The sequence below is a fragment of the Niveispirillum sp. SYP-B3756 genome (assembly GCF_009495745.1).
Classification (GTDB): domain Bacteria; phylum Pseudomonadota; class Alphaproteobacteria; order Azospirillales; family Azospirillaceae; genus Niveispirillum.
In genome coordinates this window covers 1-57,671 of sequence record NZ_WIDQ01000001.1, presented here as the reverse complement: position 1 = coordinate 57,671, position 57,671 = coordinate 1, and the positions used below count along the sequence as shown (strand labels likewise).

The 57,671-nt window shown below is 62.5% G+C and carries 42 protein-coding genes and 1 pseudogene (1 of these 43 running past the window's edge); 28 read left to right on the top strand and 15 right to left on the bottom strand.

What is annotated here, in order from left to right:
• Together trpE and GE253_RS00210 are read right to left on the bottom strand one after the other, a co-directional pair.
• Positions 1-172, bottom strand: partial view of an anthranilate synthase component I gene (gene trpE, locus GE253_RS00215; RefSeq protein ID WP_348770748.1) — the 5' end (the start) only. It extends 1,343 nt beyond the left edge of the window; 172 of the gene's 1,515 nt are visible here — the first part of the coding sequence; it begins with the start codon at positions 170-172; its stop codon lies off the left edge, out of view.
• A 6-nt stretch (positions 173-178) separates the two neighbouring features.
• Entirely contained in the window at positions 179-2,068 is a 1,890-nt protein-coding gene (locus tag GE253_RS00210; RefSeq protein ID WP_153202144.1) for a peptidylprolyl isomerase, read from the bottom strand.
• A gap of 253 nt (positions 2,069-2,321) precedes the next feature.
• Here GE253_RS00210 and tpiA point away from each other — a divergent pair, with 253 nt between their 5' ends.
• From tpiA to lpdA, 13 genes are all read left to right on the top strand, one after another.
• On the top strand, positions 2,322-3,074 hold the full coding sequence (tpiA, locus tag GE253_RS00205; protein ID WP_153202143.1) for a triose-phosphate isomerase: 753 nt from the start codon (positions 2,322-2,324) through the stop codon (positions 3,072-3,074).
• Positions 3,075-3,229: 155 nt separating this feature from the next.
• The gene (gene secG, locus GE253_RS00200; protein ID WP_153202142.1) at positions 3,230-3,562 is read left to right on the top strand and encodes a preprotein translocase subunit SecG; all 333 of its coding nucleotides are present in this window, start codon (positions 3,230-3,232) and stop codon (positions 3,560-3,562) included.
• 207 nt (positions 3,563-3,769) lie between these two features.
• Positions 3,770-5,398: a CTP synthase gene (locus GE253_RS00195; protein WP_153202141.1), complete on the top strand. Its 1,629-nt coding sequence runs from the start codon at positions 3,770-3,772 to the stop codon at positions 5,396-5,398.
• A 108-nt stretch (positions 5,399-5,506) separates the two neighbouring features.
• On the top strand, positions 5,507-6,343 hold the full coding sequence (kdsA, locus tag GE253_RS00190) for a 3-deoxy-8-phosphooctulonate synthase (protein WP_153202140.1): 837 nt from the start codon (positions 5,507-5,509) through the stop codon (positions 6,341-6,343).
• Between the two features lie 129 nt (positions 6,344-6,472).
• The gene (locus GE253_RS00185) at positions 6,473-7,111 is read left to right on the top strand and encodes a lysophospholipid acyltransferase family protein (RefSeq protein ID WP_153202139.1); all 639 of its coding nucleotides are present in this window, start codon (positions 6,473-6,475) and stop codon (positions 7,109-7,111) included.
• A 102-nt stretch (positions 7,112-7,213) separates the two neighbouring features.
• Positions 7,214-8,494, top strand: coding sequence for a phosphopyruvate hydratase (gene eno / locus GE253_RS00180; RefSeq protein ID WP_153202138.1), 1,281 nt, complete (start codon positions 7,214-7,216; stop codon positions 8,492-8,494).
• Positions 8,495-9,011: 517 nt separating this feature from the next.
• Positions 9,012-10,148, top strand: a complete 1,137-nt coding sequence (locus tag GE253_RS00175) for a glycosyltransferase family 4 protein (RefSeq protein WP_173012417.1) — start codon at positions 9,012-9,014, stop codon at positions 10,146-10,148.
• Between the two features lie 82 nt (positions 10,149-10,230).
• Positions 10,231-10,623, top strand: a complete 393-nt coding sequence (locus tag GE253_RS00170) for a septum formation initiator family protein (RefSeq protein WP_173012416.1) — start codon at positions 10,231-10,233, stop codon at positions 10,621-10,623.
• A gap of 173 nt (positions 10,624-10,796) precedes the next feature.
• Positions 10,797-11,813: a pyruvate dehydrogenase (acetyl-transferring) E1 component subunit alpha gene (pdhA, locus tag GE253_RS00165; protein ID WP_348770747.1), complete on the top strand. Its 1,017-nt coding sequence runs from the start codon at positions 10,797-10,799 to the stop codon at positions 11,811-11,813.
• A gap of 26 nt (positions 11,814-11,839) precedes the next feature.
• Entirely contained in the window at positions 11,840-13,210 is a 1,371-nt protein-coding gene (locus tag GE253_RS00160) for a pyruvate dehydrogenase complex E1 component subunit beta (protein WP_153202135.1), read from the top strand.
• Positions 13,211-13,229: 19 nt separating this feature from the next.
• Positions 13,230-14,540, top strand: coding sequence for a pyruvate dehydrogenase complex dihydrolipoamide acetyltransferase (locus tag GE253_RS00155; protein ID WP_153202134.1), 1,311 nt, complete (start codon positions 13,230-13,232; stop codon positions 14,538-14,540).
• A 105-nt stretch (positions 14,541-14,645) separates the two neighbouring features.
• A complete protein-coding gene (locus GE253_RS00150; RefSeq protein ID WP_173012415.1) occupies positions 14,646-15,488 on the top strand; it encodes an FkbM family methyltransferase in 843 nt (280 codons plus the stop codon).
• Between the two features lie 80 nt (positions 15,489-15,568).
• Positions 15,569-16,972 (top strand): dihydrolipoyl dehydrogenase, encoded by a 1,404-nt coding sequence (lpdA, locus tag GE253_RS00145; protein WP_153202132.1) that lies wholly within the window; start codon positions 15,569-15,571, stop codon positions 16,970-16,972.
• A gap of 65 nt (positions 16,973-17,037) precedes the next feature.
• Here lpdA and GE253_RS00140 read toward each other — a convergent pair whose 3' ends face one another.
• Positions 17,038-17,184 (bottom strand): hypothetical protein, encoded by a 147-nt coding sequence (locus GE253_RS00140; protein WP_153202131.1) that lies wholly within the window; start codon positions 17,182-17,184, stop codon positions 17,038-17,040.
• Positions 17,185-17,376: 192 nt separating this feature from the next.
• Between GE253_RS00140 and GE253_RS00135 the strand changes: the two genes are divergently transcribed.
• The 4 genes from GE253_RS00135 to bluB are packed head-to-tail and all read left to right on the top strand — an operon-like array spanning position 17,377 to position 20,571.
• Positions 17,377-18,426: an endonuclease/exonuclease/phosphatase family protein gene (locus tag GE253_RS00135; RefSeq protein WP_153202130.1), complete on the top strand. Its 1,050-nt coding sequence runs from the start codon at positions 17,377-17,379 to the stop codon at positions 18,424-18,426.
• Between the two features lie 42 nt (positions 18,427-18,468).
• Positions 18,469-19,461 carry a lipoyl synthase gene (lipA, locus tag GE253_RS00130; RefSeq protein ID WP_153202129.1) on the top strand — a complete coding sequence of 331 codons (993 nt, stop codon included), beginning with the start codon at positions 18,469-18,471 and terminating at the stop codon, positions 19,459-19,461.
• A gap of 27 nt (positions 19,462-19,488) precedes the next feature.
• On the top strand, positions 19,489-19,920 hold the full coding sequence (locus tag GE253_RS00125) for a type II toxin-antitoxin system RatA family toxin (RefSeq protein WP_153202128.1): 432 nt from the start codon (positions 19,489-19,491) through the stop codon (positions 19,918-19,920).
• Between the two features lie 15 nt (positions 19,921-19,935).
• The gene (gene bluB, locus GE253_RS00120) at positions 19,936-20,571 is read left to right on the top strand and encodes a 5,6-dimethylbenzimidazole synthase (RefSeq protein WP_153202127.1); all 636 of its coding nucleotides are present in this window, start codon (positions 19,936-19,938) and stop codon (positions 20,569-20,571) included.
• Between the two features lie 7 nt (positions 20,572-20,578).
• Here the strand turns inward: bluB and GE253_RS00115 are convergent, their stop codons facing one another.
• A complete protein-coding gene (locus GE253_RS00115) occupies positions 20,579-23,044 on the bottom strand; it encodes a GGDEF domain-containing phosphodiesterase (RefSeq protein ID WP_153202126.1) in 2,466 nt (821 codons plus the stop codon).
• A 129-nt stretch (positions 23,045-23,173) separates the two neighbouring features.
• On the opposite strand from GE253_RS00115, the gene recO reads away from it, so the two are divergent.
• The 3 genes from recO to GE253_RS00100 all read left to right on the top strand — a co-directional run bounded on the left by recO (position 23,174) and on the right by GE253_RS00100 (position 27,567).
• On the top strand, positions 23,174-23,935 hold the full coding sequence (recO, locus tag GE253_RS00110) for a DNA repair protein RecO (protein WP_153202125.1): 762 nt from the start codon (positions 23,174-23,176) through the stop codon (positions 23,933-23,935).
• Positions 23,932-26,196 (top strand): DNA topoisomerase IV subunit A, encoded by a 2,265-nt coding sequence (parC, locus tag GE253_RS00105; protein ID WP_153202124.1) that lies wholly within the window; start codon positions 23,932-23,934, stop codon positions 26,194-26,196. The genes recO and parC overlap by 4 nt, the downstream gene beginning before the upstream one ends.
• Before the next feature lie 120 nt (positions 26,197-26,316).
• Positions 26,317-27,567: a hypothetical protein gene (locus tag GE253_RS00100; RefSeq protein WP_153202123.1), complete on the top strand. Its 1,251-nt coding sequence runs from the start codon at positions 26,317-26,319 to the stop codon at positions 27,565-27,567.
• 205 nt (positions 27,568-27,772) lie between these two features.
• Here GE253_RS00100 and GE253_RS00095 read toward each other — a convergent pair whose 3' ends face one another.
• The 3 genes from GE253_RS00095 to GE253_RS00085 all read right to left on the bottom strand — a co-directional run bounded on the left by GE253_RS00095 (position 27,773) and on the right by GE253_RS00085 (position 34,470).
• Positions 27,773-29,848: a HAMP domain-containing methyl-accepting chemotaxis protein gene (locus GE253_RS00095; RefSeq protein WP_153202122.1), complete on the bottom strand. Its 2,076-nt coding sequence runs from the start codon at positions 29,846-29,848 to the stop codon at positions 27,773-27,775.
• Positions 29,849-30,140: 292 nt separating this feature from the next.
• Positions 30,141-32,972, bottom strand: a complete 2,832-nt coding sequence (locus GE253_RS00090) for a TonB-dependent receptor (protein WP_211101309.1) — start codon at positions 32,970-32,972, stop codon at positions 30,141-30,143.
• A gap of 136 nt (positions 32,973-33,108) precedes the next feature.
• Entirely contained in the window at positions 33,109-34,470 is a 1,362-nt protein-coding gene (locus GE253_RS00085) for a M48 family metalloprotease (protein ID WP_153202121.1), read from the bottom strand.
• A 133-nt stretch (positions 34,471-34,603) separates the two neighbouring features.
• Between GE253_RS00085 and GE253_RS00080 the strand changes: the two genes are divergently transcribed.
• On the top strand, positions 34,604-35,707 hold the full coding sequence (locus tag GE253_RS00080) for a pyridoxal phosphate-dependent aminotransferase (protein WP_247878452.1): 1,104 nt from the start codon (positions 34,604-34,606) through the stop codon (positions 35,705-35,707).
• A 163-nt stretch (positions 35,708-35,870) separates the two neighbouring features.
• Here the strand turns inward: GE253_RS00080 and GE253_RS00075 are convergent, their stop codons facing one another.
• From GE253_RS00075 to GE253_RS25735, 3 genes are all read right to left on the bottom strand, one after another.
• Positions 35,871-38,150: a TonB-dependent receptor gene (locus GE253_RS00075; protein ID WP_173012413.1), complete on the bottom strand. Its 2,280-nt coding sequence runs from the start codon at positions 38,148-38,150 to the stop codon at positions 35,871-35,873.
• A gap of 124 nt (positions 38,151-38,274) precedes the next feature.
• On the bottom strand, positions 38,275-39,774 hold the full coding sequence (locus GE253_RS00070) for a PepSY-associated TM helix domain-containing protein (RefSeq protein ID WP_173012412.1): 1,500 nt from the start codon (positions 39,772-39,774) through the stop codon (positions 38,275-38,277).
• Positions 39,774-40,337, bottom strand: a complete 564-nt coding sequence (locus GE253_RS25735; RefSeq protein ID WP_173012411.1) for a hypothetical protein — start codon at positions 40,335-40,337, stop codon at positions 39,774-39,776. The genes GE253_RS00070 and GE253_RS25735 overlap by 1 nt, the downstream gene beginning before the upstream one ends.
• Before the next feature lie 481 nt (positions 40,338-40,818).
• Between GE253_RS25735 and GE253_RS00065 the strand changes: the two genes are divergently transcribed.
• A complete protein-coding gene (locus GE253_RS00065; RefSeq protein WP_153202117.1) occupies positions 40,819-41,679 on the top strand; it encodes a tetratricopeptide repeat protein in 861 nt (286 codons plus the stop codon).
• A 40-nt stretch (positions 41,680-41,719) separates the two neighbouring features.
• Here GE253_RS00065 and GE253_RS00060 read toward each other — a convergent pair whose 3' ends face one another.
• From GE253_RS00060 to GE253_RS00050, 3 genes are all read right to left on the bottom strand, one after another.
• Positions 41,720-42,433, bottom strand: a complete 714-nt coding sequence (locus tag GE253_RS00060) for an EAL domain-containing protein (protein WP_247878413.1) — start codon at positions 42,431-42,433, stop codon at positions 41,720-41,722.
• 185 nt (positions 42,434-42,618) lie between these two features.
• Complete coding sequence (locus GE253_RS00055) at positions 42,619-44,796, bottom strand: TonB-dependent receptor (protein ID WP_247878412.1); 2,178 nt, start codon at positions 44,794-44,796, stop codon at positions 42,619-42,621.
• Between the two features lie 353 nt (positions 44,797-45,149).
• On the bottom strand, positions 45,150-46,007 hold the full coding sequence (locus tag GE253_RS00050) for an MBL fold metallo-hydrolase (RefSeq protein WP_153202115.1): 858 nt from the start codon (positions 46,005-46,007) through the stop codon (positions 45,150-45,152).
• A gap of 343 nt (positions 46,008-46,350) precedes the next feature.
• On the opposite strand from GE253_RS00050, the gene GE253_RS00045 reads away from it, so the two are divergent.
• The gene (locus GE253_RS00045; RefSeq protein WP_153202114.1) at positions 46,351-48,228 is read left to right on the top strand and encodes an ABC transporter ATP-binding protein; all 1,878 of its coding nucleotides are present in this window, start codon (positions 46,351-46,353) and stop codon (positions 48,226-48,228) included.
• Positions 48,229-48,347: 119 nt separating this feature from the next.
• Here the strand turns inward: GE253_RS00045 and glgB are convergent, their stop codons facing one another.
• Both glgB and hexR read right to left on the bottom strand, forming a co-directional pair.
• Positions 48,348-50,564: a 1,4-alpha-glucan branching protein GlgB gene (glgB, locus tag GE253_RS00040; protein WP_153202113.1), complete on the bottom strand. Its 2,217-nt coding sequence runs from the start codon at positions 50,562-50,564 to the stop codon at positions 48,348-48,350.
• A gap of 74 nt (positions 50,565-50,638) precedes the next feature.
• A complete protein-coding gene (gene hexR, locus GE253_RS00035) occupies positions 50,639-51,481 on the bottom strand; it encodes a transcriptional regulator HexR (RefSeq protein WP_348770746.1) in 843 nt (280 codons plus the stop codon).
• Between the two features lie 429 nt (positions 51,482-51,910).
• Here hexR and zwf point away from each other — a divergent pair, with 429 nt between their 5' ends.
• The 5 genes and pseudogenes from zwf to GE253_RS00010 form a co-directional block, all read left to right on the top strand.
• Positions 51,911-53,389, top strand: coding sequence for a glucose-6-phosphate dehydrogenase (gene zwf, locus GE253_RS00030; RefSeq protein WP_211101331.1), 1,479 nt, complete (start codon positions 51,911-51,913; stop codon positions 53,387-53,389).
• Entirely contained in the window at positions 53,376-54,080 is a 705-nt protein-coding gene (gene pgl / locus GE253_RS00025) for a 6-phosphogluconolactonase (protein ID WP_153202110.1), read from the top strand. Before zwf ends, pgl begins: the two co-directional genes overlap by 14 nt.
• Before the next feature lie 55 nt (positions 54,081-54,135).
• Positions 54,136-55,965, top strand: coding sequence for a phosphogluconate dehydratase (gene edd, locus GE253_RS00020; protein WP_153202109.1), 1,830 nt, complete (start codon positions 54,136-54,138; stop codon positions 55,963-55,965).
• 26 nt (positions 55,966-55,991) lie between these two features.
• Entirely contained in the window at positions 55,992-56,624 is a 633-nt protein-coding gene (locus GE253_RS00015; protein ID WP_153202108.1) for a bifunctional 4-hydroxy-2-oxoglutarate aldolase/2-dehydro-3-deoxy-phosphogluconate aldolase, read from the top strand.
• Positions 56,625-56,810: 186 nt separating this feature from the next.
• Positions 56,811-57,671: pseudogene (locus tag GE253_RS00010) on the top strand (transposase); the annotation flags it as partial.

Sequence of the window (57,671 nt, the reverse complement as noted above, 5' to 3'; positions counted from 1 at the left end):
CCGACCCGCCCGTCACCGATTCCAGCAGGAAGCTGTTGGCGCGACCGCGCCCCAGCTTCAGCATGGCGGAGACAGGCGTGTCCAGGTCGCTGACCAGTCGCGTCCACAGAACCTGGGCCTGGCCGGATTCGTAGGTACGGATAAAGGCGCTTTCGTCGGGGAAGGTGCGCACGGCCGCTTACTCCTGCGGGCGATACATGGTGTCGATGACCGACCGGTTGATGGTGACGCCGTAGCGTGCACGCAGACCAGCCAGATATTGCAGCATCAGGTCCGAGGCCATGGCTTCCGCCATATTGCTGCTCAGCATATTGATGGCTGTGGCAGCCTGCACCAGGGACGGATCGGCGGGGATGATTTCCACCAGCTTGGCCACCACCTGGCCGCTGCTGCTGGCCCCCACCGCAACCGTGTCAGGCTTGGCGGCGAACATGGGTTCAAACAGGCTGGCCGGCAGGGAGAGGTTGGGGCCACCGGCGCGGCGCATCGGCTCACTGCGCTGGACCAGGGCACCGGTGATGCCGGCGGCGGCATCCTTGGGTGTGGCACCGGCGCGCAGCTTCTCCGCCACTTCCTCGGCCTTCTTCTTGGCGGTGGCGGCCTTCTGCTCGGCCTGCCAATCGGCCAGAACCTGGCCCTTGACCTCTGCCAGCGGCTTCAGGGCCGAGGGGGTGACGGCATCGACATGCACGACATAGAAGGCATCATTGCCAGCCTCCGCCACGCTGCCATTCTGGCCTTCGGGCAGGGAGAAGGCGTTGGTCAGAATGGCTTCCGCCGTCGGCAGACCATCGGTCTTCACCACGCCCATCTTGTCCTTGCCCTGGTTATCCACGCCCTCCAGCTTGATGGTGCGGCCACCAAATTCCTTCACGGCGTCGGCCACCGGGGTGCCGTTGGCCAGCGCGTCTTCCAGCTTGGTGGAGGCTTCATAGAGCTTGTCGATGGATTTTTCCTGGCGGACCTTGGTGGTCACCTCATCCTTCACCTCTGCCAGGGTGCGGGTACCGCCGGCCTTGATGGTGCTGACCAGGGCGACGTGGAAACCATAAGGGCTTTCCACCGGACCGGTCACCTTGCCCTGTTCGGCGGTGAAGACCGGCTCGGCCAGTTCCGCCGGCAGGTCGGCCTTCAGCACATCCTCCAGCTTCACGGCTTCCTGTTTGGCGTCCTTGGCCACCTGTTCCAGCGTCTTGCCGCCCTGGATGGCAGCCAGCGCCTTGTCGGCGGCGGCTTTGTCCGGGAAGACGATCTGGGTCAGGCTGCGGCGTTCGGCCGTCACATAATCGGCCTGATGGGCGTCGTAATATTCCTGGCGCTGCTCGTCGCTGACCTGAATTTCCTTGGCCAAGGCCGCCGCTTCGATCAGGCCGACAGTCAGATCACGGTATTCCGGCGCGGTATAACGCACGGCCTTGTCCTGGTGGAACTGGGCCAGCACCGCCTCTTCCGGGGCGGGCGCGTCCGGCATGGCGGTGTTGGGGATGGTCACCAGATCAAAACGCCGCGCCTCTTCCCGATAGCGGAACAGCTGTTCGGCCAGGGTGCGCGGCACATTGGTGCCGGCGGTGATCGCGCCGGCAATATCGCCCTGCGCCAGATCGGCCCGCACCTGCTCGGCAAAACCGTGCTCGGTATAGCCATTCTGCGCCAGCAGCGCGCGCATCAGCGCGGGGTCGAACTGGCCCAGCCCGTTCTTGAAGGCCGGCACCTTGGAAACCATGTCCACCACGGTCTGGTCGCCAATACGGATGCCGGCATCCTCTGCCGCCTTCAGCAGCAGGGTGCGCTGGATCAGCTGTTCCAGGGCTCGGTCCACCAGGCCCAGCTGGCGGGCCTTGGTTTCATTGAAGTCCGGCCCCATCACCTGACGCAGACGGTTGATCTCCGCCTTGAACTCGCGGTCCAGTTCCTGCGGGGTGATGTTGGTATCGCCCACCTTGGCGACACCGGTCTCCACGCCGCGCGTGATGTCGCCGATGCCCCAGACGGCAAAGCTGATGATCAGGACGACGAACAGGATCTTGACGACCCAGGAGCCGGCGGTGCTGCGGATGATCTGGAGCATGGAGGCTGACGCATGGTTTCCGTAAGGAGCGGTGCGCAGGATCGCGCATCCGCCGCCCCGGCATGGGGACCGGGGAGCGCGGCATCATAGGGAAGGGGCACGCCCGCGGCAAGCCTGGGGGAAACATGGGCGTAGCCGATTTGCCTCGCATGGCGTTTCAAGCCCCAGGCTGGTAAACCGGGTGTCACAAAACGGCAAAAGCCGAATAAAGGGGCCGGTCTGCCCGGTCCCCACAATAAGTGAGGATCTTGAAATGACCGATCGTTATCTGATCGCCGGCAATTGGAAGATGCATTGCCGTCGGCAGGACGGCTTTGCCCTGGCCCAGGCGCTGGCGGAGAAGGCGGGGGCTGCCCCGCATCCGCGATTCGACCTGCTGCTCTGCCCGCCGGCCACGCTGCTGGAAACGGTGACCCGCACCGTGGCGGGAAGTGCCGTTCTGGTGGGCGGGCAGGATTGCCATGCCGACGCGCAGGGCGCCCATACCGGCGATATCGCCGCTGAAATGCTGGCTGATCTGGGGGCCCGTTTCGTGATTGTCGGCCATTCGGAGCGCCGGCAGAATCACGGGGAAACCGATGCCCAGGTGCAGGCCAAGGCTGCCGCAGCACTCCGCGCCGGCCTGACCGCCATTGTCTGCGTGGGCGAGACGGAGCCGGAGCGCGATGCCGGGCAGGCGGGATCGGTGGTGATTGCCCATGTCAGGGGCTCCATCCCCGCTGGGGCCAATGCCGATAATCTGGTGGTGGCCTATGAGCCGCTCTGGGCCATCGGCACCGGCCGTACCCCGACAATTGCCGACATTGCAGCCATGCACGCGACCATTCGACGGACCCTGGCGGACCTGGTGGAGCAGCCAGAGAGGGTGCGCATTCTCTATGGTGGCTCGGTCAAGGCCAGCAATGCCGCCGAAATCCTGGGCGTGGCCGATGTGGATGGCGCCCTGGTTGGCGGTGCCAGCCTGCAGGCGGATGCGTTCTGGTCCATCGCGCAATCCTGCCTGTGACACTTCGCTCTGGCATGTCGCGGCGTGAGCGGTTAAACAGGCGGCGAGTTTCATGACGTTGCAGCGCCGGCTGCTCCCCCTAGGGGGCGGCCGGCCGCTTCTATGGGCGCACGGTGCGTTTGCGTCATGATGGAAATGTCTCTGGGGAATTGCGGATGCAAACGGTAGTCCTGGTGGTGCATCTGCTGATCACGGTCGCGTTGATCGGCGTTGTACTGGTGCAGAAGTCCGAGGGCGGTGGCCTGGGGATTGGGGGCGGCACGATGGGCGGTTTCATGACCGCCCGCGGCAGCGCCAATCTGCTGACCCGCACCACCGCCATTCTGGCGGCGGTTTTTTTCTGCACCAGCCTGATCCTGGCGATCATGGCCGGCACCAAGGGTGGCAGCAGCAGCATGTTTGACCGTCTGCCGGCGCCCGCCGCTGAGCAGCCGGCCAGCCCCGCGCCCGCCGCCCCGGCGCAGCCCACGGTTCCCGTCGGCCAGTAAGGCCGGCGCCACCCGCGTGGCTTTAGCCTGACGGATAGGTGAAGAGGCGGCGCAAATGCCGCCTCTTTCCGTTAGGGCATGAATATGGTGGAGTACGGGGCATACGGCCCCGGATGATCAATTTATTGGGCCGTTCGGCCCGTTCCCGGATTGCGGATGGGCCATCACGGCCCAGGACCATCGGCACGGACGTAAGGTTAGGGTTCCATGACGCGCTTCATCTTCATCACCGGCGGTGTGGTTTCGTCCCTTGGCAAGGGCTTGGCTTCCGCGGCACTCGGCGCGCTGCTGCAGGCGCGCGGCTATAAGGTCCGCCTGCGCAAGCTGGACCCGTACCTGAATGTCGATCCCGGCACCATGAGCCCCTATCAGCATGGCGAAGTGTTCGTCACCGATGACGGTGCCGAAACCGACCTGGATCTGGGCCATTACGAGCGCTTTACCGGCGTTCACGCCACCAAGTCCGATAATATCACCACCGGCCGCATCTATTCCAACGTGCTGGCCAAGGAACGCCGGGGTGACTATCTGGGCGCCACGGTGCAGGTGATTCCACACATCACTGATGCCATCAAGGATTTCATCGCCGCCGATCTGGATGGCGAGGATTTCGTGCTGTGCGAGGTGGGTGGCACCGTTGGCGACATTGAATCGCTGCCCTTCCTGGAAGCCATCCGCCAGTTCGGCAATGATTACGGCCCCGACAAGGTGCTGTTCTGCCATGTCACCCTGGTGCCCTATATTCCGGCGGCGGGCGAGCTGAAGACCAAGCCGACCCAGCATTCCGTGAAGGAACTGCTGTCCGTCGGTATCCAGCCACAGATGCTGCTCTGCCGTGCCGACCGCGACATTCCGGAGAATGAGCGGCGCAAGATCGCCCAGTTCTGCAATATCCAGAAGGAGCGGGTGATCGCGGCCCTGGATGTGGACAATATCTATCAGGTGCCGATCTCCTATCACGAGCAGGGGTTCGACAATCAGGTGCTGAAATATTTCGGTATGCCCTGCGAGGGCACGCCGGACCTGTCGCGCTGGGAAGAGATTGTCCGCCGGGTGCGTAACCCGGAAGGTACTGTCACCATCGCCGTGGTGGGCAAATATACCAGCCTGCTGGATGCCTATAAGTCGCTGGGCGAGGCGCTGACCCATGGCGGTATCGCCAATCATGTAAAGGTGAAACTGGACTGGATCGACGCCGAAATCTTCGAGAGCGGCGAGGCCATCCAGCGGCTGGAACATGTGCACGGCATCCTGGTGCCCGGCGGTTTCGGGGAGCGCGGGACGGAAGGCAAGATCCGCGCGGCCCAGTTCGCCCGCGAGCACAATATCCCCTATTTCGGCATCTGCTTTGGGATGCAGATGGCGGTGATCGAGGCGGCGCGCCATATGGCCGGCCTGCCCAACGCTGGCTCCACCGAATTCGGCAAGCCTGACCCGGCCGTTGTCGGCCTGATGACGGAATGGGTACAGGGCAACCAGTTGGTCAAGCGCCAGGAAGGCGGCGATCTGGGCGGTACCATGCGCCTGGGCAGCTATAATTGCCACCTGACGGCCGGTTCCAAGGTGCGGGAAATCTACGGTGCTGATGATATCATTGAGCGCCATCGCCACCGTTATGAAGTGAACATCAATTTCCGCGAACAGCTGGAAAAGTCGGGCCTGACCTTCTCCGGCCTGTCGCCGGACGGCATTCTGCCGGAGATCGTGGAGCTGCCGAATCACCCCTGGTATATCGGCGTGCAGTTCCACCCGGAACTGAAGTCCAAGCCGTTCGACCCGCACCCGCTGTTCACCAGCTTCATCGCCGCCGCCATCGCGCAGACCCGGTTGGTTTGAGGTTGTTGCGTTGATACAGAACAAACAGCCGGGGAGAGGGAGACCTTTCCCCGGCTGTCTGGTTTTCGGCTCCCTGCTTTCCCATATCGGGTTCAAAGGAGATTTTCCATGAACCGCACCGTCAAAGTCGGCCCGCTTTCCATTGCGAATGACAAGCCCTTCGTGCTGATCGCCGGCCCCTGCCAGCTTGAATCGCGCGACCATGCCATGACCATGGCGGCGGCCTTGGCGGAGCTGACGGGGAAGCTGGGGATCGGCCTGATCTATAAAACCAGCTTCGACAAAGCCAACCGTACGTCGGTTTCCGCGCAGCGCGGTCTGGGCATGGACAAGTCCCTGCCGATCCTGGCGGAAATCCGGGAGAAGTTCGGTTGCCCTGTCCTGACCGACATCCACAGCGCCGATCAGTGCGCGCCGGTGGCGGAAGCCGTCGATGTGCTGCAGATCCCGGCCTTCCTCTGCCGCCAGACCGACCTGCTGCTGGCCGCCGGCGAAACGGGCAAGCCGATCAATGTGAAGAAAGGCCAGTTCCTGGCGCCCTGGGACATGAAGAATGTCGCCGCCAAGATCGCGTCGACCGGCAACCATAATGTGCTGCTGTGCGAGCGTGGGGCCAGCTTCGGCTATAACACCCTGGTCAGCGATATGCGCTCCCTGCCGATCATGGCGCAGACGGGCTATCCGGTGGTGTTCGATGCCACCCATTCCGTGCAGCAGCCGGGCGGGCAGGGCACCAGCAGCGGCGGCCAGCGGGAATTCGTACCGGTGCTGGCCCGCGCCGCCATCGCCATCGGCGTTGCGGCAGTGTTCATGGAAACCCACGAGAACCCCGATGGCGCCCCCAGCGACGGCCCCAATATGGTGCCGCTGGACCAGATGGAAGGGGTGCTTTCCACGCTGCTGGCCTTTGACCGCATCGCCAAGGCGAACCCGGTTCACATCTGATTTTTATCCGGCAAAGGGAATGTGACCTTCCGCTGCTTTGACAAAGCATCCGCCTTCGTCTCTACCATGGGCCGAAAATAAAAGGTCCGGGCATGTGACCCGGCCCATGGTTTGAGGAATCCAGCGCCTATGTCCATACCGCCGCTTGGCCCCCGCTGTGACCAGCGGGGTGGCCCTATTTCGCGTTTCATCGGCCGTGTTGCCCTGCGTCTGCTGGGCTGGCGGGTGTCTGGGGCTTATCCGAACCTGGAAAAGTTCGTCACCATCGGGGCGCCCCACAGCTCCAACTATGATTTCATCCTGGCCATGGCGGCCATTCTGGCCCTTGATCTGCGCATCCGGATCATGGGCAAGCACACCCTTTTCAAGGGGCCGCTGGCCCCGATCATGCGCTGGTGCGATGTGCTGCCAGTGGATCGGCGGGCGGCCCATGGCGCGGTGGGGGAATGCGTGGGGGCCATCAAGGCAGCTGACCGCATGGTGGTCGGCATCGCGCCAGAGGGTACGCGGATGCCCAAAGAGGGGGCAGGGTGGAAGACCGGCTTCTGGCATATTGCGCGGCAGGCCGGCGTTCCGATCATACCTGTCGCGCTGGATTATGCGACGCGCACGATCCGTATCGGCAATGCGGTGGAGACGACCGAGAGCCTGGAGGCAGATTTTGCCAAGCTTTCCGCCTTCTATGGTGGGGTAAAGGGTGCGCGGCGGCAACTGCCGGTCAGCATTCCCATCGGTGGGAACGGGCGGGCACAAAAGCCGGTTCCTTGAAAGCGTCGCTTGTCTGCGGATGGCTTCTGGCGGTATCCCCTTGACCCTGTAAGCACCCGTCACGGGTACACGGCATTTCTGCCCACGGAAGAGAGAGGCACCATGTCCGCCATCATCGACATTCACGCGCGTGAAATCCTGGACAGCCGCGGCAACCCGACCGTTGAGGTCGAGGTTCGGCTGGAATCGGGGGCCTTCGGGCGCGCCGCCGTGCCGTCGGGCGCCTCCACCGGCGCGCATGAGGCGGTGGAACTGCGCGACGGTGACAAGTCGCGTTATCTGGGCAAGGGCGTGCAGCGCGCCGTCGAAGCCGTGAATGGCGAGATTTTCGACACGCTGGCAGGATTGGAATCGACCGATCAGGTCGCCATCGATCAGGCTATGATTGATCTGGACGGCACGCCCAATAAGGCCCGCCTGGGTGCCAACGCCATTCTGGGCGTGTCGCTGGCCGTGGCCAAGGCTTCCGCCGATGAACTGGACCTGCCGCTGTACCGCTATGTCGGTGGCGCCAATGCCCGCATCCTGCCGGTGCCAATGATGAACATCATCAATGGCGGCGCCCATGCCGACAACCCGATCGACATTCAGGAATTCATGATCATGCCGGTGGGCGCCGAAACGGTGACCGACGGCATCCGGGTGGGCGCGGAAATCTTCCACGCCCTGAAGAAGAAGCTGAAGGCCGCCGGCCACAATACCGCCGTGGGTGACGAAGGCGGCTTCGCCCCCAACCTGTCGTCGGCCACCGAAGCGCTGGACTTCATCGTCGCCGCCATTGCCGACGCCGGTTACACGGCCGGTGAGAATGTGCTGCTGGCGCTGGACGCGGCCTCGACCGAGTTCTTCAAGAACGGCAAGTACGAGCTGGAAGGCGAGGGCAAGAGCCTGACCCCGGCGGAAATGGTCGCCTATTGGGCCGATCTGGTTTCCAAGTACCCGATCGTTTCCATTGAAGACGGCATGGCCGAAGATGATTGGGATGGCTGGAAGCTGCTGACCGACACCATCGGTTCCAAGGTGCAGCTGGTCGGCGACGATCTGTTCGTTACCAACCCGGCCCGCCTGAGCGACGGCATCAAGAAGGGTGTGGGCAATTCCATCCTGGTGAAGGTCAACCAGATCGGCACCCTGACGGAAACGCTGGAAGCCGTGCGCATCGCCCAGAATGCCGGCTATACCGCCGTTCTGTCTCACCGTTCCGGCGAGACCGAGGACAGCACCATTGCCGATCTGGCCGTGGCCACCAATTGCGGTCAGATCAAGACCGGTTCCCTGTCCCGTTCGGACCGGATTGCCAAGTACAACCAGCTGATCCGTATCGAGGAAGGTCTGGGCGGCGCTGCTGTCTATCCCGGTCGCGATGCGCTGAAGCGCGGTTGATTTTTGATAGCAAAAGTCGGTTTCGTTTGAATTGAAGAGACCATCCAAATTTCTGGATGGTCTCTTTTTTACAGTTGCTCGGCGGCTTTCAGGGTAGTACCTCGTTCTGCTGCCTGATCCTTAAATTGTACATTTAACTACACGAACATAATTACCAAGAGTCTTGGATCGTGACTTGGGGTAATTGCCAAGCCTCCTCAAGTGTTGGGCGGTGGTATCCGTTGCCTTGCTCATGCGGGTGGGCGGTCGCTTTATCTTTTGCTGAACGCGCCTACCACGTGCGCAACGACCTATGGGCAGGCTGAACTGCTTGTAAGCATCTTGCATTTTTGGTAGAATGACTACCTGAAGTAATAAATTTTCATGATGGTGTTTGTTCCTGTTTTATTTTTCTATGGAAATCAACTATTTTGAAAATTAGGTCGATCAAGGGAGTCCCTACTTGTTTGGTGTGCGACAGCGGCGTTGATCGGCGAAGATAATATTCGAAAAATATTCTATGAATGAGGGTGTGGTCATGGCTACGGAACGTCACGCAAAGAAAGTGGCCTTTTTGACTCCGGCAGATCCTGAATCTGTGCGCACATGGAGTGGGATTCCCTATTACAGTCTAAAAGCTCTTCGCGATGTTTTTGCTGATGTTCGTTGTTTCCCGTGCCCGATAGCACATAACGCACGACGTGTTATTCAGCGATTAGCAACGCCATTCGGAATAGATATTTCTCGCGAGCCATTGATATCGACTTTATATGCCGCAGAGATCAATGGCAGGCTGCGTCGGTACGATCCGGACCTGATTATTGGGGTGTCGTCGTCCTTGCAATTGTACCATAGGCTGCTTGATGTGCCGACGATTTACGTCGCTGATGCGGTCTATGCTGGCATTGTTGATTACTATCCGCCAGTAGGTAATAGGAAGACACATAATAGGACGCGGTTGATGGGAGATGTTCAAGAGCGCACGGCGCTTAATAATAGCGATGCTGTAGTTTTATGCAGCGATTGGGCTGCCAAGGCAGCTCACCAGTATTACGGGGTACCTGAAAGTAAAATAAATGTAGTCCCTTTTGGGGCTAATATGTCGGGGGATGTTGATCCTGCCTTTGATCGGCAGACGGAGGTTTGTCGCCTGCTCTTTGTCGGGGTTGATTGGGAGCGAAAAGGCGGTCCGCTTGTTCATCAAGCCACGGAGCTGTTACGAAGCCGCGGAATAGATGTCGAGCTGCACATAGTCGGCTGCAGAGCGCCCATCCCAGAAGCCAAGTATGTTTTTCAGCACGGATTTTTGCGGAAGAGCGACCCTGCGGACTATGCGCGCCTTCAAGGATTGTTTCGTAGTAGCTCGCTGTTTTTTATGCCCAGCCAGCAGGAGGCGTTTGGTATCGTCTTTGCCGAGGCGAGCGCCTTTGGTCTTCCGTCTGTTGCTTCGGCTACCGGTGGGGTGCCCTCAGCTGTACGGCATGGCGTTAACGGTTTTCTCTTGCCTGAAGGGGCAGAAGCTGAGGCTTATGCAGATTTGATTGGTGATTTATGGAATGATCGCGAGCGATATAAGCTGCTGCAACGAGAAAGTTGGGGGCTTTATCAGCGCGAACTTAACTGGACGGCATGGGCCTCGCGAACCGCCGATATCAGTGACAGGTTGTTTCGCTGACCAAAGCACAAAGGGGGCATTTCTGCTTTTGTCACGAAATTCCATTTGACCCTTTGTTCGGCCCTGTGATTCCATCTCTGCCATGTCGATGCTCTACACACTCCGCAAAGCCGCCATCCGTGCCCTCCGCCAGATCGTGGGGCCGCTGGTTGGCGTCTGCGTGGTCGGCTATTTCGCCTATCACACCGTGCATGGTGATCGCGGGCTGGTGGCGCTGACGCGCCTGCAGGATCAGGTCGCCGAAGCCAGCGCCTCCCTGGCGCAGGTGAGCGCGGAGAAGCAGGAGATGGAGCGCCGCGCCGACATGCTGCGCCGGGACAATCTGGACCCTGATCTGCTGGAAGAACGGGCGCGTGCCGTACTCAACTATTCTCACCCGGATGAGTTGATCATCCTGCTTCCGCGACGTGCTGCCACGCAATCCACGCAGGGCACGCCGGAACCGGCCCGTTCTGCCCCCGACCAAGGTCGGTAAGTGGCTGATATCAGGCGAATTAGCCGGATTTAGGTTAAGGCTAAATTTCTCAAATAAAACAGTATATTGCAGCGCACACGTGCTTGCTATCAGCGGCGATGGGGGTTACCTGTTGTTTCGCAGACGCAATGCGAATGGCGTATTGCGCCCCATCTCATTTCTGGGAGGAGCCAGTGGCAGTCACGAAGCGCCGCACCACCCGTTCAGCGGCCCCCGAAGCCCCGACCCTGCCGAGCAAGGAAGATCTTGTTCGCTACTACCGCGAAATGCTGCTGATCCGCCGTTTCGAAGAAAAGGCGGGCCAGCTTTACGGCATGGGCCTGATCGGTGGTTTCTGCCACCTCTATATCGGCCAGGAAGCGGTTGTCGTCGGTATCCAGTCCTGCATGACCCCTGCCGACAGCGTCATCACCAGCTACCGTGACCATGGCCATATGCTGGCCTGCGGCATGGAAGCCAGGGGCGTGATGGCGGAGCTGACCGGCCGTGCCGGCGGCTACTCCAAGGGCAAGGGCGGCTCCATGCACATGTTCAGCCGCGAGAAGAAATTCTACGGCGGCCATGGCATCGTTGCCGCACAGGTGCCGATCGGCGCCGGCCTGGGCTTTGCCCACAAATATCTGAACAATGGCGGCTTCAACGCCTGCTATATGGGCGATGGCGCCATCAACCAGGGCCAGGTCTATGAGACCTTCAACATGGCCGCCCTGTGGAAGCTGCCGACCCTGTTCGTGATCGAGAACAACAAGTACGCCATGGGCACCGCCCAGGCCCGCGCTTCCGCTGGTGAGCTGTTTGAGCGCGGCAGCGCCTATGGCATTCCGGGCAAGCAGGTGAACGGCATGGATGTGCTGGAAGTCCGCGCCGCCGCCCATGAGGCCATCGAATATATCCGCGCCGGCAACGGCCCGGTGATCCTGGAAATGCAGACCTACCGCTATCGCGGCCACTCCATGTCCGATCCGGCCAAGTACCGGACGAAGGAAGAGGTCAACAAGATGCGGTCAGAGAGCGATCCGATCGACAACCTCAAGAAGCTGCTGCTCGAACAGGGCTATGCTGACGAGGAAAGCCTGAAGATCGTCGATCGTGAGGTGAAGGATATCGTCACCGAGGCGGCCGATTTCGCCACCACCAGCCCCGAGCCCGATCCGTCCGAACTGTGGACGGATGTTCTCGTGGAAGCCTGAAATCTGCCGTCACCGGAGGATAGAATATGCCCGTACAGGTCCTGATGCCGGCCCTGTCGCCGACCATGACGGAAGGCAAGCTGGCCAAGTGGTTGAAGAAGGAAGGCGACACCGTGAAGAGCGGTGACGTCCTGGCCGAGATTGAAACCGACAAGGCGACCATGGAAGTGGAAGCCGTCGATGAAGGCACGCTGCTGAAGATCCTGGTGCCGGAAGGCACGGAAAACGTTGCCGTGAACACCCCCATCGCCAGCATCGGCGAAGAGGGTGAAAGCGCCGACGCCGCTCCCGCCCCGGCCCCGGTGGCCGCCAAGCCCGCTGAAACGGCAGCACCGGCGCCTGCCGCTGCACCCGCCCCGGTGCCGGCCCAGGCCAAGAGCCCGGCCAGCGACGAGGATCGCTTCTTCAAGGAGGTCAAGACCCAGACCGTCCGTGAAGCCCTGCGTGATGCCATGGCCGAGGAAATGCGCGGTGACGAAACCGTGCTGCTGATGGGTGAAGAGGTCGCCGAATACCAGGGCGCCTATAAGATCTCTCAGGGGCTGCTGCAGGAATTCGGCGCCAAGCGCGTGATTGATACCCCGATCACCGAGCATGGTTTTACCGGTCTGGCCGTGGGTGCGGCGTTCGGCGGTCTGCGCCCGATCGTGGAGTTCATGACCATGAACTTCTCGATGCAGGCCATCGACCACATCATCAACTCTGCCGCCAAGACGCTGTACATGTCTGGCGGTCAGATGGGCTGCCCCATCGTGTTCCGCGGCCCCAACGGTGCTGCTGCCCGCGTGGGTGCCCAGCACAGCCAGTGCTATGCCTCCTGGTACGCCCACGTGCCCGGCCTGAAGGTTCTGGCCCCCTACAGCGCGGCCGACGCCAAGGGACTGCTGCGCGCCGCCATCCGTGACCCGAACCCGGTCGTGTTCCTGGAGAATGAGATTCTCTATGGTCACAGCTTTGACGTGCCGACCGATCCGGACTTCATCCTGCCCATCGGCAAGGCGAAGATCGAGCGCGCCGGCACCGACGTGACCATCGTCGCCTACTCCATCTGCGTTGGCCATGCCCTGGCCGCCGCAGAGAAGCTGGCGGCCGAAGGGATCAGCGCGGAGGTGATCAACCTGCGCTCCATCCGTCCGCTGGATGTCGACACCATCGTCGAGAGCGTGAAGAAGACCAACCGTCTGGTCTCCGTTGAGGAAAGCTGGCCGTTCGCGGGCATCGGTTCCGAAATGGCCGCTGTCATGATGGAACACGCCTTCGATTATCTGGATGCGCCGGTGGTCCGCGTCTGCGCCAAGGATGTGCCGCTGCCCTATGCGGCAAATCTGGAGAAGCTGGCCCTGCCGCAGCCCGACGATGTCGTGGCCGCCGTCAAGTCCGTCACCTACCGCAAATAAGGCAGAGGGAGGCTTTAAGATGCCCGTTGATATCCTGATGCCCGCGCTGTCGCCGACCATGACGGAAGGCAAGCTGGCGAAGTGGGTGAAAAAAGAAGGCGATAAGGTCAAGTCCGGCGACGTGCTGGCCGAGATTGAAACCGACAAGGCCACCATGGAAGTGGAGGCCGTGGACGAGGGCACGCTGGGCAAGATCCTGGTCGCCGAAGGGACCGAGGGCGTGGCGGTGAATACCCGCATCGCCATCATCCTGGAAGATGGCGAGGATGCATCCGCCCTGTCCGCCGCCCCCAAGGCCGCTGCCGTCCCGGCTGCTGCTGCTCCCGCCGCTGCCGCTGCCCCGGCCCCGGTTGCTGCCGCCCCGGCAGCCCCGGCGGCGGCTGCCTCTGGTGATCGCGTCTTCGCCAGCCCGCTGGCCCGCCGTCTGGCGTCCCAGGGTGGTCTGGACCTGAAGGCCGTGGCCGGTACCGGCCCGCATGGCCGTATCGTCAAGGCTGATGTGGAAGCAGCCCTGAAGGGTGGTGCGCCCAAGGCCGCTGCGGCACCCGCCGCCGCTGCCCCGGTCGCCGCCGCCCCGGTGGCAGCCCCGGCCCCCGTGGCCGCTGCACCGAAGGGTGTGGATGCCAAGGCGCTCGCCGACAAGCTGGGCATGAAGTACAAGGTTCTGCCCAACAGCGGGATGCGCAAGACCATCGCCAAGCGCCTGACCGAAGCTTGGCAGACCATCCCGCACTTTGGTTTGGCTGTTGATTGCGAGATCGACAACCTGCTGAAGCTGCGCGCCGAACTGAACGCGAAGTCGGGGGAGAAGATCTCCGTCAACGATTTCGTGGTCAAGGCGGTGGCCATCGCGCTGGCTCGCTTCCCGGCGGCCAACGTGTCCTGGCACGAGGATGGCATTCTTCAGTATGAGAATGTCGACGTCTCCGTCGCCGTTTCCACCGATGGCGGTCTGATCACCCCCATCGTGAAGAACGCCGACCGCAAGGGCCTGGCCACCATCTCCGCCGAGGTCAAGGAACTGGCGAAGAAGGCCAAGGAAGGCAAGCTGAAGCCGGAAGAATTCCAGGGCGGCACCTTCTCTGTGTCCAACCTGGGCATGTTTGGCATCAAGAGCTTCACCTCCATCATCAACCCGCCGCAGAGCTGCATTCTGTCGGTCGGTGCGGGTGAGAAGCGCCCCGTGGTCAAGGGTGACGCGCTGGCCATTGCCACCGTCATGTCCTTGAACCTGACCGTCGACCATCGTTCGGTCGATGGCGCCGTGGGTGCGGAGTTCCTGAAGCTGCTGAAGGGCCTGATCGAAGACCCGATCACCCTGATGCTGTGATGTGGATGGGGTGGGGGCCGCCGGCTCCCGCCCCGCTCCTTGTGCCGGGGGATGGGTGTTCGTGCCATCTTCAGCACGCTGCGACAGAACCCGCGAAGGTACGTGATGGCGTCGGAGTTGTTACGCAATATACGGCGCAACCCGCTCGGTCGGGCGCTGATCGCCTTGTTCAATCACGATATCAAGGCAAGGCTGCCTGATGTCAGATTTCCCGTTTATCTGCAGCTTTCCCGTAACATCAATGAGTTGATGGGACGGGATGGTGGGAGCGAAAAACGGGAGCGCGCCCACCTGCGTGAGGTTGCGTCGCTGGAAAAGGCCAGGGTTTTTTGGGACGTCGGGGCCAATATCGGGCAATATTCGTGGGAGTTGAAATCGCTCAACCCCACTATGAAATGTTGTCTGTTTGAGCCAGACCCCCGTAACGCCCAGACAATTTCCCGTACTATTGCGACTGCCGGATTGACCGACTGCCAACTTTTTACATTTGCCTTGTCGAACCAGAATGGCGAAACGATTTTTTATCAAGATCAGGTAACCGGCAAAACCGGATCGATTGCCGAGCCCGCGCGGGTGAACAGTTACAGTCAGGTCCAGTTTGGTCTGCAACCCCTGGAACTGCGTGTTCAAACGCGGCGCGCGGATGATCTGCTGCCGGAATTGGCGCCCCCCGATATCCTGAAGGTGGACGTGGAGGGGGCGGAGCAGATTGTACTCGACGGCGCGTGGGCGTTGATCGCGCGTTACCGGCCGGCTCTGTTGATTGAGATATTGAAAGAAAACGCGCCTGCCATCTCCGCCCGCTTGGAAGGATTTGGCTATCAATTGCTTGATGCCGTGACTTTAGCCCCGGCGCATGGCCAGAGTTTCAATATCCTGGCCTTGCATCGTGAAAGACACGCCTATTCCCTCACTACATTTGCCTCCCGGCAGGGATCCACCGGGTAACCCACCGAGTGTCAACGTCAATATGAGACCGGTGCCGAAATTATGGCGCCATGGCTTGCAGCCGATCAGGAGAGTGATCCATGTCCGAGAATAAATTCGACCTCATCGTCATCGGTGCCGGCCCCGGCGGCTATGTCGCCGCCATCCGCGCCGCCCAGTTGGGCATGAAGACCGCCGTGGTGGAGCGTGAGCATCTGGGCGGCATCTGCCTGAATTGGGGCTGCATCCCGACCAAGGCGCTGCTGCGCTCTGCGGAGATCGCGCATTACATCCAGCATTCCCAGGCTTACGGCATCAAGGTCGAAGGCAAGGTGACGCTGGATGTGGAAGCCATCGTCAAGCGCTCGCGCGGCGTGGCCAACCAGCTTTCCGCTGGCGTCAAGGGCCTGCTGAAGAAGAACAAGGTCACCGTCCTGGACGGCTCGGCCAAGCTGCTGGGCAAGGGCAAGATCGCCGTCACCGCCAAGGATGGCAAGGCGACCGACGCCGAGGCCAAGCACATCATCATCGCCACCGGCGCCCGCGCCCGCGTGCTGCCGGGCCTGGAGCCCGATGGCAAGCTGGTCTGGACCTACAAGGAAGCCATGGTGCCGACCGCCACGCCGAAGTCGATGCTGGTCATCGGTACGGGTGCCATCGGTGTGGAATTTGCCTGCTTCTACAAGGCCATGGGCGTTGATGTGACCCTGGTGGAGGTGCTGGACCGCATCCTGCCGGTGGAAGACGAGGAAATCAGCGGGCTGGCCGCCAAGGCCTTCACCAAGCAGGGCCTCAAGATCAAGACCGGTGCCAAGGTCGTGAAGCTGGATCGCCATGCCGACAGCGTGACGGCCCATATTGATGTCGCCGGCAAGGTGGAGACGGTCACGGTTGACCGCATCATCTCCGCCGTTGGCATCGTCGCCAACACTGAAGGGCTGGGCCTGGAAAATACCAAGGTCAAGCTGGACCGTGGCCACATCGTCAATGACGGCTATGGCCGCACGGATGAGCCGGGTGTCTATGCCATCGGTGACGTGGCCGGTGCCCCCTGGCTGGCACACAAGGCCAGCCATGAAGGCATCATCTGCGTGGAGAAGATTGCCGGCCTGCCGCATGTCCACACGATGGACAAGTCCAACATCCCCGGCTGCACCTATTCCTTCCCGCAGGTCGCCTCTGTCGGCCTGACGGAAGCGAAGGCCAAGGCCGCCGGGCATGAGGTCAAGGTCGGTCGCTTCCCCTTCATCGGCAATGGCAAGGCCATCGCACTGGGTGAACCGGAAGGTCTGGTCAAGACCGTGTTTGACGCCAAGACCGGCGAGCTGCTGGGGGCCCATATGATCGGTGCGGAAGTGACCGAGCTGATCCAGGGCTACACCATCGGCAAGACGGCGGAACTGACGGAAGCCGAGTTCATGCACACCGTCTTCCCGCACCCGACGCTGTCGGAAATGATGCATGAATCGGTGCTGGCTGCCTATGGCCGCGCCATCCATTACTGATCGGCGCGTCTGGCGTGATGTTGAAAGGGCGGCCCTGGTGGCCGCCCTTTTTCATGATGGCAGCATCAATCCCGTATCGGGCTGGTGACGACATCCGCTGTCGTGCTGACGGCGCTTGCCGTCACATCCACGGCTGTTCCCACCACAGTGCCGGTGACAGATGCGGCGGTTCCGACAACAGAACAGGCGGATAAGAAAAGCAGGGCGATCATCCCCAGAACATATCCCATGATCCGCATGACGGTCCCCGGTGCTGGCTGGAAATCCCGCGTGCATCTTACAGCAAGAGCCATGGTCTGCCCCCTGATATTTCACGATGGTGATCGGCGGTGCCTGTGGCTTTCGATGACGCGCCCCATTTCCCGCAAAGGGTAGGCTGTTCTTCCCGGCTCATTCTGTTATGAATGCTGGGCGGCCTGCCGGTGGCCGCCATGCTTTGGGCTGCCATGAAGTTGTCAATGCGTCATGTCCTGATCGCTTGTCTCTGGCTTGTCGCCATTGTGCTTTCCGCAGTCAGTCTTCCCTTGTGGGGGGAGTCTACTGTTCCCAATCTAGCACCATTGGAACATCTGCGGATCGGGTATTTATGGGTGGCGATTGGCATCGCTATTTCTGGGCTCTTCCTGCGCCAGCGCCTATTGTCTGTGGTTGCGACATTAATCTTAGTTTTAAACCTGTGGTTTGTGCTTCCAACATTGAACGAAGGCGCCGATCATCCCCCCGGTTCGCTGCACTTTTCCTTGTTGCACGCCAATATCTGGTATCGAAATCCAACACCGGACGCCATTGCCGCAATGCTGAACCAGCAGAAGCCGGATATTGCCGTCATGCTGGAAACCTTCCATAAGAAGAATGAGCCATGGTTGCCGGCACTGGAGCCGCGTTGGCCCTATCTTGTGGACTGCGGAGAGGAGGAGTGCGCCAATATGATTTTGTCCCGCTGGCCGATGACGGTCCTGGGACGGAAAAGCTCTTGGCATAATACAAAGGGAATCCCGGCGACGCTGGCGGTGCGCGTCCATCACCCGGACGGGGATTTCACCCTGGTCGCTTCCCACCTGGTTCAGCCCTTTGACCCGGTATTCCAGGCACTGGAGGCGGCGTGGCTGGCGCGCTACCTTTCCACCCTGCCGCCGCCGGTGGTGTTGACCGCTGATTTGAATTCAGCGCCCTGGTCACCTTTGTTCCGCAGGCTGGAACGAGAGTCCGGTTTGACTCAGATCGCGCCTACCGGCCCTACCTGGCCATCTGGTCCGTTGAACCCGTTTGGCATTCCCATCGACCATATGCTGGGCAGTCCTGGCGTTTCGGCCGCCCATGTCCGTCGCCTGCCGCCCTTCGGGTCTGACCATCTGGCCCTGCTGGCGGAGATCGCCTTGACGCCACAAGCCGTTGGCCCTGCAAAGCCTGCGGGGGAGGGTGGCGGCACAGCGGCCTTGGTTCCCACGCCCTGACATCCTATCTTGGAGGCCAAGGCAATTCCCAAGGTTAGGGCCATGACGATCGAAGAACCCCGCGTCCGCCACCCCGAAAAGGCGCACCGTCCGGATAACCCGATCCTGCGCAAGCCGGAATGGCTGCGCGTGAAGGCGCCGACCAGCCGCGAATATGCCGAAACCCGCGACCTGATGCGCGGGTTGAAGCTGCATACCGTGTGCGAGGAAGCGGCCTGCCCCAATATCGGCGAATGCTGGAAGAAGAAGCACGCCACCTTCATGATCCTCGGTGCCATCTGCACCCGCGCCTGCGCCTTCTGCAATGTCGCCACCGGCAAGCCGCTGGCGCTGGATCCGCATGAGCCGGAGAAGGTGGCCGAAGCGGTGGGCGGGCTGGATCTGGAACATGTCGTCATCACCTCGGTGGATCGTGACGATCTGCCCGATGGTGGGGCCGACCATTTCGCCCGCACCATCCGCGCCATCCGCCAGACCGCGCCCAAGACCACGATCGAAATCCTGACACCCGATTTCATGCGCAAGCCGGGCGCGGTGGAACTGGTGGCCGAGGCGCGGCCGGATGTGTTCAACCATAATCTGGAAACTGTGCCGCGCCTGTACCCGACCATCCGGCCGGGTGCGCGCTATTTCACCTCGCTGGCCCTGTTGCAGCGGGTGAAGGAGGTTGATCCCTCCATCTTCACCAAGTCCGGCGTCATGGTCGGGCTGGGGGAGACGAAGGAAGAGGTGGGGCAGGTGATGGACGATCTGCGCGCCGCCGACGTGGATTTCCTGACCATCGGCCAATATCTGGCGCCGACGCCCAAACACGCGGCGGTGGACCGGTTCGTTACGCCAGAGGAGTTCGCCTCTTATGAAACCATTGCCCGTGGCAAGGGTTTCCTGATGGTGTCGTCCAGCCCGCTGACCCGCAGCTCCTACCATGCCGGGGATGATTTCCGGAAGCTGCGCGCCGCGCGGGAAGCCAAGCTGGCGGCGCAAGCGCCCGCCATCAACATTGTTGCCCTGGCAACCGGTCAGGCGTCGCTGTAAGGCGGGATCGAACGGAGCGCCAGAGAGATGCCGACCCATGCCGAGCGGCGTGTACTGCCCTACACGCCGCAACAGCTCTATGATCTTGTCGCTGACGTGGAGCGTTATCCGGAATTTCTGCCCTGGGCCGTGGCCTGCCGCATTCGCAAGCGGCAGGAACGGCTGATCTGGGCCGATCTGGTGATCGGTTTCAAGCTGATCCGGGAAAAGTTCACCAGCAAGGTGACGCTGGACCCGGACAAGCTGTCCATCCATGTCGAATATGTTGAGGGGCCGTTCCACCACCTTAATAATCACTGGGTGTTCGAACCGCACGAGCTGGGCTGCGTCGTTGATTTTTATGTGGATTTCGAATTCCGCAACAAGATGCTGCAGACCATCATTGGTGCCCTGTTCAATGAGGCGGTGAAGCGCATGGTGGCGGCATTCGAGATCCGGGCCAAACAACTATACGGTTGAGAAGGGGCGCGCTTAATGCCGGATTTCGATGCCGAATTCCGTGACCGGTTCCGCCAGTTGTTGCGCTGGCGCCGCGATGTGCGCCATTTCAAGAATGACCCGCTGCCCGATGGTTTGCTGGAACAGCTTCTGGCGGATGCCTGCCTGGCCCCTAGCGTCGGCCTGTCGGAACCCTGGCGTTTTGTCATTGTGGAGGATGCGGCCCGGCGGCAGGCGGTGATTGATGATTTCCGCCATGCCAATGCCGACGCCCTGGCCGCACAGGCCCAGAGCGGGCGCGGGTCTGACTACGCCCGACTGAAACTGGCGGGTCTGGTGGAGGCGCCGGTGCATCTGGCAGTGTTCGCGGAAACCGATCCCGAGCAGGGCCATGGGTTGGGCCGGCGCACCATGCCGGAAACCGTGCTGTATTCCGCCGCCATGTCCATCTTCACCCTGTGGCTGTCAGCCCGCGCCCATGGGGTGGGGCTGGGCTGGGTCTCCATCCTGGACCCCGACACCGTGACGGCGCTGCTGGATGTGCCGGCGGGCTGGCGGCTGGTCGGCTATCTCTGCCTGGGCTATCCGGCGACGGAGGAGGGGCGGCCGGAACTGGAACGTGAAGGCTGGGAGCACCGCCGCCCGCCGGAAGCGCACTGGCTGCGGCGGTAGCGGCGCCCTACACTTTCGGCAGGCTCTGCAAGGAAAGCAGCGCCTCTGCCACCCCGGCCGGCTGGGGGCGGGAGAAATAGAAGCCCTGGCCATAACGGCATTCCAGGCCGCGCAGGAACTGCACCTCTGCCGCCGTTTCGATCCCTTCGGCCACCACATCCATATCCAGGCTTTTGGCCAGCAGCAGGATGATGCGGGAAATCTCCTCCCGCCGGTCATTCTCGCCGGTGCCATGCACGAAGGCGCGGTCGATCTTCAAGGTGCCAACCGGATATCGGTGCAGATAGGAGAGGCTGGAATAGCCGGTGCCGAAATCATCCAGCGACAGGCCAACCCCCAGATCGCGGATCTGCTGCATCAGCACCACCACGCGCCCCGGATCATCCATCAGCAGACTTTCGGTGATCTCCAGCTTCAAGGTTTCCGGCGCGATGCCGGACGCGGCCAGGGCGGCGCGGACGTGGCCGACAATATCATCATCCAGCATCTGCCGGCCGGAGACATTGACGCTCATGAACAGCCCGCTGTCATGCGCCTTCTGCCAGCGCGCCAGTTGCTGCGTCGCCTCCCCCAAAGCCCAGCGGCCGATCTGCAGGATCAGGCCGGTATCTTCGGCCAGCGGGACAAATTCGGATGGCGCGATCATGCCGCGTTCGGGATGGTTCCAGCGGATCAGCGCCTCGAACCCGGCGATGCTGCCATCGGACAGGCGGACGATGGGCTGGTAATGCAGGGCCAGCTGCTGCAGATCGGCGGCCTGCCGCAGGTCTGTTTCGGTGCGCAGGCGTGACATGGCGCGGTCGCGCAGCGCCTCGTCAAACATTTCCACCCGGTTGCGGCCATCACCCTTGGCGCGGAACATGGCCAGGCTGGCATCGCGCAGCATGTCGGCCGCCTGGCCATAACCGGTGTGCGACATGGCGATGCCGCCCGACGCCGTCAGCACCACCCGTTCGCCGCTGGTCAGCTGCAGCGGTTCGGCGATGCGGGCGGCCAGTCGGTTGGCGGCGAACAGGGCGGCCTTCACATCCACCACCCCATCCATCAGCACGGCATATTCATCGGCGGAGATGCGGCCCACCGTGTCGCCCGCCCGCCTTTCACGTTCCAGCCGCTGGCCCAGCAGGCGCAGCACCTCATCCCCCGCCAGCGGGCCCAGGCTGTCATTCACCCGCTTGAAATGGTCCAGATCGAACAGGATGACGGCGCAGGGCGGATCATCCGGCCGCCGGCGGCGACCCAGCGTCTGGCTGATACGGTCCAGCAGCAGGGAGCGGTTGGGCAGCCCGGTCAAGCCATCATGGAAGGCATCGAACAGGATTTGCTGTTCTGCCCGCTTGCGGTCGGTGATATCGGTCATCGATCCGGCCATGCGGATGGCATCGCCCAGCGCATCGCGGATGGCGACACCCCGGATCAAGACCCACAGCTCCCCACCACTGTCATGGCGGATGCGCACTTCATGTTCCAGATGCTCCGTCCCGCCGGACAGGTGCAGGGAAAAGGCGGCGCGCAGGCCCGGCAGGTCGCTGGCATGGATCAGGCCGAACCAATCCTCAATCGTGCCGGTCCATTCGCCATGCGGCAGGCCCAGCATGTCGGACCAGCGGGGGGAATAATAGACATCGCCCTCGCTGATCCGCCAGTCCCACAGCCCGTCATTGGCGCCTTGGGCGGCCAGGGCATAGCGTTCTTCGCTGATGCGCAGCTGTTCTTCGGCCACTTTGCGGTCGGTAATGTCGGATTGCGAGCCGACAAGGCGCAACGGCTCCCCCGACGCATCCATCACCGCGATGCCCCGGCAGAGCATCCAGCGCCAGCCGGCGCTGGCATGTTGGATTCGGTACTCAATCTGAAAGGGCTTGGCACCGGCCGACACCTGGGCATCCAGGGTGGCCTGCAGCCAGATCAGGTCTTCCGGATGTACCCGGTTCAACCATTCCTCCGGCCCGTCGCCGATCTCTTCCTCCGCATGGCCGATCAGGGCCTTCCAGCGGGGGGCGTAATAAAGCCGGTCGGTGCGCAGATCCCAGTCATAGAGACCGTCGTTGGTGGCGGCTGCCGCCAGGGCCAGCCGTTCCTCCGACAGGCGCAGCTTTTCCTCTGCCTGCTTGCGTTCGGTAATGTCGATGGCGGTGCCGATCAGCCGGTTGACGCAGCCATCCGGCCCGGCCTGGGCGGCCCCGCGCAGCATCAGCCAGGTCCAGTCCCCCTTGGGATTGCGCACCCGATGTTCGATGACCAGCCGGCGCCCGGCCAGCCGGTCGGGCGAACGCAAGGTAGCTTCCAGCCAGGGCAGGTCGTCGGGATGGACCTGGGAAAACCAATAGGCGAGGGTCACATCCTGCCCATCTGCCGGTACCGGCAAAAAGGCCCGGAAGCCGGGGGACAGGAACAGCCTATCCGTCGAAACATCCCAATCCCAGATAGCCTCACCGCTGGCGAAAGCAGCCAGCATATAGCGTTGAACCATGTGGTCTTCGGTCGTGTGTGGCAAGGATGCAGGGCCGGAAGAATGGGTCGGATAAACATCCTATACCATTCGGCTATATCATATCCACGCATGTTCGCTTTTGTTCGAGTTTATATTAAACTGCCGTTTATGGAATGGACCGACCAGGCGATCATGATCTCCGCGCGCCCCCATGGGGAGACGGCTGCCCTGGCGGTGCTGCTGACGCGTGACCATGGCCGCCATGCCGGTCTGGTGCATGGCGGCCAGTCCAGCCGCCATCGCGCCACGCTGGAACCGGGCGCCCGCGTCGCTGCCCACTGGCGGGCCCGCCTGTCCGATCAACTGGGCCATTACGCGCTGGAACTGGAACGCGCCACCGCCGCCCAATTGCTGGATGAACCGGACCGGCTGGCCTGTCTGAGTTCTGCCTGCGCCCTGATGGATACGATACTGCCGGAACGCGAGCCGCACCCCGCCCTGTATGAGGCCACACTGGCCTTGTTCGAGGCCTTGCCGCTGGACGTCTGGGCGGAGGTCTATGTCCGGTGGGAGGTGGGGTTGCTGGAGCTGGCCGGATTCGGCCTGGATTTTTCCCGCTGTGCCGCCACGGGGCGGGAACTGGCGGCGCTGGGCAATGAGACGCTGACCCATGTCAGTCCCCGCACCGGCCGCGCCGTCAGCACCAGTGCGGCGGAGCCGTTCAAGGATAAGCTGCTGCCGCTGCCGCCTTTTCTGCTGGGGCTTTCGGCGGGTGGCTATGAAGAGGTAAAGCAGGGGCTGGACCTGACGGGCTATTTCCTGGAACGTTTCGTCTTTGCCCAGCGCCATGTCGATCTGCCGCCGGCCCGGCGGCGCTTCGTAGAACGCTATACCCGTCAGCAAATCATATCTGGTATGGATGGCGCATGACTGACGCCGCTTTTGAAATCGTGGACAAGCGCCTCGCCGATGCCTTGGGTGAGCGTTATTTGTCCTACGCGCTCTCCACCATCGTCTCCCGCTCGCTGCCCGACGTGCGCGACGGGTTGAAGCCTGTGCATCGCCGCATCCTGTTCGCGATGAGCCAGCTGAAGCTGGACCCGAACACGATGCCGAAGAAATCGGCCCGCGTGGTCGGCGATGTGATCGGTAAGTTCCACCCCCATGGCGACCAGTCCGTCTATGACGCGCTGGTGCGGCTGGCACAGGATTTTGCCAGCCGTTACCCGCTGGTGGAAGGCCAGGGTAATTTCGGCAATATCGACGGCGATAACGCCGCCGCCATGCGATATACCGAGGCCAAGCTGACCGAGGTGGCCAAGGCCCTGATGCAGGGGATCGAGGAGGACGCCACCGATTTCCGCCCCACCTATGACGGGGATGGCGAGGAACCGATCGTTCTGCCGGCGGCCTTCCCCAACCTGCTGGCCAATGGCTCGGCCGGTATCGCGGTCGGCATGGCCACCAGCATTCCGCCGCATAATGTCGGCGAAATCTGCGGCGCCTTGAACCTGATCATCGAGCGGGAATTGCTGCCCGCCCCGGAAAAGCGCCGCCCGGTGACGGTGGATGAACTGGTGAGCTGGGTGCGCGGCCCGGATTTCCCCACCGGCGGCGTGCTGGTGGAAAACCGCGCCAACATCATCGAGGCCTATCGTACCGGGCGCGGTGCCTTCCGTACCCGCGCGCGCTGGACCAAGGAAATGCTGAGTCAGGGGACTTGGCAGGTGGTGGTGACGCAGATCCCCTATCAGGTGCAGAAATCGCGCCTGGTGGAGAAGATCGCCGAACTGCTGGCCGAGCGGAAGCTGCCGCTGCTGGAAGATGTGCGTGACGAGTCGGCGGAAGATATCCGGCTGGTGCTTATCCCGAAGAGCCGGAATGTCGATCCGGCCGTGATGATGGAACAGCTGTTCCGCAACACGGACCTGGAAACCCGGTTCAGCCTGAACATGAATGTGCTGGATGGCGGGCTGATTCCCCGCGTCATGAACCTGCACGAGGTGTTGAAGGCGTTCCTGGATCATCGCCAGGATGTGCTGATCCGCCGGTCCCGCCACCGGTTGGGGGAGATCGACCACCGGCTGGAAGTGCTGGGCGGCTATCTCATCGCTTACCTGAACCTGGATGAGGTGATCCGCATCATCCGGGAAGAGGATGAGCCGAAGAAGGAACTGATGCGCACCTTCAGCCTCAGCGATGTGCAGGCAGAGGCCATCTTGAACATGCGGCTGCGCAGCTTGCGCCGGCTGGAGGAGTTTGAGATCAAGAAGGAGCATGATGCCCTGTCGGCGGAGCGGGCCACCCTGGCCAGCCTGCTGGAGGATGAGGGCAAGCGCTGGAAGGCCATCCGCACGGAAGTGCAGCAGATGGACAAGAAATTCGGCCGTTCCACCGCCTTGGGGGAACGAAGGACGGAGATCGGCGAAGCGCCGACCGATCTGGCCGTACCGATGGAAGCCATGATCGAGCGGGAGCCGCTGACCATCTTCCTGTCGGAAAAGGGCTGGATCAGGGCGGTTTCCAAGCATCTGGGGCCGGCTGAAACAGCGGAGACCAAATATAAGGAAGGCGACAAGGAAGGTTTCGTCCTTCATGCGGAGACAGTGGACAAGCTGCTGATCTTCGCCAGTAACGGCAAATTCTATACGCTGGGGGCGGACAAGCTGCCGCGTGGCCGCGGCTTTGGCGAACCGGTACGCCTGATGATCGATCTGGGCGAGGCGGAGATTATCGGCATGTTGCGCCACCGGCCTGGCATCCGTCTGCTGGTGGCCTCCAGCGATGGGCGCGGCTTCCAGGTGGAGGCCGATGATGTGGTGGCGCAGACCCGTGCCGGCAAACAGGTGCTGAACACGGGCGATGGCTCCGCCGCCGTGCTGGCCGTGCCGGTGGAAGGCGATGCCGTCGCCGTGATCGGCAATAACCGCCGCCTGCTGGTGTTCAAGCTGGAAGAAGTGCCGATCATGGCGCGCGGCAAAGGTGTTGCCCTGCAGAAGTACAAGGATGCCAGCCTGTCGGATTTGAAACTGTTCAATCTGGCGGACGGGTTGAGCTGGAAGCTGGGCGGTACGGAAGGCCGGGTGCGTACCGTGGCCATGCCGGAGCTGTCTGGCTGGGTGGCCTTTCGCGGTACGCCCGGCAAGCTGCCGCCCAACGGTTTCCCTAAGAACAACAAATTCACTGACTGAATATGGTGAAATTCCGGCCGGACCTTCTGGATAGATTTGCAGAAGGGCCGGCCGGGGGTACCATCGCTGCTGCCATGGTCCGGTATTCACGGCCGGAGAGAATGGGGAGCGATGATGCGCATGGCCGCAAAGGCCCTGTGCCTGCTGGCGCCGTTCATGACAAGTCTGGTCGCCATACCACAGGCGTCTGCCTCTGAAGTTTTGCAGTTTCTGACCAACATCGCCCCACCTTATCAGGAAATGGTAGAGGGGGCGCTGGATGGCAGTTCCATGCGCACCGTCTCCTGTGTGATGCGGCGGCTTAATCAGCGGTACGAGGTTGACCTTGCCCCCTGGCTGCGTGCGCGCGAGCAGGTACGCCTTGGCGCAGCACAGGGGCTGTTTTCCGTTGCACCGGATTTTGCCGATCTTGCCAATGGCCGTCTTTCCTTGCCCCTGGCATTGGAACGCTGGGTCTGGGTGACAATGCGGGGACCGAAGCCGGCGCGTTTCACCTTGGAGAAAGACCGGCACGTGGCAGCCGTCCTGGGTTCCAACCAGCTGAAATGGCTGGCAGGTCAGGGCGCCGATGCGACCGGGGCAGCCCGCACCGCTGTGCAGTTATTGCGGATGCTGGCCGCCGGTCGGGTTGATGCCGTGCTGGTGGATGAGGCGGAACTGCATGTCGCCTGGAAGGAAGCGGGCGTCGATCCAACGAGTCTGGCCCTGACTTTTGAACGTTACATGCCGCTGGGTGTCTATTTCTCCAACAGCTTTCTTGCTGCGCACCCCGGATTTCTGGATCGCTTCAATCAGGAAATTGCGGCCTGTCCTTCATCCAACATGGCCCTGTCGCCCATGGAACGTCGGGTGGTTCTGCAGGTGGCTCAGCAAATCCGGGCCAATCTTCTGGCAGACCCCCACCTCGTCCCGGCCCTGCTGACGGCAGGCCAGGGGAGTGCTGGTCTGTCCGTGCCGCAGATCATTGAACGTGACAGGATTTACCGGCAGCACCGGGCTGCGATGGACCATCTGCTGGTGCAGGCCGTGCGCAACCATCCGCTTTCGTCCCTGCTGGCGCAATTGCTGGCTTCCACGCATGGGACAGTGGTGGAATTACAGCTGTTTGATGAGGCGGGTCTCACCCTGGCCGCTGATCCGCTGCCAAGCGATCTTTGGCAGGCGGATGAGGCAAAATTCAGCCAGACGGTAGCTCTGGGTCCGGACAGCATCTTCATCGATGCCATCAGTTTTGATGAATCAACCAGCCAGTTCAGTGTTCAGGTCAGTTTCGCCCTGCCGGGAAAGGAACCCAACCGGGTTGCCGGTGGGTTGACCGTCGGTCTGAATATCGAACAGACGCTGAATTCACATCATATCAATCCCCCTTGATCGTGACCGAGCCAGGGGGATTTTGTGTTCCCTTATGCGCCGGGCGGGCGCATCCGCGCCCTTGGCTTGCGCCGCTACCAAGCGGCGGGTCGGCGGTCGCCGGCCTCCAATCCACCTGAAGGTCAACCATCAGGTGGATTGGCAGCAGCACTGGGCGGGTTCGCCCCCCTCCCCGTCGGGCTCATCGGGGGGCGCTGTCTTTGGCTCAAGCGGCGCGGATATTGCTCAGGAACTGGCCAATTTCCTCCCGCAGTTCTTCAGCATCACGGGCCAGCTTGCCTGACGCGGTCAGCACATTGCCGGCGGCATCACCGGTATCTTCCGCCGCCTGCTTTACCTCGATCAGGCCGCTGGAAATCTGCTGTGAGCCATGGGCGGCCTGCTGCACATTGCGGGCGATTTCTGCTGTGGCGGCACCCTGCTCTTCCACGGCAGAGGCGATGGTGGTGGCGATTTCGCTGACCCGCCGGATGGTGGCTTCGATATCGCCGATGGCGGAGACGACGCCATTCGTTGCCGACTGAATCTGTGCCACCTGGCTGGAGATATCGTCGGTGGCGCGGGCGGTCTGGCCGGCCAGATTCTTCACCTCGCTGGCCACCACAGCGAAACCCTTGCCGGCTTCCCCAGCGCGGGCGGCTTCGATGGTGGCGTTCAGGGCCAGCAGGTTGGTCTGGCCGGCGATGTCGGTGATCAGCTGTACCACCTCACCGATGCGCTGGGCGGCATCGGCCAGGGTATGAACCGTGGCGCCGGCCTGTCGGACTTCACCAACGGCGGTGCCGGCGATCTTGGCGCTTTCCGCCACCTGCCGCCCGATTTCCTGGCTGGAGGAGGCCAGTTCCTCCGTGGCGGCGGCCACGGTCTGCACATTGGCCGACGTCTGGCCGGAGGCGGCGGCCGACATGGCCACCTGACGCGTCGTCTGCTCCACGGAACCAGACATGGTGCGGGCCGTGCTGTCCAGCTCCACCGCGGCGGTGGCCAGCATCCCTAATGTTTCTGCCGACTGGCCTTCGAACCGGGCGATCAGCGCTTCCACCCGGGCGACGCGCTGGTCACGGGCGGCAGCGGCGGCGGCAGCTTCGCTTTCCAGACGGCGTTGTTCCAGCGCACCCTGCTTGAACACGGTCAGGCCACGGGCAATATCGCCCACCTCGTCCGAGCGTTCCGCCCCTTCAATGGCAACCGTCAGATCGCCGCCGGCCATCTGGTTGATGGCCTGGGTGATGCGGGCCAGCGGATTGACCACGCGGCGGGTGAATAAAACAGCAGGCGTGATGACGGCCGCCGCAATGGCCAGACACAGCAGGATGTCCAGGATGATATTGGTCCGTGCCGCAGTCACTTCCCCGTTCAGATAGTCGCTGCCAGTGGTCAGGGCCAGATCGCGCAGGTCGATGATCGTGCTTTGATTGGAAGATTGCAGCTTGCGGAAGGGGGCAACCTCCAGCCCGGTCTGACCGTCGAGGCGCATGGCCGCTTCGACCTTCTTGTAAATTTCCCCCTGGGACGTGATGTATTTCGCCACCACCTGGTCTATGGCTGGTGCCAGCGCTTCGGGGCGGTCAACCTGACCGGCCAGCAGCTTGACGCGGCGCCAGAGTTCGTCGACGCGGGCGCTCAGTTCGGCGAGCTTTTCAAACTGTTCCGGCTTGGCGGGCGCGCGCATGGTGACGAACTGGGTCATCAGCGTGCTTTTCGCCCCGACGGCCAGACGCATATCCATTGCCACGCGGGCGGTGGAGACATAATCCCCTGCGGAATCGTCGAATTCATTGATGTTGGTTTCTATCTCGTCCAGTGCTGCTCCCAAGGAATCCAGCAGCACCGTCAAGCGGTTGGAATAATTCTTCACCATATTCTGGTCGCGCTGGTCGGCAGGCTTGAGGCCTTCTGCCATGGCGGCACTGCGCAACGCTTCCACCTCACGGCTGAAATTGTCGAATGCGGCACGTGCCTTTGCCGCATTGGCCAGCTTCTGCATGACTTTGGATGCTGCCTCCGTGGCATTCCGGCTGGCGGTGACCTGCTCCGTCATCGCCTTGCGCAGGGAATCTTCTGCCGGCTTTTCGTTGATCAACGCCAGATTGATGCTGCCACGCTCAATCGCCACCAGCTCCAACACCTTGACCAGCTTGCTGGCGGCATCAATCTGCTTCAGGGTCTCACTACCGGCATTGTAGCGGGCGATCTGGCCGCTCAGTATCAGCAGTGACATGATGATGGCGATCATGCCAGTGATCGATACGCAAATGATGAAGAAATTCTTAACGCGCATTTTAGGCTCTATCTCCCTGTGTAAGAGAATAAATTAAGCCGCTTATGGCATTTTATAAATTCAAAGACCCTTTTTGAATTTGCATATCGGCCTTCCTGTGTAAGGCATGTCTATCGTTATCTTCTTATTTACCCATTAATATTGCGTTAACTATTTAATTATTTTAGGTAATTGTTCGGATTATTAAATATATAAACGATGGCGGGAAATAAAACAGGCCATGGCGGGGTGCCGCCATGGCCTGTTCAGCGAGCAACCGGATCAATAAAGCCGGCTTCTGATTATAGGTATGTCAATAGGTCAATCGAACGCCCAGTTTTCCGGTCCAGCTATATTCTTCATATTGCAGCAGGCGGTCGCCGTTCGGCCCCTTCTGATAGGCCAGATAGGGCTCATCACCCAGGTTCACCAGTTCGCCGAACAACTGGATCGTGTCATTGACCTTGTACTTGGCCGTCAAGTCCCACTGCATATGGTCCTTGACGTAGCGGTCTTCCAGGGCGCTGGCGCCCAATTCATCCAGATACCCGCTGCGGTAGGTGGTGGCGATGCGCAGGCTGATCGGGCCCTTCTCATAACCCACCATGCCGGTCAGCGTGTTCTTGGAAGAAGCGGGCAGGGGGATGGAACGGCCCAGAACATCCCCCTTGGCATCGGTATAGGTGTAGTTCAAAGAGAAGAGCAAGCCGTCCAGCGGTTCCGGCAGGAACAGCAACGATTGCTGATAATTGGCCTCGAACCCCTTCACCGTTGCGTCGTCGCCATTGATGGGAATGACGGCCTTGTTGTAGGCGACGCCGTTCAAGCGGCCATTCTTGAACGTGGCATCGACAATGTAATCCTTGATCGTCTTGTAGAAGAAGCCGCCGGACAGCACCGCCTCGCGTGTGGGATACCATTCGGCGCTGACATCGAAGTTCCAGGCGCGGTAGGGATCAAGGCCGGGATTGCCGAATGTGCCTTTGCGCTCGCCATCTTCGGATTCCTCCACCACAAAGCGCGGCGCAATCTTGCCGATACCGGGTCGCACCACGGAACGGAAGGTACCGGCCCGCAGCACCACATCATCATCGGCCTCATACCGTAGTGACAGGCTGGGCAGCCAGTCAGTGTAATCCCGCTTCTGGCTGTTGGGTGTCACAAAAACGGTGTCGTCCTTCAACGTCACGCCGTTGCGCTTGCTGCCGGCGGTCACCAGTTCTACCAGATTGCCGCCCAGCTTGTTGCGCGTATGCTCCATCCGCAGGCCGCCAATGGCCAACAGCGAGCCGTTTTCATAGCGGCCCATCAGATAGCCGGCATAGATATCCTCATCGACATTATAGTCGGCGACGGCAGAATCATTCTGCGTGTCGACCTTGCTGAGGCTGAGCCGGCCGCGATTATTGACCAGAAAGCCTTCCAGCCCGCGCTTGGAGGGAACGGGATCAATATCAGTGATCTGATAAGTGGCGTCGCCCAGCACATCGGCCAAGGTAAAGCTGCCGCTGATGCCTTTGTAATAATTGACGTTCTTGTCATAGTCCTTCTGGCGCAGCCGGGCCTTGGCGCCGAATTTAAGGTCGAACTGTCCCTGGTCCAGGCCGAAGCTGCGGGTAATATCCGCTTTGAGGCCCCATTCTTCGTCCTGCGCGTCGCTGAGGGCGGTTTCTTTCAACTGGTAGAAGCTGTACCGGCTGGGGGCCAGGAAATTGGCCTGGCCGGTGCCGAAATCGAAGCGGGGCTTGCCCAGGTCACTGTAATCAAACCCGACGGTACCCCGGCTGGAGCCAGAGCCGCTGAAGCGCTGGCGGAAGCGGCCGGGATCGAGTGATCCATCCTCCTTTTCATTCGCCAGTCCGTAAGAGACGGAATAGTCGAAGGTCCAGGCATCGGCATGGGTTTCACCGCCGGCCACCAGTGATGTCATGGTCTGGCGTTCAAACCGGTCCTTCAGGTCACGGATGACGGTGAAGCGCTCACCGGCCGCGCTGTCGAAGCGGGCGGTTGTGGCGCTGCCACTGACCGGCGTGGCGTCTTCCATGTCGAAAATCAGCCGGCGGCGATATTCCTGATCGTCGAACCGGCTATAAAGGCCGCGCAGATAGAGGTCGGTATTGTCACTGGCTATGTAATCGAAGGAAAGTGAAGCGCCGATGCGCGTCCGCTCCACATCATAATCCCGATACTGCACCGTGTCGGCATAAGTGATGCCATTGGCGGTTTTCCAGCCTTCCGCCTCGATATTGTCGGTGGCGAACTTGCGTTTATTGTACGAGAAGCCACCCGCCAGGCCCAAACGGTCGGTCAGCTTGGTGGAAAAATCCACGCTGGCCTTGGGCGATACTTGGGTCGTTTTCTCGTTATAGCCGCCTTCCAGCTTGATCCCAAGATAGGGTTTGCTGCGTTCCAGCGCGCTGGTGGTGTTGATCTCGATGGAGGCGCCGATCGTATCGGCGTCCATGTCCGGGGTCAGGGTCTTCTTGACCTCGATGGATTCCACCAGTTCGGTCGGGATCACATCCAGCGCCACGCCGCGGATATCGGCTTCGGGGGCCGGCGTGCGCACACCGTTGATGGAAGCGGCGTTCAGGTTCGGGTCCAGGCCGCGCACGGCAATGAAGCGGCCCTCGCCCTGATCGTTCAGCACATTGACGCCGGAAAGGCGGCGGACAGCTTCGGCGGCGTTCTGGTCGGGGAACTGGCCGGCGCTGTCGCGCGTCACCACACCCTGGATGCCATCAGCAGAACGCTGGCGGGAAATGGCCGAGGCCATATTGGCACGCTGGCCGACGACAACCAGCTCCGCCATCTGATCGCCGGTGCCATAGAGGATGTCCGCCACCACGGTGCCGGTGGCCGGCACGGTGACCGGCTGGCGCTGTTCCTGCCCGGCGCTGTAGCTGGCGCGCAATGTGTAGGTGCCGCTCGTCACATCGGCAAAGCGGAAGCTGCCATCGGCCTGGGTTGCAGCCTTGCGGCCCAGCTCGACAATCTCCACCTCGGCACCAGCCAGGGCCTGCGCGCCACCATCCACGGTGACGCGGCCGGCAACTTCACCGGCCATCGCATTGCCGCCCAGGACAAGCCCGGCACTGAGCGCGGTGGCGGAGAGCAGCAGAAAACGGTTTAATTGAATCGACACGGCCAACCCCAATCCCAATATCGTTGGGAGGGCTGTGCCGCATCCGCGTTACAACGACATTGCAACGCGATGAAGTTTCCACCTCAGGCTGCCTGCATCTGTATGGGTGTTGCGCAACAGCATCATGCCAGCGGTATCAGTTGGTCATGCCGGCCCGGCTTTCCACCATCACCCTTATATCCTGGGCGCGAATCCATTCAGGCGACCCGGCGGGCAACAGCCGTTCGGCCCGGTCGGCATGGAACTTGGCGGCGCGGATATCGCCGCGCGCCAGCGCCTCTTCCGCCCGAGCATAGGCCAGTTGGGGCTGCCGGTCGGCCCGGCTATAGGCGCTGGAGAGCAGCCGCCAGACCAGGGCGGAACCGGGCTCCTGGCGGGCGGCGGCATTCAGGTGGCCGATGGCTTCATCCAGGAAACGGTCATCCCCCACCTCCAGCAGTGCATGACCCAGGGAGGAGCGCAGCAGGCCGGATTCCGGGTCCAGCCGCACCGATTCCCGATAGGGGATCACGGCATCGGCGGGGCGGCCATCTTCAAACAGGATCTGTCCCTTCAATTCATAGAAATAAGCGTTGTTCTTTTCCTGTGCGATCAGCCCGTCCGTCAGGTTCAGGGCCTCGCTGGTGCGGCCCTTCTGGTAGAGCGCGATGGCGCGGCCATAGCGGGCAGGCAGGGCATTATCCTTGGCATCATAATGGCGCAGCGCCTGATCGGGCCGCAGGAAGCCCATCAGCTTGGCCACCATCCGCTCGTGCTTGTCGTAGAAATCCTCCGGGAAGCGCTTGCCGTTATTCTTCGACTGGGTTTCCACGAAGTAACGGATGGCCTGGATACGGTTCTGGGTCAGCGGGTGGGTGCGGACAAATTCCACCTGCCGGTTTTCCGGCAGCAATTCCTGTCCGGCCAACCTCTGCATCATGGCCAGCAGCCCTTCCGAGCTCCAGCCATTCTTTTCCAGATAGACCGTGGCGGCGGCGTCGGCGGAACCTTCCTGGGCGCGGGTGAAGGCGAAGAAGGTACGCATCGCCGCTTCCTGCCCGCCGCCCAGCACGCCCATGCCGATATCCGACCGGCCGGCGCCTAAGGCCGCCGCCAGGCCCAGCAGGGTGAAGATGGTGGCGATGGTGGCGGCATCCGACATGGCATCGCTGCTGCGGGCCAGATGGCCGCCGGCAATATGGCCGGTTTCGTGCGCCGTCACCCCGATCAGTTCCGGCAGGGTGGTATCCATCAGGAAGCCGGTATGGAAGAACATGTTCTGTCCGCCGGCGACGAAGGCGTTCAGCGAATCCGCCCGCACCAGCCCGATCGTCACCGCCTCCGGCACCACGCCGGCGGCGTTGAAGATGGGGGTGGCGTAGTCGCGCAATATATGCTCGATTTCGGTGTCGCGGATGAAACTGATCGACCGTTGCGCCAGCGCTGGCTGCACGATCAGGGTCGCCGAGATCAGCAAGGCCACGGCCGTCCTGGCAATCCGCTTTGGAACCGCAAACATGAGTCTATCCATTGCCAACGCCCCTCACCCCGACACTAGCCATGAAAATTGGGGCGAGGGAAGGGCGCAGTTCAAGGGGCAGGGGACGAATTGGGCGGCATCGGCGCGCGGCACTGTCGCGCCCTTCATCGTGATGGAGGTGATGCGCGCCGCCAATGAGCGCGCTGCGGCCGGCGGTGACGTACTGCATCTGGAAATCGGCCAGCCCAGCACGTCCGCCCCGCCCAAGGTGATTGAGGCGGCGCGGGCCGCCCTTGATGCCGACAAGATCGGCTATACCGATGCCTTTGGGGTGCCGGTGCTGCGCGAGGCAATTGCCCGCTGGTATCGTGACCGCTATGGCGTTGCGGTGCCGGCAGAGCGCATCGCCGTCACCACCGGTTCCTCGGCCGGGTTCCTGCTGGGCTTTCTGGCGGCGTTCGAACCGGGGGACCGGGTGGCCCTGGCCTCCCCTGGCTATCCCGCCTATCGCAATATCCTGAAGGCGCTGGGGCTGGAAGCGGTGGAGATTGAGACGGGGCCGGAAACCCGGTTCCAGCCCACCCCGGCGCAACTGGCCGCCTTGGACCGGCCGGTGCGCGGGCTGGTCGTGGCCAGCCCGTCGAACCCCGCCGGCACCATGCTGTCCCCGACGGCGCTGGGCGAGTTGGCGCGCTGGTGCGAGGAAAATGGTGTGCGGCTGGTCAGTGACGAGATTTACCATGGGATTGAGTTTGGCCCGGTGCCGGCCCAGACGGCGCTGGCTTTTTCCGACCGTGCCATCGTGATCAACAGCTTCAGCAAATATTTCAGCATGACGGGCTGGCGGCTGGGCTGGATGGTGGTGCCGCCGGAACTGCTGCGCGCGGCGGAATGTCTGGCGCAGAACCTGTATATTTCCGCGCCCACCCTGTCGCAATATGCCGCTGTGGCGGCCTTCGACAGTGTGGCGGAGGCGGATGGGCATGTTGCCCGCTATCGCCGCAGCCGCGATCTGTTGTTGAACGAGTTGCCCAAGGCCGGGTTCGACCGGCTGGCCCCGGCGGACGGGGCCTTTTATCTTTATGCCGATATCAGCGGTCTGACCGATGACAGCGAGGCGTTCTGCCGCCGCATCCTGGCGGAAACCGGGGTGGCCCTGACGCCGGGGCTGGATTTCGATCCCGCCCGTGGCCGCCATTTCCTGCGTATCAGCTTCGCTGCGTCGGAAACAGAGGTGGCGGAGGCCGCCCGCCGACTGGTGGCATGGCGGCGGTAGAGTCTGTCTGAAATGCTTTCCCTTTCCGTCACCCCGGCGCAGGCCGGGGTCCAGGTTCGTAGAGCAAAGCGCTTGTGCCCCCTGGACCCCGGCCTGCGCCGGGGTGACGGTGGGTACTCAACCTGAAAACGACAGACGCTGCCGCCTTCCGCCCCAATCTTCTTTAAAACCGTACCTCCCCCACCAGGCCGAAGGCGCGCGGATCGCCCAGATTGGCCCACTGATAATTGACGTAACGGCTGGAATAATATTCCCGGTCCAGCAGGTTGGTGACATAGGCATAGACGCCGAACTGCTCCGTCTCATAACCGACCTTTGCGCCCACCAGCAGACGGGCGCTGTTCAGCCGGTCGTTCTGGATGGCGATTTCCGAATAGGAATCGGTGGTGTAATTGGCGTTGACGTTGACATAGATGCCGCTCTCATCCCGCCAGGTGCCGCCGCCGGCAATCGTCCAGCGCGGGGCAAAGCGGAATTCATATCCGGCCAGATTGCGGGCGGTCAGCCCGCTGCCATAGGTGAAATCGTCGAACTTGGTACGGGTATAGCCGACCGAGCCATAGACCGACAAAGCATCGGAGATGACATAGTTCGTCTCCAGCTCCGCCCCATAGAGGTGGGAGGAACCAGCATTTTCCGTCTGTGTGTCATAGACGCTGCCAGAAAGCTGGACGGAGACCTGCTGATCGGTGAAGTCCATATAGAAGGCGTTGGCATTCACCGTCAGCCGCTTGTCCAGCCATTGGCTGCGCAGCGACAATTCATAGTTCCAGACATATTCCGGATCATATTCCACCACCGAGGCGCGGCCGGTATTGATCATCACGCCGCCGGAACGATAGCCGCGCTGGGCGACAAAGCTGGTGGAAAGGTCCGGCGTCCATTCATAGGTGATACCGGCCTTGGGCAGGAAGGCCCCGAAATCCACCGATTTTTCCGGCTGGGAGGAACTGGCGGCCCTGGCTTGCCGGGCCAGTTCGGCATTGATACCGGCGACGATGGTGCTGACCGGGGCGGTAAAACTGGCCGGATTGGGCAGGGTGGAGAGGATGGTTGCCACGTTGTCGACGCTGCGTGTCTGCTTTTCCTTGTCCCAGCGGAAGCCGCCCAGCAGCTTCAATTTGTCGGTGATCTCATAGGTGGCATCAGCGAACAAGGCGTAGGATTCCACATCCTCCGGCGTGTCCTGCCGGGAGCGCAACTGGATATAGGGAGAGGGGTAGAGCGCCATCACATTGTTGGCCAGATTCTGCGGCAGGCCGAACCCGCCCTGCGACGGTGGGGCCACCAGCAGCCTGGCCAGGCCGACATTGACCAGGCTGAGCCCGACGTCGGTATCGGATTTATCATGGGTGCGGCTTTTGGCGTAATAGAGACCGGTCACGCCGGTCAGCCCGCCGAAGTCCAGATTTGCCCGCAGTTCCTGGGACAGGGTGCGGGCGTTGTCTTCCAGCACGCCGGTGCCGATGGGGCTTGCCGTGCGGTCGGTATCGCTCTTGTAGTTATATTTTACCCGGCTCCAGGTGGTCAGCGCTGTCAGGCTGATGGCGGGGGAAAGGCTGTAACTGGCATCCAGTGTGGCAATGTCGGTGCCGACCTTGGTGCGGGTCTCCGCATCGAAAAAGGCCAGCCGGTCCTTGAACGGGTGCGGCGTGCTGATATCGACGTAATTCTCCCCTAAGAAATTCTTGGCGTGGCTGGCATTCAGCTTCACCACCAGATCGGGCAGGCCCGCCGGGGTGAACAGCAGCTTGGCGCGGTAATTCTCCAGCCGCTTGTAATCGGCATGTTCGTTGCGGGTGACATTGCGGATATAGCCGTCGCTATCCGCCCGTTCCGCCGTCAGGCGGAAGGCCAGCATATCTTCCACCAGGCCGCCACCGACGGCGGCGGCATATTCACGTCGGCCGCGCTCGCCAACGATCAGCCGGGCCTTGCCCTTGTACTCAAAGCTGGGATCTTCGGTGGTGACGATGATCGCCCCCGCCAGGGCGTTGCGGCCTTGCATGGTGGATTGCGGCCCGCGCAGGATTTCCACCTGCTTCACATCCCACATATTGATGGAATTGAAGGCGGTGGCCCGGCGCGGCATCACCGCCCCATCGACATAGACCGTGGCCATGGAACCGGAGCCCGCCCCCGAAACGTTCCAGCTATCCATGCCACGGATGGAGAAACCGCGCCCTTCGCGCCCGGCCACATTGGCGGCACGCAGCAGCACGTCGTTCAGGCTGGTCAGCAGTTCGTTGTCGATCTGCTCCTTGCCGATCACCTTCACGCTGGTGGGCGTGTCCTGCACCGACCGGGCCTGTTTTTCACCGGTAACGATGATCTCTTCCACGGTGCCCATATCGGCCACCTGGGTTTGCTGGGCCGGGGCGATCGTGCCACCGGCCAGAAGGGCGACCAGGGCCGCACCGGCCCGCATCAGGTTCTTCTTCAATTCCCACTCCTGTATGAGGCACATGGCAGGCAACTTGTTCTGAGTGTCAGTCGCAATTTCTGGCCATGCGCGATCAAGGCGGGCCGCTGCTATCGGCCCTCTGTTTATTTGGTTATTCGCTGTCTCAGGCCCGGCCGGTCTGGGCCAGCATCGTGCCGCCCTTCCATTGCCGTGCCAGGGTCAGGCCGATGGCGCCGGCGGCCAGTAGCAGGGCGCCATCGACCCACCACATCATCGGGTCGCCGGCCCCCTGCCAGCGTAGCCCATGGCTGACCACAAGCAGGACCAGCAGCAGCGCTGTCAGCAGCCGCAGCCGGAAGGAGAGCAGCGCCGCCTCCCACCGCAGGGCGGCCAGGGCCAGCACGGCCAGGGTGCTGGCCCAGAAAACCGGGATGGGCGGCCAGCCCGCTGCCAGGGTGGCAAAGGCGGAAACGGTAAAGGCGATGGGCTGGCCCCAGAAGATGGCGGCCCAGACCCGTTCCCAATGCGGGGCCGGATTGCCCCGGTCGCGCCGGCGGGCCAGCCAGATGGTGATGCCGGTGGAGGTGACCAGACAGATGGCGATGCCCAGCACGCCGTAGGCCAGCTTCACCGGCATCCCGCCAAAACTGCCGAAATGCAGCGGCTGCATCGCCGCCAGGGTCTGCATTCCGACCGTCCCTTTTTCATAGCCGCCGACCCAGATCAGCTTGCCGGCCGCATCGAAGCGGTACCGCTCGGTATAGGCAAGCTGGTGCGGGTCATGGGCGGCAATCACGGTCATCTGGCCCGCCGTGCCGACATGATCGATATGGAGGAAGACTGGCCGCGCATCGGGGGTGTTCTCCCACATCTGGGCCAGCATCGGCGCCACGGCGGGAATGGGGGCAGGGCGGGCATCTTCCGTCGCCTGCGGCCCCAGCACCGCCAAAATGGCTTTCTCCGTATCGCCATTATAGGCGGCGTAAGCCAGCACCAGCGTCACCAAACCCGCCAGCCCCAGAAAGGCGCCGGACAGCGAAATGGCGATATGAAAGGGCAGGCCCCAGACCGACAGCCGGTTATGGATATCGGCTTCCTGCAGGCGGCGGGAGCCGCCCAGCCGCAGGGCGAAGGCATCGCGGAAAATGCGTGGATGCGAAATGATGCCGGACATCACCAGCGACAGCAGGGCCACACCGGCAATGCCGACCAGATAGATGCCCCAACTGCCGCCATGGAAGGAATAATGGTGCCGACGCATGAATTCCGTCCAGCCCTCCACCTGCATCCGGGTCAGATTACCGTCGGCATCCGCGTACCAATGCGCCTCCTTGCCGCTGTCATGATCGTGATATTCGGCACTCAGCCGGGGCAGCTCCGCCCTGGGCAGGCGCAGGGTGACTTCATGCAGTGCCTGATCCTCACGGGCCTTGGCCACGATATGATCAAGCGTTCGCTGGATGACAAGGTCGTCGGCATTCGTCACCAGGGGGGCGTCCGGTTCCTCCCAGCGCAGCAATTCCTCATGGAACACGGCCACCGTGCCGGAGAAGCAGACCAGCAGGATCAGGGCGGCAAAGGCGATGCCCAGGGCCGAATGGCCGGCCAACATGGAGCGGACGAAGCTGCTGCCCGCCTCCTGGTTTTGTGTGATCCGGCTCATCAGACGGTTCCCTTGAACAGCAGCGGCAACAGGGCGACGGCATAGCCGGCGATGGCCGTACCGCTCAGCACCATGGCAGAGCGGATGACGCGGCCATCGCACAGGGTCCAGGCCATGCAGCCAGCCCAGACCAGCGGCACCAGCGTGGCGCCGATCACCAGCCGCGTCTGTTCCACCATCGGGGCCTGCATGGCCACCGCGACGCCAATCCCGATGGAGGCGACCGCCCCCAGTGGCCCCGCCAGGATGAAGCGCACGACACCCCGGCCGAATTTCGGCTTGCGTTCCTCCGGCGTGGCGGTGACCCGGCGCGCCCGCGCCGGGCGGATTTCCATATTGGCGCCGACGAAGAGATAGCCCGCCAGACACATACATGTGATGCCCAGCGGTATCCCCACCTCCGTTCCGGCCGCCATCGACCATGCCCACAGGGTCGCCAGTGCCAGGGCGATCCCTAGCGCCAGCGCCGCCCAGCGGCCTTGATCCTGCCGCGCCCAGGCCAGGCGGAAGCCCGCCAGTGCCGCCGCAGACAGGACAAAGCCCAGACCCGCCATCCATGTCATTGCAATGGTTCCCCAACCAGAATTGCCGGGAAACATACGCGAGCCGAACGCTTACGCAATAGGAATGACAACAATTCTCATTTGAATCTATGGTAACCCATCCGGGTTCGGATGAATCAGCTTGACGCGGGGCAGGGAAATGCCCATTCTCACCCTTGTCCCTGTAACCAATGAAAGGAGGTGATCCGATGTCTCGTTCCACTTTGCGGACCCGTGCGGATCTCTCCGTCACCGGGCTTATCCTCGGCTGATACGGATTGGGTCCGTCGGCGGGTTCTTAACCGCCAAGCGGATCGTCTACGGCTACTGTAGGGCAGGGCCGGCACCAGCGATGGAGCCGGCCCTGTTCTTTTCTGCCTTGCGGTTTTTGCCGGCTCTCTTGTGACCAGACCGCTGCAATTTGTTCCGTTTTGTCCGTGACACTGCTATCAAGGCCGACAGTGCCACCGTGCGTAACCAAGAATTCCGGGTGTCCTTTTCGATGAACCGCCACGACCGCCGCCGCAAGATCGCCGACATCAGCAAGACCGATGCGATGTGGTCCGCCTTTCCCGCCGATATGCGCGCGGCGACGGAACTGCACCGGCAGGGCCGGCTGAAGGAAGCGGCGGATACCTATCGCAAGATCACCAAGGTCTATGCCGACCATCCGGATGTGCGTGTCGCCTGGTCCAATCTGGGCGCCACGCTGCAGGGGCTGGGCAAGCTGGATGAGGCGGTGCCGGCCCTGAAGAAGGCCCGCGCCCTGAAGCCGGATCACCCGCCGCCGCACCATAATCTGGGCATGGCGCTGGCCCAGCAGGGCAAGTTCGAAGAGGCGCTGGAAAGCCTGTCCCGCGCCGTGGAACTGGACCCGACTTTCACCAATGCCTGGGTCGGTCTGGCCCTGGTGCGTGAACAGATGGGCGACCTGCCGCTGGCGGTGGAAGCCTATCGCAGCGCCGCCGCTGCCGACCCGCGCGCCGTCGATCCGCGCTTCAACCTGGGCAACCTGCTGTTCCGGCTGGGCCAGGTGGAAGAGGCGCGCGTCGCCTTTACTGAAGTGCTGACCCTGCGCCCGCCTTTCCCGGAGGCGATCTTCGCCCTGGGCCGCACGCTGGAAGTGCTGGGTGATCTGGAAGGGGCAGCCGAACGCTATCTCTCCTCCACCACACTGGCCCCGCAGGCGCAGGTGGCGCATGTGCAGTTCGCCAATCTGGTGCTGGCGATTGCTGAACAGGATCGGGCCACGGCCCTGGCCCTGGTGGATCGCTGGAAGGCGGCCCATCCCGGCCACCCGCTGGCCCCGCAACTGGACGAGCGGCTGGTCGTGCCGGCTGTTGAGGGTCCGGCAGGGGCCTGATTCTTTAGGGTGCAGCCGGTGGGGCTTCCCGCCGGCTGTATCAATCCTGCGGGTGGAGATGGTCGATCCGGTCGGCCATGGCGGCGAAGGCGGGGCGGGCGTATCGATAGCCCTGCATCAGGCTGATGCCCATGTCCCGCAGCGCCTTTTCCTGTTCCGCCGTCTCGATCCCTTCGGCGATGACAGTGATGCCGATTTCCCGGCAGGCGAACAAGATGCCGCCGACGATGGCGCGGCGGATACGGTCATCTTCGATGCCGCGCGTCAGTTGCATGTCGATCTTCACGATATCCGGCTGGAATTCCGCCAGCAGGTTCAGCCCGGAAAAGCCGGCGCCGAAATCGTCAATCGCCGTGGTGAAGCCCTGTCGCTTATATTCGGTCAGGATGCGGCGCAGATGGGCCACATCCTCCACCCGTTCCGCCTCTGTGGCTTCGAACATGATCTGTGAGATGGGAAAGCCGGTGCGGCGGGCGGCTTCCAGGGTGGTGCGGATACAGGTGGCCGGCTGATAGACAGCGTTGGGCAGGAAATTGACCGAGAGTTTTTCCCGCATCCCCAACGCTGCCGCCATTTCGATTGCCCTCACCCGGCAGGTCTGATCGAAACTATAGCGATTATCATCATTGACCTGATCCAAAACCCATTGGGCCGACTGCCCCTCCGTCCCCCGCACCAGCGCTTCATGGGCGAAAATGGTGCCTTGAGCCAGATCGACGATGGGCTGGAATGCCATGGTGATGGGTATTGTCATGGGGGTCCGGCATTTGCCGCCGCAATGATCAAAATCGGGTTGTTGATCATGCGGGCTATCCATGGGGTCACATCCGGTCAGGCAAGGAGGTGGCTGGCGGCCGTGATGCTCGCCAGCCTTTGTTCCCCCGACTGTATTTCTGCCCCTGCCGGCCGGCAAGCGCGTCTTACAGTCTTTCTATCGCCTCAGAACTTCACCGTTCCGCTCAGCATCCATTGCAGGGGTGCCTGCGGATAATAGGCGTAAGGCCCGTCGCTCTTGGAGACGACGTTGTTCACCTTGCGGTCAAACAGGTTGCGCCCGGTCAAGGTCAGTTCCAGCGCCTCCATCGGAGCCCAGGTGATGGCGGCATTCACCAGGGCATAGCCGCCGGCCTTGCGGCTGTTGGCCCCGTCATAGGCATAGTCGCCCGACACATCCAGCCAACTGCGCAGGGTCAGCGCCGGCTGATCCAGCCGCTGGCTGATTTCCACCCGGCCGCTGTGGCGCGGCACACCCGCCACATCCTTGCCGGTAAAATCATAGGGAATGTTGGTATCCGGCTCCAGGAAGGCGTTCTTTGTCCAGACCGCATCGGTGAAACCATAGCTGAGCGCCAGCGCCAGCCCGGGATTGATATCCCGCAGATCGGCATTGGCCTCCAGTTCCACCCCGCGTGAACGCTGGCGACCGGAATTGATGGTGCGGGCCGACGCCCCCACCGGCAGCAACTGAAGCAGGTCACTGCGCTTCAGTTGATACAGGCTCAAGGTACCGGTCAGGCGGTTATCCAGCAGGGTGGCCTTGATACCGGCTTCGATATTCTTGGCCAGCTCCGGTGCCAGGTTGGTGTTGCGGTTGCGGAAGGACCAGAGCGGGCCGAAGCCCGGGCTGAACCCTTCGCCATAGGTGGTATAGGCGGTGACGTTTTCCGCCACCTGCCAGCGCACCGACAGCTTGGGGCTGAGCCGGCTGTCGCTGTCCTTCACCGTTACCTCCGGGTCCGGGCCATAGCCGCTGCCCGACGGACCGTAGAAGACCTTGCGCTGGAACCGGTCATAACGGGCGCCGGCCGTCAGGGTCAGGGCCTGCCAGTTGAAATCCGCCTGGGCGAAACCGGCCTGGGTTTCGTTGCGGGCGTGGGCATCCATCAGCCGGCTATAAAGCCAGTCGCCCTGATTGATGTAGGAGCCCGTGGCCACATCGCGGCGGCGGATATAGAACAGGGGGCCGAAATCGAATTCCCCGCTCCAGCTTTCAATGTGATTGGCATTGATGCGCTCGGCAGAACCGCCGGCCAGCAGCCGCCAATGATCATCGATCCGCCAATCGACCTGCTGTTCAGCGAAATAGGTGTCCGTGCTGCCATCGACGCGGAAGCCACTGAAATTCACCGTGCTGTCGCCGGGGGTGAAGCGCTGGAACGCGCCCTGCACCGCCCTTGTATTGGCATGGCGATAATGCAGGCGGGTGGTGGATGTCACAGTGTCGGTGACATCGGCCTCCAGCAAGGCGGTGCTGGTCCACATGCGCTTGTAGAAGCCGGCCCCGTCATTGTTCCAATTGCCTTCCCGCCCGCCGGGCAGGGCAATCGGGGTGCCGCGTCGGTCGGTCGGCAGCTCGCCGGCCAGATCCTGCTTGGTGTTGACATAGGTGCCGGTGAGGTTGAGGCGTAGCCGTTGATTCAGGTCCAACCGCTGTTTGGCGAAGATATTCTCCTCATTCCGGCCGGTACGGTCGCGCCAGCCGTCGGAACGCTGCAACTCCGCTGACAGCAGCAGGGCGCCGACATCGCCGGTCGGGCGCTGGATCATGGCGGCGGCCTGCCGCCAGCCATCGGAACCGATGCCGGCCTGGGCGGCCGCCTGCGGTTCATCGGTCACCGCACGGGTGACGTAATTGATGGTGCCGGCAATGGCACCCCGGCCATAGAGGGCAGAGGTGGGGCCGCGCACGACTTCCACCTGGCCGACAGCGCCAAAGGTAAGCTGTTCCATATCGCCTTCATCATCGCCGGTGACGAAGGGCACGCCATCCATCAGCACGACGATGGTGTCGTTATGGATGCGGTTGGGCACGCCACGGATGCTGATATCCGTATAGGTGCCCTGGTCATTGGTACGAACATTGATGCCGGGCAGGCCGCGCAGCTCTTCCCCGATAAAACGGGTGGCCTTGGGCTCGAAATCCGCCCGGTCCACGCGGGAGACAGAGGCGGGAATGTCGCGGATGGCGGTGGCGCGGCGGGTGGCGGTGACGATGATCTCGTCAATGGGGGAGGCGGCTTGCGTCTCCTGCGCCTTGCCCGGCTGGGCGGTGAGTGACAGCGCCACCAGGGCGGTCATGGACGCAATACGGGCGTAAAGGCGTTGGGGTTTTTGCATGGTTGCGGAACCAATGTATGGGGTTCGATCTGGGTTCCGCGCCTCAATCTTTGAAATCGTTCGCTAAAGCAAGCACGGCATCTCCCCCGGATGGCAGCCCTGCGCCACGGGCGGGGCGGGGGAGCAGCAAAACGGCGCGGGTTTTGCCCCGCGCCGTCTGTATGAAAACGGGTCCGTGTCCCGGCTTCTTGGATACGGAAGAGGTTACATTACCGTCATTCCCGCGAAGGCGGGAATCCAAACAACAGAACGGGTTATGGATTCCCGCCTTCGCGGGAATGACGGTGAGAGAGCGAAACTGAATGTGGGCAGGCCCGAACCCAAGCCATACAAGCCCACCCTCTCAAGCCCCTTTATTCCGCCGCCACCGCAAAGGGCAGGGACAGGTTCAGCATGTCCAGTTCGGTGCCTTCGCGGGCGGCGAAGGCACCGCTGAAAGCGCGGGCGGCATCGCGCTCAATCGCGGCGATGGCGGTATCATCATGGTCGGGGTCATGGTGGAACAGGCAGAGATGTTTGGCCCCGGCCTCCTTCACCAGCTTCACGCCTTCACTCCAGGTGGAATGGCCCCAGCCCTGGCGGGTGGCATATTCCTCATCCGTGTAGGTGGCGTCATAAACCACCATGTCGGCGCCATCGATCAGGGCCAGGATGCTCTGGTCGATCTGACCGGCGACATGTTCAGTATCGGTGATGTAGCAGAAGGCCTTGCCGCCAAACTCGATCCGGTAGCCGACCGCACCGCCGGGATGGTTCAACTCGCCGGTCTTCACCACCAAGCCGGGGGCGAGGTCCAGCCGGTCCCCGGCATGGAGATTGTTGAAATCGATCTTGGCGCGCATGGTCTTCAGCGGCACAGGGAAGAGCGGCTTTTCCATGCAACTGGTGAAGACCTCACCAATGCATTCGCAACCGGTCAGGTCACGGGCATAGACGTTCAGGTTGAAATCCGGGCAATAGCCAGCCTCGAAAAACGGGAAACCATTGATATGGTCCCAATGCGCGTGGCTCAGCAACAAGGTGGCATTGCGTACATGGTCGCGCTTCAGCCGTTTGCCCAGCGCGCGCAGACCCGTGCCCGCATCCAGGATCAGTGTCTGGCCGCCGACCGTCACCTCCAGGCAGCTGGTATTGCCGCCATAGGTGAGATGGGAAGCGTAAGCGCAGGGGAAAGTGCCGCGCACACCCCAGAATTTAACCTTGAACTCCATATCCGCCCCTTGGCGCCGGGCAAAGGGCCCAGGCCGTCACTCGCCCCGTTATCGGATACATTCCGATACTTAAGAGCAAGGTTCCAGAAAAATAAGCGGATGGGCATTGTGTACATGTGACGGGGAACACAGGAAAGCCGCGCAAAAGGTCATGCCGGCTCTGTTCTGTCATGCCTTTGAAACAATGCGCGCGCTTCCATGCCCAAAGCCAGCTGATGCATGGGGCAAGTTTTTTCGCGGTTGACAGAAACTTAACGTTCCGTCATCTAATCCGATATCGGATGAATTGACGCCACCCGCCCCGGTGCCGATCGTCCGATTTCGCGTCTGGAGTCGTTCTCTCATGTTTTCCGCCTTGCTGCGCGCCTCCATGCGCGCTGTCCGCATTGATGATCAGTCCGTGCAGGACCGTGACTTCGCCTGGGAGGATAGCGAGCCGCCCCGGCCCCTGCCCTCCAAACCCTTTGCCTTTGCCATCGACCTGCTGCGGGAGAAGTTTCGCGGCCGCGTGCTGCTGCTGGCGCTGGCCGTCTGCATTGGCCAGGGGATTGAGGCGTTCGAGCCCTATGCCCTGAAGGCGGTGGTGGATGCGCTGACGGCGGCCACTGGCGGCGACCCGGCGACGGGTATGCAGGGTTTGGGCGTGGGCGGCTGGTTCCTGGTGCTGCTGGGTATCTGGCTGGGCAGCATGGGTCTGTATCGCGTCTATCAGATCGTCGATATCTATACCTCGCCTTCCATCCGGGCCTTGGCGCAGAAGCGGATGTTCGGCTGGCTGCTGGGCCACAGCCCCCGCTATTTCCAGGATAATTTCGCCGGCAAGCTGGGCCAGAAGATCAAGCAGGGTGCCAATGCCGTGCTGTCCCTGGTGGAAATCCTGATGTGGGATGTGCTGCGGGTCATTGTGCTGCTGGTGGTGGCGCTGGGCCTGCTCTGGACGGCATCGCCGCTCTTCTCCGCCGTGCTGGCGGGGTGGATGGTGCTGTATGTCGCCGTCTCCTTCTGGCTTTCGCGTCACTGCTTTCGTCTGTCGGAAGCGATGAGCGATGCGGTCTCCACCAGTTCCGGGCGGATCATCGATGCTGTCACCAATGCCGATCTGATCCGGGGGTTCGCCCGTACGGCGTTCGAGCGGTCATTTCTGGGTCATTACCTGAATGCCGAGCGGTTCCGCTCCCGCCGGCTGCGCTGGTTCCTGGTGGTGATGCGCGTCTTCCAGATGCTGTCCATCATGGGGTTGCTGGGTGTGCTGGTCTGGGTGGCCATCGCCCGCACCTTGCAGGGGGCGATGACGGTTGGCGAATTCACCCTGGTCTTCACGCTGGCCTTCCAGATTTCCAACACGGTCTGGCATCTGTCGGACCGGATGCTGAACTTCTTTGAAGAGCTGGGCACCCTGTCGGAAGCGCTGGATCTGGTGTCGGCCCCGCATGAGATCACCGATGTGCCGGGGGCCCCGGCCCTGCGGGTGCAGGCGGGGGGGATCGAGTTGCGGGAGATTCATTTCAGCTTCCCCGATGGCACCAAGGTATTTGACGGGCTGAACCTTTCCATCCGTCCGGGGGAAAAGGTGGGGCTGGTTGGCCGCTCCGGTGCCGGCAAAAGCACGCTGGTCAAGCTGATCCGTCGTCAGTTCGACCCGCAATATGGCCGGGTGCTGATCGACGGGCAGGATATCGCCCATGTGGCGCGGGAAAGCCTGAATGAGTCGATTGCCGAGGTGCCGCAACAGCCGGGCGTCTTCCACCGCACCATCGGGGAAAACATCGCCTATGGCCGCCCGGGTGCCAGCCAGCAGGAGGTGGAGGAAGCCGCCCGCAAGGCCCATGCGCATGAGTTCATCGCCCGGCGTTCCACCGGCTATGACACGATTGTGGGGGAACAGGGGGTGAAACTGTCGGGCGGGGAGCGCCAGCGTGTCGCCATCGCGCGGGCCTTGCTGAAGGACAGCCCCATCCTGATCCTGGATGAGGCGACCAGCGCGCTGGACAGCGAGTCCGAACATCTGATCCAGGAAGCGCTCTGGACCCTGATGGAAGGCCGCACGGTGATCGCCATTGCCCACCGGCTTTCCACCATCACCGAGATGGACCGCATCCTTTATCTGGAAGGCGGGCAGGTGGTGGAACAGGGCAGCCACGCCGAACTGCTGGCGCTGAGCGGCCGCTACGCCCAACTCTGGCACCGCCAGTCAGGCGGGTTCCTGGCGGCTGCGGAGTGAAGGGGGGCTGTCCCTCAACCGTCACCCCGGCGAAGGCCGGGGTCCAGTTTCGGAGAGCGATGCGCCCTTTGATTCTGGACCCCGGCCTTCGCCGGGGTGACGGAGGGGGATAAGCAAACTCACCCCCGAACCAACACCAGCGTCGCCAGCGGCGGCACGGTGATTTCCGCACTATAAGGCTGGCCATCCCAGGGCACCGACTCCGCCAGCACGCCGCCGCCATTGCCGATATTGCTGCCGCCATAGCATTCGGCATCGCTGTTCAGCGCTTCCCGCCAATGGCCGGGGAAGGGCAGGCCGATGCGGTATTTCTCCCGCACCAGGGGCGTGAAGCTGGCCACCGTCACCGCCGCCCGGTCCGGGGCGGCGCCATGGCGGCTATAGACCAGGATGGACTCATCCGAGGCCGCCCCCTTGATCCAGCGGAAGCCTTCCGGCTCGCAATCGCGCTCATGCAGGGCGGGCGTGTCGCGGTAGAGCTGGTTCAGGTCGCGTACCAGATCGCGCAGGCCCCGGTGCCAATGGCCGGTCGCGGCATCATCCAGCAGGAACCAGTCCAGTTCCGCATCATGGTTCCATTCGCGCCGCTGCCCGAACTCCCCGCCCATGAACAGCAGCTTCTTGCCCGGATGGGTCCACATGAAGGCGAAATAGGCGCGCAGATTGGCGAATTTCTGCCAATCATCCCCCGGCATCCGCCCCAGCAGGGAGCCCTTGCCATGCACCACCTCGTCATGGGAGAGCGGCAGGATGAAGTTCTCTGAGAAGGCGTAGAGCAGGCCGAAGGTCAGGTCATTATGGTGGAAGCGGCGATGAATGGGGTCGCGCGCCATATAGCGCAGCGTGTCATGCATCCAGCCCATGTTCCATTTATAGCCAAAGCCCAACCCCCCGACATAGGCAGGGCGGGACACGCCGGGCCAGGCGGTGGATTCCTCCGCGATGGTGATGGCCCCGCCGCCCTGGCCCTCATCCTCCCCATAGACCAATTCATTCATGCGGCGCATGAAATCGATGGCCTCCAGATTCTCCCGCCCGCCATAGCGGTTGGGAATCCATTCGCCTTCCTTGCGGCTATAATCCAGGTACAGCATGGAGGCGACGGCATCCACACGCAAGCCATCGACATGGTATCGGCGCAGCCAGAACAGGGCATTGGCGATCAGGAAATTCGTCACCTCATTGCGGCCGAAATTATAGATCGCCGTGTTCCAATCCGGGTGATAGCCCTGGCGCGGGTCGGCATGGTCATAAAGATGCGTGCCGTCGAACTGGTAGAGCCCATGCGCATCGGTGGGGAAGTGCCCTGGCACCCAGTCGATGATCAGCCCGATCCCGGCCTGATGGCAGGCATCGACAAAAAACTGGAAATCCGCCGGGGTGCCGAAACGTGCCGTGGGGGCGTAGAGTCCCAGCGCCTGATAGCCCCAGGAACCATCGAACGGATGTTCATGCACGGGCATCACCTCAATATGGGTGAAGCCCATCTCCTTGACATAGGGCACCAGCTTTTCCGCCAGTTCCCGATATGTGGGGAAGCCGCCATCGGCCCCGCGCCGCCAGGAGCCCAGATGCACCTCATAGATGGACATGGGCGCGCTGCGGGCATTGCGTTCCTTGCGCTTGGCCAGCCAATCCTGATCCTGCCAGTGCTCCGGCAGCGGGGCCGGCACCAGGGAGGCTGTGCTGGGCCGGAACTCGGCCGCCTGGGCAAACGGATCGGCCTTCAGCGGCAGCAGGGCGCCATCGGCGGAGAGGAATTCATATTTATAGGCGGCACCGGCGGCCACGCCGGGGATGAAGATTTCCCACACCCCGATGCCGGGATGTTTGCGCATCATATGGATGCGGCCATCCCAATTGTTGAAATCACCCACGACGGAAGCGCGCTGGGCATTGGGCGCCCAGACGGCAAAACGCACGCCCGCCACCCCTTCCACCTGATCGGGATGGGCGCCCAGCCGGTCATACAGCCGCCAGTGTCGCCCTTCACCGATCAGATACCGATCCATCTCCCCCAGCACGGGCGGGAAACGATAGGGGTCATCAATCTCCCACACCGATTCCAGCCGGTGCAGGCGCAGGCGATAGCCTTCCAGCGCCGTCGCCGGCAGGTCGGCGCTGAACAGGCCCGCCGGGTCGATCCGCTCCAGCGTGGCGCGTTCAACCCCATCCGGCCCGATCACCGCCACCTGATCCACATCCGGGCGGAACACGGTTAGCCGGGCGCGGTCGGGATCATCGGCCAGCAGATGCGGCCCCAGCACGGCGAAGATATCCGCACACCGGGCCTGAATGACCGAGTCGATGATGGCGGGGGAGGGGGCCAGGGACATCGGCGGTCCTTATCAGTATCGGTTTGGGGACGATGGGCTTTATAGCGCGGCCGGTCGGGAAAAGATGCGCCTTTTCAGCCGCGTTGCACCAGACGGCGTTCGCGGATGGGCCGCTTGGAACGCGCCAGGCTTTCCGCCAGATTGACCCCGCGCCGCAGCGCCACGGCCACCTGCAGCACATCCAGCATGGCCAGATGGGCCAGCCGGCTGACCATGGGCGTATAGATGCTGGTATCTTCCACCACATCCACCAGCAGGGAAACGCTGGCCCGTTCCGCCAGCGGCGACCCGCCGCTGGTCAGCGCCACCACCTTGGCCCCGCTGTCCAGCGCCAGATCAACCGAGCGCAGCAATTCCCGCGTTCGCCCGGTATGGGAAATGACCAGGGCCGCCGCCGTCGGTCCCAGCAGGGTGGCCGACATGGCCTGGACATGGAAATCCGTATAGGCCACGCAGGGAATGCCCAGGCGGAAGAACTTGTTCTGCGCATCGGCTGCGACGATGCCTGACGCACCAAAACCATAGAATTCCAGCCGCGTCGCCTCCGTCAGGATGGTCACCGCCGCTTCCAGCGCCTCCGCATTGGTGTGGTTGCGCACGCGGGTCAGCGAGGCGATGGAGCGGTTCAGCACCTTGGCGGCGATATCCACCACCGCATCATCGGGCCGCACCTCTTCATGCACATAAGGCGTGCCGGTGGCGAGATCCTGTGCCAGCCGCAGCTTGAAATCCTGAAAGCCGCCACAGCCGATGGAGCGGCAGAAGCGCACCACCGTCGGCTGGCTCACCTCCGCCTCGCGCGCCACCTCCGCCACCGAGGCATTGACCACGGAATGGGGGCGCTTCAGCACCACCTCGGCAATCTTCTGTTCCGATCTGCGCAGGCCCGCCTGCATGGCCCGAATACGTTCCAGCACTGCCGGTACACTCCCCAACCATTCGGACGCCGCCCTGGGGGACGTGATCCCCCAGGGCGGCTGGATGTCCATTTCCTGTGCGTTTGCCTGTTCGGTAACGCCTGTAAGGGAATTACACGAAATCCCCCGCCTTTTGGCAAGCACCCCTTTGCGTTGGTAACGGAAAGGCTCCCCTGTTCCGGGGGATGGGCTTTCCCGCCAGGGCTTAAGGGGTTAGAGCGTAGTAAAGTTACGTTGCACCGCAGCAAGATCGTAACTTATCTACCCGGCAGCGCCAGGGGCTGACGCGGACATGTCACAATGTGGGTAACTGCCTCTTGTGTCGTTTTGTAATTCTGCTACATTCGCCGACGAAAAGGTTGGGGTGCCCGCGCTGATGGGGCGGTTGTCGCAGCCTATAATCAATCCGGTATGCGGACGCAGGGTATGATGGCTGAAATTCTGCAGGTTCCCCCCTTCGACTATGTTGTGTTCGGTGGCACGGGTGATCTGGCCCTGCGCAAGCTGATGCCCGCGCTCTATTACCGCGAACGCGATCACCAGATGACGGATGACAGCCGCATCATCGGCGTGTCACGCACCGATCAGGGGACCGAACAGTTCCGCCAGCAGATTGCCGCGGCGCTGGATAAGTTCGTTCCGGCGGAGGATATCGATGCGGAAGTGCTGCACCGGTTCCTGAACCGCATCACCTATGTGACGCTGGATGCCACCAAGGCGGGTGGCGGCTGGACCGATCTGGCCGAAGCGCTGAAGGATGGGGGGGAGAAGGCGCGCGTCTTCTATCTGGCGACCTCGCCGGCCCTGTTCGGCGCCATCTGCCGCAATATCAAGGAAGCCGGCCTGATCTGCCCGCGCACCCGTGTGGTGCTGGAAAAGCCGATCGGCAAGGATCGCGCCTCGGCCAATGCCATCAATGATGAGGTCGGCGCGATTTTCCGCGAAGACCAGATTTTCCGCATCGATCATTATCTGGGCAAGGAATCGGTGCAGAACCTGATGGTGCTGCGCTTTGGCAATGCCCTGTTTGAGCCGCTGTGGAATGCCGGCTATATCGACCATGTGCAGATCACGGTGGCGGAAAAGGTCGGCGTGGAAGGTCGCGCCGACTATTACGATCGTGCCGGCGCGCTGCGCGACATGGTGCAGAACCATTTCCTGCAGCTGGTCTGTCTGGTGGCGATGGAGCCGCCCTCGTCCCTGACGGAAGACATGATCCGTAATGAGAAGATCAAGGTTCTCCGCGCGCTCCGCCCGATCACAGCGCAGGATGTTCAGTCCAAGACGGTGCGCGGTCAGTATCGCCAGGGCGTGATTGATGGCAAGGCCGTGCCGGGTTACCCGGAGGAGCTGGGCCACGGTAACAGCAACACCGAAACCCTGGTCGCCATTAAGGCGGAGATCGACAATTGGCGCTGGGGTGGGGTGCCGTTTTACTTGCGCACCGGCAAGCGGATGCCGACGCGCTGCTCTGAAATCATCATCCAGTTCAAATCCATTCCGCACAATGTGTTCGGCAAGGGTGCCGGCGAACTGACGGCCAACAAGCTGGTCATCCGTCTGCAGCCCGATGAGGGCGTGAACCTGTCCATCATGACCAAGGTGCCGGGCCCCGGTGGTCTGCGCCTGCGTTCGGTGCCGCTGAACCTTTCCTACGCGGAAACGTTCAAGGATCGTTATCCCGATGCCTATGAACGGCTGCTGATGGACACGGTGCGTGGCAACCCGTCTTTGTTCATGCGCCGGGATGAGGTGGATGCCGCCTGGGCTTGGATCGACACCATCCTGAAGGGCTGGGAAGAGGCGGAGCACCGCCCCGAACCCTATTCCGCTGGTAGCTGGGGCCCGATCAGCTCTGCCCTGTTGCTGGCCCGTGATAACCGCCGGTGGCACGATGCCGAATTCTAATGAACTGAAGGGCTTTGATGCCCGTCCCGCCCTGGTGGCGGCGCTGGCCGATCATCTGGCCGGTGTGATCACCCAGGCGGTGGCGGCGCGGGGCGCGGCCACGCTGGTGCTGTCTGGCGGCACCACGCCGGCCGACCTGTTCCGCTTGCTGGACCAGATGGACCTGCCCTGGGATAAGGTGAGCCTGACCCTGTCGGACGAGCGTTGGGTGGATCCGGACGATCCGGCCAGCAACGAGGCGATGGTTCGCCGCACCCTGGCCAATGCCTTGGCCAAGGGTGCCCGGCTGGTGGGGCTGAAAAGCCCCGGTGCCAGCGTGGCCGACGGGCTGGACGCGACCAATGAGCGGGTGGCCACGCTGGCCTGCCCCTTCGATCTGGTGCTGCTGGGCATGGGGGAAGATGGGCATACCGCCAGCTTCTTCCCCGGTGGCGAGGGGCTGGAACAGGCGTTGAGCGGTGCTGGCGGGCTGGCCGTGGCTGGCGTGGTGCCGGCCATTCCCGGTCCCGCCCGCATCACGCTGACTCGCCCGGCCCTGCTGGACAGCCGCGCCATCGCCCTGCTGATCACCGGCGATGCCAAGCGCCGTGTGCTGGATCAGGCGCTGGAGCCGGGTCCGGTGGAGGCGCTGCCCGTTCGTTCCGTGCTGCACCAGGATCTGGTGCCGGTTTCCATCTGGTGGGCGCCCTGAACCCCCGCGGGGCTGCCTGACCTGACCAATTCCCCGGGGTGGGGAGAGTTTCGCCATGACCATTGATGCCATCCGCCGCGTTACCGACCGTATTGTCGAACGCAGCGCCGCCGGTCGCGCCGCCTATCTGGCGCGGGTCCGGGCTGCCCAGCAGCAGGGGCCGCGCCGCGGTACGCTGGCTTGCGGCAATCTGGCCCATGGTTTCGCCGCCTGCGCCGCCGATGACAAGGCCAAGCTGAAATCCGGCTCGGAGCCGAATCTGGCCATCGTGTCGGCCTATAATGACATGCTGTCGGCCCATCAGCCGCTGGAAACCTATCCGGCGCTGATTAAGGAGGCGGTGCGTAAGGCGGGGGCGGTGGCCCAGTTCGCCGGTGGCGTGCCGGCCATGTGCGATGGCGTGACCCAGGGGCAGGCCGGGATGGAACTGTCCCTGTTCTCCCGCGATGTCATCGCCATGTCGACGGCCATTGCCCTGTCGCACAATATGTTCGATGGCGCGCTCTATCTGGGTGTTTGCGACAAGATCGTACCGGGCCTGTTCATCGGCGCGCTGGCCTTCGGCCATCTGCCGGCGGTGTTCGTGCCGGCCGGGCCGATGACCTCTGGCCTGTCCAACCCGGAAAAGGCCAAGGTCCGCCAGTTGTACGCTGAGGGCAAGGTCGGCCGCGACGCGCTGTTGGAAGCAGAGTCGCAGAGCTATCACGGGCCGGGCACCTGCACCTTCTATGGCACGGCCAATTCCAACCAGATGATGATGGAGATCATGGGGCTGCATCTGCCCGGCTCCAGCTTCATCCACCCCAACACGCCGCTGCGCGACGCGCTGACCATCGCCGCCGCTGAACGCGCGGCCAAGATCACGTCCCTGGGGGATGATTATACGCCGCTGGCCGACATCATTGATGAGAAGGCCATCGTCAATGCCATGATCGGCCTGATGGCTACCGGCGGGTCGACCAACCACACGATCCATCTGGTGGCGATGGCCGCTGCTGCCGGCATCACCATCGACTGGCAAGATTTCAACGACCTGTCGGCGGTCGTGCCGCTGCTGTCCCGCGTCTATCCCAATGGCGTGGCCGATGTGAACCATTTCCACGCCGCCGGCGGGATGCAGTTTGTCATTTCTGAACTGCTGGATAATGGCCTGCTGCACGGCGATGTGAAGACCGTGGCGGGTGAGGGCGGGTTGGATGCCTATCGCCAGGAGGCATTCCTGGACAATTACGGTGCGGCCACCTGGCGTCCCGGCGTGAAGGTTTCTGCCGATACCAAGGTGCTGCGCCCGGTGGCCGATGCCTTTGATGCCACGGGCGGTATCCGCTTGCTGACCGGCAATCTGGGCCGCTGCGTCATCAAGGTGTCGGCGGTGAAGCCGGAACATCGCGTGGTGGAAGCACCGGCTCTGGTGTTCGACAGCCAGGATGACATGCTGGCCGCCTTCAAGGCTGGCAAGCTGACCGGCGATGTGGTGGTGGTGGTCCGTTATCAGGGGCCGCGCGCCAACGGGATGCCGGAATTGCACAAGCTGACCCCCTCGCTGGGCATTCTGCAGGACAAGGGTTTCAAGGTGGCGCTGGTCACCGATGGTCGCATGTCCGGTGCCTCCGGCAAGGTGCCGGCGGCCATCCATGTCACTCCGGAATGTCTGGCCGGGGGCCCGCTGGCCCGCGTGCGCGATGGCGACATCGTCCGCCTGGATGCCGAGGCCGGCACGCTTGAGGTGCTGGTGGATGCCGTTGAATTCGCCGCCCGCGATGTGGTGGTGCCGGACCTGTCCGGCAATGAATGGGGCATGGGCCGCAATCTGTTCGGTGCCTTCCGTGGCGTGGCCACGGGTGCTGAACAGGGCGGCAGCTGCTTCACCGTCAACCCGGTATAACCTCTACGCAGTTGGATAAAGCTTCAATGACCACCGATATCACCCAAATCTGCAGCCTTGCCCCTGTCATTCCGGTCATCATCATTGACCGGTTGGAAGATGCCGTGCCGCTGGCCAAGGCGTTGGTGGCCGGCGGGTTGCCAGTGCTGGAAGTCACCCTGCGCTCACCGGTGGCGCTGGACGCGCTGGCGGCCATGGCGGAAGTGCCGGGTGCGGTGGTTGGTGCCGGCACGGTGGTGGAACCGTCGCAGGTGGATGCTGTGGCCAAGGCCGGTGCCAAGTTCATCGTCAGCCCTGGCACCTATCCGGAGCTGGTGACGGCGGTGCAGGATAGCGGCATCCCCTATCTGCCCGGTGTTGCCACCCCGTCGGAAATGATGGCCCTGCTGGCCCGTGGCATCCGCCATCAAAAGCTGTTCCCGGCCACGGTGGTGGGCGGGATCGACATGCTGAAGGCCATCGGCTCCCCTCTGTCGCAGATCCGTTTCTGCCCGACGGGCGGGGTGAACGCCACCAATGCCAAGGATTTCCTGGCCCTGCCGAACGTGATGTGCGTCGGCGGTTCCTGGGTCACCCCCGCCAAGCTGGTTGCCGCCGGCGATTGGGCAGGGATTGAGGCCCTGGCACGCGAGGCCGCTGCGCTGAAGCCCGCAGCCTGAGCTGTATTACCCGTTTTCAGTCCTCACGGCCGCCGTTTCTCCGGTCATTTCGCGGCGGCCGACCTTGTGGGCGTCCAGGGGCAACCCTGGGCGCCCATCTTTTTTTGGCTCTAATACCAACGGTCAGGGCCTGTTGAAAAAGCCCAAACATTTTGATTCGATGGCGATGTCACGGGAGGCATCGGCATGTTGGGTCAAAAGGATCGTCGTCAGCCTGAGCTGTTTGTGTCGGGGTCGCTGCGTGAGCTGTTGCCAGCAGACCATGTGCTTGTTCGGGTTGATAAGGTTCTCGATCTGGGTTGGCTTGAGGCGGAGGTTGCCGATCTTTACAGCGCTCAGACGGGCCGCCCCGGCATTGCGCCGGAGGTAGCGGTTCGGTTGATGCTGGCTGGGATGCTGCTGGGCATTGTTCATGACCGGCGGCTGATGCGGGAGGCACAGGTCAATCTGGCGATCCGCTGGTTCATCGGCTATGGGCTGCATGAGCCATTGCCGGACCATTCGAGCCTGACCCGCATCCGCCAGCGCTGGGGGGCGGATCGGTTCCGCCGGATTTTCGTGCGTACCGTCCAGTCTTGTATCGCCGCCCGGATCGCCAAAGGCGAGATCGTCCATATCGACAGTTCGTTGATCCGGGCCAATGTCAGTTGGGATGCCATCGCGCGGCGCCATGTCGACGCCGTTGAGACCGCCAATCCGCAGGCAAGCGATGAGGATCGGGGCGATGGGCTGCCGCCGGCGAAGGACGAGAAGAAGAAGACCGCTATCTGCACCAGCGATCCCGATCGCCACGCTGACCACCAACAAGACCGGTCGCCGGAGCGAGCCCGCCTACAAGCATCACACGGCGGTAGACGCCGAGCGGGGTGTGGTGCTCGACGTGGCGGTGACCACCGGTGCCGTCCATGACACGAAGATGACCGAAGCCCAACTTGATGCCATTACAGCAACCACCGGCGTCGCCATCCAGGTGGCGACCATGGATGCCAGCTACGCCATCACGCGGATCTTTGCCGACCTGGAAGCGCGCGACATCGAAGCCATCAT

What these genes read in the sequence shown, in the direction of transcription:
- kdsA (WP_153202140.1), top strand. Translation starts at nt 5,507, where the DNA reads ATGAACCGCACCGTCAAAGTCGGCCCGCTTTCCATTGCGAATGACAAG.
- zwf (WP_211101331.1), top strand. Translation starts at nt 51,911, where the DNA reads ATGGCTGAAATTCTGCAGGTTCCCCCCTTCGACTATGTTGTGTTCGGT.
- GE253_RS00115 (WP_153202126.1), bottom strand. Translation starts at nt 23,044, where the DNA reads ATGGTTCAACGCTATATGCTGGCTGCTTTCGCCAGCGGTGAGGCTATC.
- pgl (WP_153202110.1), top strand. Translation starts at nt 53,376, where the DNA reads ATGCCGAATTCTAATGAACTGAAGGGCTTTGATGCCCGTCCCGCCCTG.
- GE253_RS00210 (WP_153202144.1), bottom strand. Translation starts at nt 2,068, where the DNA reads ATGCTCCAGATCATCCGCAGCACCGCCGGCTCCTGGGTCGTCAAGATC.
- bluB (WP_153202127.1), top strand. Translation starts at nt 19,936, where the DNA reads ATGCCGGATTTCGATGCCGAATTCCGTGACCGGTTCCGCCAGTTGTTG.
- secG (WP_153202142.1), top strand. Translation starts at nt 3,230, where the DNA reads ATGCAAACGGTAGTCCTGGTGGTGCATCTGCTGATCACGGTCGCGTTG.
- GE253_RS00070 (WP_173012412.1), bottom strand. Translation starts at nt 39,774, where the DNA reads ATGAGCCGGATCACACAAAACCAGGAGGCGGGCAGCAGCTTCGTCCGC.
- glgB (WP_153202113.1), bottom strand. Translation starts at nt 50,564, where the DNA reads ATGTCCCTGGCCCCCTCCCCCGCCATCATCGACTCGGTCATTCAGGCC.
- GE253_RS00160 (WP_153202135.1), top strand. Translation starts at nt 11,840, where the DNA reads ATGCCCGTACAGGTCCTGATGCCGGCCCTGTCGCCGACCATGACGGAA.
- GE253_RS00140 (WP_153202131.1), bottom strand. Translation starts at nt 17,184, where the DNA reads ATGATCGCCCTGCTTTTCTTATCCGCCTGTTCTGTTGTCGGAACCGCC.
- GE253_RS00195 (WP_153202141.1), top strand. Translation starts at nt 3,770, where the DNA reads ATGACGCGCTTCATCTTCATCACCGGCGGTGTGGTTTCGTCCCTTGGC.
- GE253_RS00055 (WP_247878412.1), bottom strand. Translation starts at nt 44,796, where the DNA reads ATGCAAAAACCCCAACGCCTTTACGCCCGTATTGCGTCCATGACCGCC.
- GE253_RS00155 (WP_153202134.1), top strand. Translation starts at nt 13,230, where the DNA reads ATGCCCGTTGATATCCTGATGCCCGCGCTGTCGCCGACCATGACGGAA.
- GE253_RS00085 (WP_153202121.1), bottom strand. Translation starts at nt 34,470, where the DNA reads ATGTTTGCGGTTCCAAAGCGGATTGCCAGGACGGCCGTGGCCTTGCTG.
- GE253_RS00095 (WP_153202122.1), bottom strand. Translation starts at nt 29,848, where the DNA reads ATGCGCGTTAAGAATTTCTTCATCATTTGCGTATCGATCACTGGCATG.
- GE253_RS00175 (WP_173012417.1), top strand. Translation starts at nt 9,012, where the DNA reads ATGGCTACGGAACGTCACGCAAAGAAAGTGGCCTTTTTGACTCCGGCA.
- GE253_RS00185 (WP_153202139.1), top strand. Translation starts at nt 6,473, where the DNA reads ATGTCCATACCGCCGCTTGGCCCCCGCTGTGACCAGCGGGGTGGCCCT.
- GE253_RS00045 (WP_153202114.1), top strand. Translation starts at nt 46,351, where the DNA reads ATGTTTTCCGCCTTGCTGCGCGCCTCCATGCGCGCTGTCCGCATTGAT.
- lipA (WP_153202129.1), top strand. Translation starts at nt 18,469, where the DNA reads ATGACGATCGAAGAACCCCGCGTCCGCCACCCCGAAAAGGCGCACCGT.
- GE253_RS00170 (WP_173012416.1), top strand. Translation starts at nt 10,231, where the DNA reads ATGTCGATGCTCTACACACTCCGCAAAGCCGCCATCCGTGCCCTCCGC.
- edd (WP_153202109.1), top strand. Translation starts at nt 54,136, where the DNA reads ATGACCATTGATGCCATCCGCCGCGTTACCGACCGTATTGTCGAACGC.
- GE253_RS00015 (WP_153202108.1), top strand. Translation starts at nt 55,992, where the DNA reads ATGACCACCGATATCACCCAAATCTGCAGCCTTGCCCCTGTCATTCCG.
- tpiA (WP_153202143.1), top strand. Translation starts at nt 2,322, where the DNA reads ATGACCGATCGTTATCTGATCGCCGGCAATTGGAAGATGCATTGCCGT.
- eno (WP_153202138.1), top strand. Translation starts at nt 7,214, where the DNA reads ATGTCCGCCATCATCGACATTCACGCGCGTGAAATCCTGGACAGCCGC.
- GE253_RS00135 (WP_153202130.1), top strand. Translation starts at nt 17,377, where the DNA reads ATGCTGGGCGGCCTGCCGGTGGCCGCCATGCTTTGGGCTGCCATGAAG.
- recO (WP_153202125.1), top strand. Translation starts at nt 23,174, where the DNA reads ATGGAATGGACCGACCAGGCGATCATGATCTCCGCGCGCCCCCATGGG.
- GE253_RS00065 (WP_153202117.1), top strand. Translation starts at nt 40,819, where the DNA reads ATGAACCGCCACGACCGCCGCCGCAAGATCGCCGACATCAGCAAGACC.
- parC (WP_153202124.1), top strand. Translation starts at nt 23,932, where the DNA reads ATGACTGACGCCGCTTTTGAAATCGTGGACAAGCGCCTCGCCGATGCC.
- GE253_RS00125 (WP_153202128.1), top strand. Translation starts at nt 19,489, where the DNA reads ATGCCGACCCATGCCGAGCGGCGTGTACTGCCCTACACGCCGCAACAG.
- lpdA (WP_153202132.1), top strand. Translation starts at nt 15,569, where the DNA reads ATGTCCGAGAATAAATTCGACCTCATCGTCATCGGTGCCGGCCCCGGC.
- GE253_RS25735 (WP_173012411.1), bottom strand. Translation starts at nt 40,337, where the DNA reads ATGACATGGATGGCGGGTCTGGGCTTTGTCCTGTCTGCGGCGGCACTG.
- GE253_RS00150 (WP_173012415.1), top strand. Translation starts at nt 14,646, where the DNA reads ATGGCGTCGGAGTTGTTACGCAATATACGGCGCAACCCGCTCGGTCGG.
- GE253_RS00050 (WP_153202115.1), bottom strand. Translation starts at nt 46,007, where the DNA reads ATGGAGTTCAAGGTTAAATTCTGGGGTGTGCGCGGCACTTTCCCCTGC.
- GE253_RS00060 (WP_247878413.1), bottom strand. Translation starts at nt 42,433, where the DNA reads ATGACAATACCCATCACCATGGCATTCCAGCCCATCGTCGATCTGGCT.
- GE253_RS00080 (WP_247878452.1), top strand. Translation starts at nt 34,604, where the DNA reads ATGGAGGTGATGCGCGCCGCCAATGAGCGCGCTGCGGCCGGCGGTGAC.
- GE253_RS00100 (WP_153202123.1), top strand. Translation starts at nt 26,317, where the DNA reads ATGGCCGCAAAGGCCCTGTGCCTGCTGGCGCCGTTCATGACAAGTCTG.